Source organism: Methylobacterium sp. C1 (assembly GCF_001854385.1).
Taxonomy (GTDB): Bacteria; Pseudomonadota; Alphaproteobacteria; order Rhizobiales; family Beijerinckiaceae; genus Methylobacterium; species Methylobacterium radiotolerans.
In genome coordinates this window covers 113626-169341 of the sequence record NZ_CP017640.1, presented here as the reverse complement: position 1 = coordinate 169341, position 55716 = coordinate 113626, and the positions used below count along the sequence as shown (strand labels likewise).

Here is a 55716-nt window from a genome sequence, read left to right as displayed (position 1 = left end):
AGCATCGCCCCCCACAGGAGGCCGCCACCGTAATGGTGGATCGCGAGCGGCAGGCGCCAGGGCGGCACGCGCAGCAGCAATCCCAGGGCGATCACCGCGGCCGCGAGGCCGAGATGGGTCGCCCGCGCCAGCGGCAGAGTCCGCCGCGCCGGCGCCGTCGGCGCGATCGGCCAGGTCGCGATGCCGTTCGCCCGGGCGACCAGGGTGTAGGACACGATCATCAGCAGGAACCAGGACGAGAGCTTGGCCACCGGGACGACCGACCAGTGCTGCCGCTGACTCGGGTAGAGCCACGTGCCGGAGAGCGTGCCGAAACTCTCGGCGAACCAGATGAACAGCGCGACGAGCAGCAGGCCGAGCAGCAGCGGCATGGTGCGGTGTTCCCGCCAGACCTTGAAGTACACGGTCGCGGGGGCGAAGGCCGCGAACGCGACCGCGATGAGGCCGGCGCGCAGGTCGATGCCGCGGTGATCGATGAGGAAGTTGACGTAGATCGCCACTGACAGGACCGCGAGCAGGCGCAGGCTCGGGTGCCGGGTGAAACGGAAATCGAACAGGCGCCAGACGCGGGCAAGATAGCTGCCGACGGCCGCCTACATGAAGCCCGTGAACAGCGGGACGCCGCCGAGCCGGAACAGGTTCGCCTCCGGGTAGACCCAGCTGCCGATCGCGGTCTTGTGGATCTCCATCGCCGTGCCGATGACGTGGAAGACCAGGATCACACGGGCCTCCGACCACGTCTCCATCCGCAGCCGCAGCATCGCGACCTGGAGCAAGAGGGCGGCGAGGAACAGCGCGTCGTAGCGGGCGATCGGCGCGTGGGCCGGCCAGACGAGGCGCGTGCCGAGCATCAGCGCCAGAAGCAGGCCCCCGAACAGGCAGGCCCAGCCCTGCTTGAGCCCGAATCGGACGAATTCGTAGAGCCCGGCCGCGGCGCGGCCGCGCGCAAGCGCCGCCTCCTGGAGGCGGCCCTCGGCCGCGACGAAGCCGGCGAGCGCCGGCCACTGCGCCGCCGCACTGTCGCGCGCGCGCGGGATCGGGACCGGCGTTACGGACGGCTCCGCGTCCGGGTCTCGCTCGCGCGTCATGCCGGGCCCGGCACCGTGACGCGCCGCAGGGTGAGATTGCAGCGACCGCCCGGCGGCAGGAACGCGGGGCCGTCCGCCGCAGCCAGCAGGTCGCCGTCCGCGTAGAGCCGGTCGATGCCGTGGAAGACCAGCCGCGACGCGCCGCCCATCACCAGCGCGTCGCCGGCCTGCAGGCGGATCGAGCGGGTCGGGCCCGACCGGCTCAAGCCGCCGTACCGGAACAGGGCCGCCGCGCCGAGGGACAGCGACACGACCGGCGCCGCGAGATCCGCCTCGTCGCGATCCTGGTGGAGGCCCATGCGGGTGCCCGGGGCGTAGAGGTTGATGAGGCAGGCTTCCGGCGGTGCCGGGTAGGCCGCGAGCGCCGCCCACGCCGCGCGGGCGGTCGGCGGCAGGGCCGGCCATGGCCGCCCGGTCTCGGGATGGTCCGGCTGGTAGCGGTAGCCCGCGACGTCCGAGACCCAGCCGAGCGGGCCGGCATTGGACATCCGGACCGAGAATGGCTTTCCGGTGCGGGGCATGCGCGGCGTGACGGGCGGTGCCTCGGCGAGGATCGCGGCGATCTCGGAGGCGAGCCGCGCACGGGCCGTCGCGTCGAGGAAGCCGGGGTGGTGGATCAGGCCCGGAGCGAGTTCCGTCGCCACTCAGCGGCCCGCGTCGACGTCCTGGTCCAGCACGGTCTTCGACGCGACCGTGGTGTCGGCGTTCAGGCGGTAGACCAGCGGCACGCCGGTCCGGATCTGGAGGTCCGGCACCTGCGCCTCGGTCAGGCCGTCGAGGACCATGACGAGGGCGCGCAGCGAGTTGCCGTGGGCCGCCACGAGGACCCGCTGGCCGGCCATCACGGGCGGGAGGATCGTCGCCACGTAGCAGGGCAGCACCCGCGCGGCCGTGTCCTTCAAGCTCTCGCCGCCGGGCGGCCGCACGTCGTAGCCCCGGCGCCAGGCGTGGACCTGCGCGTCGCCCCAGCGGGCGCGGGCCTCGTCCTTGTTGAGGCCGGAAAGGTCGCCGTAATCGCGCTCGTTCAGGGCGCGCTCGCGCAGGATCGGGATCTCGGAGAGGCCCATCTCCTCCAGCACCAGCGCGCAGGTGCGCTGCGCCCGGATCAGTGCGGAGGTGAAGGCCACGTCGAAGCCGTAGCCGTCCCGCTTCAGACCACGGCCGGCGGCCCGCGCCTCGGCGACGCCGCGCTCGGTCAGGTCCGGGTCGCGCCAGCCCGTGAACAGGTTCCGGAGGTTCCACTCGCTCTGGCCGTGCCGGACGAGGACGAGGAGCCGCTCCATCGCCGTCGCGCCGCCGGTCACAGGTCGAGCACGTCGGTCATGGTGTAGAGCCCCGGCGGCTTGGGATGGGCCCAGAGCGCGGCCTTGACGGCGCCCGTGGCGAACAGGCCCCGGTCGGCGGCGTGGTGGCTGATCGTCAGGCTCTCGCCGGTGCCGGCGAAGATCACGCTGTGATCGCCCACGACGCTGCCGCCCCGCAGGGTAGCGAAGCCGATGTCGCCCGGCCGGCGGGCACCGGTATGCCCGTCCCGGGTCGAGACCCGGACCGCCTTCAGGTCGACGCCGCGGCCCTCGGCGGCGGCCTCGCCCAGCATCAGCGCGGTGCCGGAGGGGGCATCCACCTTCATGCGGTGGTGCATCTCGGCGATCTCGATGTCGAACTCGTCGCCCAGGGCCTTGGCCACCCGGCGGACCAGGGCAGCCATCAGGTTGATGCCGAGCGACATGTTGCCGGACTGCACGATGCGGGCGTGGTAGGAGGCCGCCTTCAGCTTGGCGAAGTCCTCCTCCGACAGCCCGGTCGTGCCGACGACGTGCACGATGCGCGCCTGGGCGGCGAGCTCGGCGAAGGCCACCGTGGCGGCCGGCGCGGTGAAGTCGAGGACGCCGTCGGCGGCCGCGAAGGCCGTCAGAGCGTCGTCGGTGACGGGCACGTCGAGGGGCGGCAGGCCGGCGAGCACGCCGGCGTCCTGGCCGAGCGCCGGCGAGCCGTCGCGCTCGATCGCCGCCGAGAGCGTGCAGCCCTCGGCCTGCGCCACCGCGCGGATCAGCATTCGCCCCATGCGCCCGTCGGCGCCGACTACCACGAGCCGCATTCCGTTCCCCAGCTAGCCGTCACACGCAGGCGGGAACAGGACCGCGCCGGCCCCGCCCCTGCCCGCCACGCTGTCCGGGCGCCCGCTCCGCCGCACGGGCGGCGGGAGCCCGGTCGCTCTCACTCCTTCTCGGGAGCGATCTGCTCGAGCCCGCCGATATGCTTCTGCGCGTAGAGCGGCAGGCCGATCTGCTTGATCAACTCCAGCTGGGTCTCGAGGAAGTCGATGTGACCCTCCTCGTCCTCGGCCAGATCCTCGAAGAGGCGCTTGGACACGCGGTCGTTGATCGAGTCGCAGTACTTCGCGGCCTCGAGGTAGAGGCTGCGGGCCTCGTTCTCGGCGGCGAGATCGGATTCCAGGATCTCCTGGACATTCTGGCCGATCCGCAGCGGGTCGAGTTCCTGTAGGTTCGGGAACCCGTCGAGGAACAGGATCCGGTCGATGAACCGATCGGCGTGGTTCATCTCCTCGATCGATTCCTTGCGCCAGAACTTCGCCAGCTCGACGTAGCCCCAGTCATTGAGCATGCGGAAATGCAGCCAGTACTGGCTGACGGCGGTCAGCTCGCTGCGCAGGCCGCGATTCAGATACTCGATGACCTTGGTGTCGCCCTTCATGCCCCCGTACTCCTTACCGTGCTCTCAGGCGGGGGGTAGAAGCATCAGGCCGCGACTCCCTCATCCGCAGTTTGGAACTTCACCAAACTACACGCGCTGGCGCAAGCCGTCGAGCAAGCATGGCTGCTCTCCGCCGCCGCGGCCTCGCCCAACGCGTTCTGCATGATCGCCCGGATCGTACGGGCGCAGCGCCCGCATTTCGGGCTGCAGCCGAGGCAGGCATAGACCTGCGCGGGCGTGCGCGGGCAGCCGGGTCCGGGCGCCAGGCAGCCGCGGACCGCGCCGTCCGATATGACGTTACAAGAACAGACGATCATGCGCGCCGCAAATCCCGTCATCCCCGTGCCCGCCGCGGTCGTCGACGACCGTCCGGAGCACCCGTGCCAGTTTAGAAGAGTTGAAAAGTAGCTGACTTTTCAATACCTTATTGGCCGCGGTCGACATGGCACCGCGGGTCGCGCGGGTCAAGGGCGTGCGATCTAAGTGTGCCCCAACTGTCAGGCGGGCCTTCAGCGGGCGAGCTCGCGCAGGCCGAGCCGGATGAGCACCTTGGCCTCGGCGCCCTCCCCCGCGCCCTTCAGCGCGGCCGCGATGGCGGCGGCGGCCTGGACCTGCGGGTAGCCGAGATTGACCAGGGCCGAGACGGCGTCCGTCACCGGCTGCGGGGCGGCGCCCTCCTCGACGGCGCCCGCGAGGGCGACCAGCGCCGGGTCGACGGGCGCGAAGGCCGGGGCCTTGTCTTTGAGCTCGGCGGCGAGCCGGGCGGCGAGGCGCGGCCCGACCCCCGGGGCCCGGCTGATCGAACCCTTGTCGCCGGTGGCGATGGCGCTCGCCAGCGCCTCGGGCTCGAGCACCGAGAGCACGCCGAGCGCCACCCGGGCGCCGACGCCCTGGACGGTCTGGAGCAGGCGGAACCACTCCCGCTCGGCGTCCGAGCGGAAGCCGTAGAGGCGGATCATGTCCTCGCGGACGTGGGTCTCGATCGACAGCTCTGCGGGCTCGCCGACCTTGGGCATGCGCTGCAGGGTCCGCGCCGAGCAGTGCACGATGTAGCCGACTCCCGACACGTCGAGGATCACGAAATCCTCGCCGAACGAGTCCACGACGCCCTTGAGCTTGCCGATCATGCCACGCCTGCCGCTGTCCCGGGTTGCCTACAGAACCGCGGCGGCCTCCGCCAGACGTGCTTGAGCGCGCAGGGAGATCATGAAATCACGGGCCCGCGCCGGTCGAGCTTGGCCGGTCACGGGGGGATGACATGCGCGCGCCACTTCTTGTCCTGATCGGCCTGCTCTGCGCCGGCCCGGCCCGGGCGGCGGAAAACCCGGCGGCCCCGCCCGCACCGGTCGCCCCGAGTGCCGATCCGACCCAGGTCCGGCCCGGCAGCTACGTCCTCGATCCGGATCACGGCAAGGTCACGTGGTCGGTCTCGCATCTCGGCTACTCGACCTATTACGGCCAGTTCACCGGACTCAGCGGCACGCTCCAGCTCGACCCGAAGGCGCCGGAGAAGAGCCGCCTCGAGGTGACCGTGCCGCTCGGCGGCGTCATCACCGGCAGCGCGCGGCTGAACGAGCACCTCGCGGCCCCGGACTTCTTCGACACGGCCAAGTTCCCGACCGCCACCTTCACCGCCACCAAGGTCGAGCCGACCAGCCCGACGACCGCGCGGATCACCGGCGACCTCAACCTGCGCGGGACGGTCCGGCCGTTCGCGATCGACGCCACCTTCAACCAGGCCGGCATCCATCCGGTGGATCAGCGCTACACGGTGGGCTTCGACGGGCGCGCCGTCGTCAAGCGCTCGGATTTCGGCATCAACGCCTACCTGCCGCAGCTCGGTGACGAGGTCAGCCTGCGCATCGAGGGCGAGTTCAAGGCCACGCCCTGACGGCCGGTCCGCCGGCCGGCCGCGAGTTCTCCCGGGTGGCGATGCCGGGGGCGCCGGCGTCCCGCGGCGTCCGCGGCGGTGCCGGACAGCGGATGCGAGCCGGGGCGGCGGGTGACGCCCCGGCGCCGGGGGTGTAGTCAGCCGCCGTCGCGGCGCCGCGGCAAGGGGGCGGCCCTCACAGGTCCTCGTTCCTCACGGGCGACGCCCGACATTGTCCCGAGCGGGGCGCGCCACCGCGCCGATCGATGCTCACCCTGGAGGCCAGAGCCGTGCGGCGTGTCGGTGTCCCCACTCTTGCCCTGACGCTGTGTCTCGCGGGGACGGCCGCCGCGCAGGTGCCGGCGGCGCCCTCGCCCCTCGACAATTACGCGTCGGCGGCGGCCACGACCATCATCGCCGAGCAGGCCTGTCCGGGCGTGCAGGTCCGGGCCGGGCAGCTGACGACGCTCCGCCTCGCGGCCCGGGTCAATGCCGGGCAGGAGGCGATGCTGGAGGAGAAGCTGCGGACCCGCGCCACGCAGGTGCGCCAGCAGCTCGCCGCCGACGGCCGGGACACCTGGTGCGCGCAGGCGCTCGCCGCCTTCGGCCCGGAGGGAAGCGTCGCGAAGGGCATCCTGGCGACCGGCGCGCCGATCCGCTGACGCCGCCCGGCAGGCCGCAGCGGATTGACATGGCGCCGCCGCGCCCGTACTGACCTCGCACGGCGCGCGGCCTCTGCTGGGGTCCGCGCGTTTCGCGTTGTCCGGGCCGAACGCCCGCGCAATGACTTCAAACAAGAAGCCGGTCCAGGGGCAGCCGTCCCGGAGGCCGTTCGAGAACACGAGAGAACGATGTTCGCAGTCATCAAGACGGGCGGTAAGCAGTACCGCGTCGCCGCCAACGACACCATCACGATCGCCTCCCTGGCAGGCGAGGCCGGCGAGGCCGTGACCTTCGGCGAGGTCCTCCTGTTCGCCGACGGCGCGGGCGCGACCCAGGTCGGCGCCCCGACCCTGTCGGGCATCAGCGTCACGGGCGAGATCGTGCGCCACGGCCGCGACAAGAAGGTCATCGCCTTCAAGAAGCGCCGCCGGCAGAACTCCCGCCGCAAGCGCGGCCATCGCCAGGACCACACGGTCGTGCGCATCACCGGCATTTCGGCCTGACGCACGCCAGACGCTGGGCGCGTACGGTCCCCTGAGAGGGATCGATCCGCGACCGCATCCAAGCCACTCAGAATTCGGAGCTCATCCCATGGCACACAAGAAGGCTGGCGGCTCGTCCCGCAACGGTCGCGACTCGGAAGGCCGGCGCCTCGGCGTCAAGAAGTTCGGCTCGGAGGCCGTGATTCCGGGCAACATCATCGTGCGTCAGCGCGGCACCAAATGGCATCCCGGCGCCAATGTCGGCATGGGCAAGGACCACACGATCTTCGCGCTGGTACCGGGCCATGTCCGCTTCGAGACGCGCCGCGGGCGCGCCTTCGTAGGTGTTACCCCGCTGGCCGAGGCCGCGGAATAAGAGGCGGGCGCCCTGAGTGGCGAAGCTGGCGTCCCGCCCGGTGTCCCACACCGGACCGGAGACGTCGTTGCCGAGCCCCTGACGGGCCAGGTCGGACGGAACACCGGGGAGGATGGGACGCCATCCTCCCCTTCGTCGTCTTGAGGCGGTGGCCCGGAGCCGGGAACGCCGCCCTGCGAGGGCACGATGTTCCCCGATCTGACCCGCGATGACGTTTTCCGGATCGAGACACGGCGGCTGTGGCTGCGCTGGCCGACAGCCAAAGACAGGGACGCGATCCTGAAGCTGGCCGGCGACCCGTCTGTGGCCGCGATGCTGGCGCGTGTGCCGCACCCGCTCCCGGCCCCGGCGGTGGACGCGTTCCTGCTGCAGGCGCGCTCGCAGAACGCCGCCGGGTCGGCGCTCACGCTCGCCCTCGCGCCTCGGGCGGCGCCGGGCAGCCTCATCGGTGTCATCAGCATCGAGGAGCGGACCGACGCGGCCCCGGAGCTCGGCTACTGGCTCGGGCAGCCCTACTGGGGCAGCGGCCTGATGGCCGAGGCCGTCACGGCCCTGTGCCACGCCTTCTTCGCCTATACCGGCGGGACGGAACTCGCAGCGTCCGCCCGCACGGTCAACCCCGCGTCCCGGCGCGTGCTGGAGACCTGCGGCTTCGTGCAGGCCGGCAGCGCGACCCGGCCGTTCCCGGCGCGCGGCGCGGATCTGCCGGTCGATCTCTTCAGCCTCGACCGGCGGCGCTGGCAGGCTTCGCCGTCGGAGCCGGCGATGACGCGGGCCGCCTGAGGCGGTCCCGCGGCGCCGGGGCTGGCCGGCGGCCGCTCACAGGGTGATGGTGCGGGTCGCGAATCCGCGCCCGACAAAGGATTCAGGTCGTGAAGTTCCTCGACGAAGCCAAGGTCTATGTCCGCTCCGGTGACGGCGGTCCCGGCTGCGTCTCGTTCCGGCGCGAGAAGTTCATCGAGTTCGGAGGACCGAACGGCGGCGACGGCGGCCGGGGCGGCGATGTCTGGGTGGAATGCGTCGAGGGTCTCAACACCCTGATCGACTACCGATACCAGCAGCACTTCAAGGCGAAGAAGGGCGAGCACGGCATGGGCTCGAACTGCCACGGCGCCAACGGCGCCGACACGGTCCTGAAGGTCCCGGCCGGCACGCAGATCTTCTCCGAAGACGGCGAGACGCTTCTCGCCGACCTGACCGAGGTCGGCCAGAAGATCCGTCTCGCGAAGGGCGGCAACGGCGGCTTCGGCAACGCCTACTTCACGACGTCCACCAATCGCGCCCCGAAGCACGCCAACCCCGGCCAGGAAGGCCAGGAGATGTGGATCTGGCTGCGGCTCAAGCTGATCGCCGATGCCGGCCTCGTCGGCCTCCCGAATGCCGGAAAGTCGACCTTCCTGGCGAGCGTCACCGCGGCGAAGCCGAAGATCGCCGACTACCCGTTCACGACCCTGCATCCCGGCCTCGGCGTGGTGCGGTCGGACGGGCGCGAGTTCGTGCTCGCCGACATCCCGGGCCTGATCGAGGGTGCCCACGAGGGCGTCGGCCTCGGCGACAAGTTCCTCGCCCATGTCGAGCGCTGCCGGGTGCTGCTGCACCTCGTGGACGGCACGAGCGAGCATGCCGGCAAGACCTACAAGCTGGTCCGCGGCGAGATCGAGGCCTACGGCAACGGCCTCGCGGAGAAGCCCGAGATCGTGGCGCTCTCGAAGGCCGACGCCCTCGACGCCGACACCCTCAAGAGCCAGGTGGCGAAGCTGAAGCGCGCCGCCGGCCGCGCGCCGCTGATCCTGTCCTCGGCGAGCCGCAAGGGCGTTCCCGAGGCGCTGCGGGCGCTCCAAACCGAGATCGACGCCAGCGCCGAGGCCGAGCGGAAGCCGGTAGCCGCCTGGCAGCCGTAGCCCTCGACCGACTGTTCAAAGGGCGGCTCTTGGTTCACACCCGCCGTCGACGCGCCGTCCCGCAAGAATCATGATCCCTGCCCTCGAAGAATTTCGCCGTGTGGTCATCAAGGTCGGCTCGGCCCTGCTGGTCGACCGCAGTGCCGGCCGCCTGCGCCATGCCTGGCTCGCGGCGCTGGCCGAGGACATCGCGGAGTTGCACGGGCGCGGCGTCGACGTTCTGGTCGTGTCGTCCGGCAGCATCGCCCTCGGCCGGACGGTGCTGGGTTTGCCGCCCGGCGTCCTGCGCCTGGAGGAGAGCCAGGGCGCGGCCTCGGTGGGGCAGATCACGCTGGCGCGCCACTGGGCCGAAGCTCTGGGCCATCACGGCATCGTCGCAGGCCAGATCCTCGTGACGCCGCAGGACACCGAGGAGCGCCGCCGCTACCTCAACGCCCGCGCCACCGTGCTGAAGCTCCTGGAGATGCGCGCGGTCCCGGTCGTGAACGAGAACGACACGGTGGCGACCTCGGAGATCCGCTACGGCGACAACGACCGGCTCGCCGCCCGGGTCGCCACCATGATCGACGCCGACGTGCTGGTGCTGTTCTCGGACATCGACGGCCTCTACACCGCGCCGCCCAAGAGCGATCCGGACGCCCGCCACCTCGCCGTGGTCGAGCGCATCACCCCGGAGATCGAGGCGATGGCCGGCGGCCCGGCCTCCGAGCTGTCGCGGGGCGGCATGCGCACCAAGGTCGAGGCCGCCAAGATCGCCGCCTCGGGCGGCACGCACCTGGTCATCGCGGACGGACGCGGGAAGAACCCGCTCAAGGCCGTGCGGGACGGCGCGCGCTGCACGTGGTTCCTGTCGGGCTCCACGCCGACGGCCGCCCGGAAGACCTGGATCGCCGGCTCCCTCGAGCCACGCGGCACGCTGACGATCGACGCGGGTGCCGAGCAGGCGCTCCGGAGCGGGGCCAGCCTGCTCCCGGTGGGCGTGCGGGCGATCGAGGGCAGCTTCTCGCGCGGCGACGCCGTGATGATCCGCGATCCGGAGGGCCGGATCCTGGGCCGCGGCCTGGTGGCGTACGACAGCGCCGAGGCCGCGCTGATCATCGGTCATCCGAGCGCGCGCATTCCGGAACTGCTCAATTATCCCGGTCGCGCCTGGATGGTGCACCGCGATGACTTGGCACTGTTCTAGAAGTCGCGGACATAAGCTAATCTATATACAATTTTTCCTCTCAATTACCGTCACAATTCCCGGCCCGGCACTCTTGTCGGGACGGCGCTCGATGTGCAAATACGGCGCTTTCCCCCGTCCGGGTCGCGCGTGCGGCCGTCGACAACCGAGGACGCCAGCGTGCCCGTCCTGAACCTGAGATCGGACTTCGCCGAGGCCGATGCCCTCCCGGAGCAGATGGGGGCGATCGGCCGTCGCGCCCGGGCGGCGGCGCGGCGCATGGCGCTGGCCTCGGCGCGGACCAAGGACGCGGCGCTCAAGCTGATCGCCGAGCGGATCCGCGCGAGCCGCGACGAGATCCTGAGCGAGAACGCGCGGGACGTGGCCGCGGCCCGGAGCGCGGGTCAGACCGCCGCGCTGATCGACCGGCTCACCCTCGACCCTGGGCGCCTCGCGGCCATCGCGGACGCCGTCGAGAAGGTCGGGTCGCTGGCCGACCCGGTCGGTCGCCAGCTCGCCGCGATCGAGCGGCCGAACGGCCTGCTGATCGAGCGCATCGCGGTGCCGCTCGGGGTCGTCGGCGTGATCTTCGAGGCGCGGCCCAACGTGACGGCGGATGCCGGAGCGCTCTGCCTCAAGGCCGGCAACGCGGCGATCCTTCGCGCCGGTTCGGACAGCCATCGCAGCGCCATGGCGATCGCGAGGGCCATGAGCCGGGGGCTCGCCGATGCCGGCCTGCCGGAGGACGCGATCCAGCTGGTGCCGACCCGCGACCGCGCCGCGGTCGGGCTGATGCTCGCCGGCCTCGACGGCTGCGTGGACGTGATCGTCCCGCGCGGCGGCCGCGGCCTCGTGGAGCGCGTCCAGGCCGAGGCGCGCGTTCCGGTCTTCGCCCATCTCGACGGCATCAACCACGTCTACGTCGCCGCGGCGGCCGACCTCGACATGGCCCGCACCGTGCTGCTCAACAGCAAGATGCGCCGGACCAGCGTCTGCGGCGCCGCCGAGACCCTGCTGGTCGACCGTGCCTGCGCGGCGACGCACCTCGCGCCGCTGGTCCAGGCCCTGCTCGACGCCGGCTGCGCGGTCCGGGGCGATGCCGCGACGCGCGCGGTCGATCCGCGCGTGACGGCCGCTTCCGAGGAGGATTGGCACACCGAGTACCTCGACGCGATCATCGCGGTGCGGGTGGTGGACGGGATCGAGGCCGCCATCGAGCACATCGAGACCTACGGATCGCATCACACGGACGCGATCATCACCGAGAACGACGCCGAGGCGACCCGTTTCCTGGCCGAAGTCGACTCGGCGATCGTCACGCACAACGCCTCCACGCAGTTCGCCGACGGCGGCGAGTTCGGCTTCGGGGCCGAGATCGGCATCGCCACGGGGCGGATGCACGCGCGCGGGCCGGTGGGCGTCGAGCAGCTCACCACGTTCAAGTACCGGGTCCACGGCACCGGCCAGATTCGCCCGTGATCCGACCTGAAGGTCCGGCGTGCGGCTGACCCTGCCGCCGAGCGCCCCCGGCATGCGGATCGGCCTCTACGGCGGATCCTTCAATCCGGCCCATCTGGGCCACCGGCACGTGACCCTCTCGGCCCTGCGGCGGCTCGGGCTCGATCGCGTCTGGTGGCTGGTGAGCCCGGGCAATCCGCTGAAGAGCCGGAGCGCCCTCCCCTCCGTCGCAGCGCGGTGCGCCCAGGCGCGCGAGATCGCCCGGCACCCCCGGATCGCCGTGACAGGGATCGAGGCGGCGCTCGGCGTCCGCTTCACGGTCCAGACGCTGCGGTTCCTCACGCGCCGGTGTCCGGGCGTCCACTTCGTCTGGATCATGGGGGCCGATTCCCTCGGCACCTTCCATCGCTGGAAGGGTTTCGCCGAGATCGCGCGACTCGTGCCGATCGCCGTCATCGACCGGCCCGGCTTCACCATGACGCCGCTGAGCGCCCGGGCCGCGCAACGCCTCGCCGACGCCCGGGTCCCCGAGGCGGCGGCATCGACGCTCGCGCTACGGTCGCCGCCGGCCTGGGTGTTCCTCCACGGGCCCCGCTCGACCCTCTCGTCCACGCAGATCCGCGCGCGCAGGGGCGCGCCGACGCCGCGACCGCAGCCTGCGCGGTTGCAATCGGGGCGCGATACCGCCAATTTCACCTGATCCCGCAAGGCCCGACGTCGCCGTGCGGCAGAACGAGGAACCAGGACTCTGCCCGAGACCAGTCGCACGGAGACGATCCGCACCCCCGTCCAAGCCCCGGTCGAAGCCGGTCAGGCGCGCTCGGACGATCTGAAGGCACTCGCCCTCGAATGCCTCGACGACATGAAGGCCGAGGAGACGATCGCGATCGATCTGGCCGGCAAGACCTCGCTCGCCGACACGATGATCATCACGTCGGGTCGCTCGCAGCGGCACGTCGGGTCGATCGCCGACAAGATCATCCAGGAGATGAAGAACCGCGGCTTCGGCAATGCCCGGGTCGAGGGCATGCCGGCCTGCGACTGGGTGCTGATCGACGCCGGCGACGTGCTGGTGCACATCTTCCGCCCCGAAGTCCGCGGCTTCTACAATCTCGAGAAGATGTGGGGCGCCGACCGTCCCGTCGGGCTCGCGGCCGGCTAGGCCGGACCGAGGTCCATGCGCCTGATCCTGGCCGCGGTCGGACGGCTGAAGGCCGGGCCGGAGCGCGAGCTCGCGTCACGATATCGCGACCGCGCCGCACAACTCGGACGCGGCCTCGGCTTCCCGTCCTGCGACAACGTCGAGATTCCGGAATCCCGGGCCCGTCGCGCCCCCGACCGGTGCGCCGAGGAGGCGGCGGCGCTCGCGACCTATCTGCCCTCCGGCGGAGTCCTCGTCGCCTACGACGAGCGCGGCCGGGCCGATCTCGGCAGCGAGGCCCTGGCAGAACGCGTCGCCGGCTGGCGCGATGCGGCCCGGCCGGCTCTGGTCGTGACGATCGGTGGGCCGGACGGGCTGGACGCCTCAATTCGGACGCGGGCCGAGTTGATCCTGTCGTTCGGGGCCGCCACCCTGCCCCACGGACTCGTTCGCGTGCTCGCCCTCGAACAACTCTATCGCAGCCTCACGATCCTGGCCGGACACCCCTACCATCGCGGTGAGGCGGGCTGAACGGCCGTGGGGAAGTCCGAGACCGAGGCCGAGTCCAACCCCGTGCCGCGGCGCGGACGCGCGGCATTCGCCCTGCTGGCCGTGCTGTCGATCACCGTGGCCGCGCGCGCCGAGGCCCCGAAGCCCACGGACCCCGAGGCGATACAGCGGGCCAACGAGGAGCGGGAGCGCCGGGCCGAGAACCTGAAACGCGTGCAGGACGCCCTGGCCGCCAGCGCCGGACAGCGCGCGCAGTTCGAGGCCGAGATCGCCGCGATCGGGTCTGACCGCGCGAAGCTCGACACAGCCCTCCTCGACGCGAACCGGCAGGCGCAGGCGACGGAAGATCGCCTGAGCCGCCTCGAGGAGCGCCTGAAGGCGATGAGCGAGAGCGAGGCCGCGATCCGGCACTCGCTGCAGGGTCGGCGCGGCATCGTCGCCGAGATCCTGGCGGCGCTCCAGCGCATGGGCCGTCGTCCGCCACCGGCCGTGCTGGTGAGTCCCGAGGACGTGCTGGCCGCGATCCGGACCTCGATGCTGCTCGGCGCGGTGGTGCCGGAACTGCGCGGTGAGGTCGACACGCTCGCGGCCGATCTCGCGGAAATGATCAGGCTGCGCGGTTTGATCGCGCAGGACAAGGAAGGGCTCTCGAGCGATCTCGCCGGCTGGGCGAGGGAGCAGCAGCGCCTCCAGGCCCTCGTCGCGGCCCGGCGCGCACGGCAGGCGGAGGTTGAGAGCGGCCTGACCGCCGAACGGCGCCGGGCCACCGAGCTCGGCGCGCAGGCCAAGACCCTGAAGGATCTGCTCGACCGCACGGAGGCGGAGGTCGCGGCGGCGAAGCGCTCCGCCGAGGAGGCCAAGGCCGCCGCGGAGCGCGAAGTGCGCATCACCCAGGAGCGGTTCGCCGCGGCCGGCTTCCGCGATCCCGCGCGGCTGGCCCCCAAGGTGCACTTCGCCGAGGCACGGGGCGAAGTGCCGCGGCCGGTGAGCGGTCGCGTCGCACGGGGATTCAACCAGCCCGATGGCAATGGGGGGACGACGCGCGGCGTGTCGTTCACGACCCGCCCGAAGGCTTCGGTCTCCTCCCCGGCCGACGGGTGGGTGCAGTTCGCCGGGCCGTTTCGGTCCTATGGCCAACTCTTGATCATCAACGCGGGCGACGGCTACTATCTTCTGCTCGCGGGAATGGACCAGATCAGCGTCGAGGTCGGTCAGTTCGTGCTCGCGGGCGAACCGGTCGGCAGCATGGGCGACAAGGGTGCGGGTCCCGGCGGGTCCGAGGGTGATCCCACGCTCTACGTCGAGTTCAAGAAGGACGGCGGCTCCATCGATCCGGAGCCGTGGTGGGCGAAGAGCCCGAATAATACGGTACTTGGCGAGAAGGTTCGCGGCTGATGCGCAAGACTTCCCTGATCATGCTCGGCGCCTTCCTCGGTGCCGGAACGTCCATGGTGGCGACCCAGACCGACTTCCTGTCGGGTCCGCGGGCCGTGGCCGCCTCGGCCGAGACCTACCGCCAGCTCAGCCTGTTCGGCGACGTCTTCGAGAAGGTCCGCACCGACTACGTCGAGAAGCCGGACGAGTCGAAGATGATCGAGGCGGCCGTCAACGGCATGCTGACGTCGCTCGATCCGCACTCGAGCTACATGGACGCCAAGGCGTTCCGCGACATGCAGACCACCACCCGCGGCGAGTTCGGCGGGCTCGGCATCGAGGTCACGATGGAGGACGGCCTGATCAAGGTCGTCACGCCGATCGACGACACCCCCGCGGCGAAGGCGGGCCTGCTCGCGAACGACATCATCACGCAGATCGATGACGACCAGGTCCAGGGCCTCACCCTGAACCAGGCGGTCGACAAGATGCGCGGCCCGGTGAACTCGAGCGTGAAGCTCAAGATCACCCGCAAGGAATCGAAGGATCCGATCGACGTCACGCTCACCCGCGACGTCATCAAGATCAAGCCGGTGCGCTCGAAGATCGAGGGCGGCGACGTCGCCTATATCCGCCTCACCCAGTTCAACGAGCAGACCTTCGACGGCATGCGGGCCGCGATCGACAAGCTCACCGGCGAGATCGGTGCCGACAAGATCAAAGGCTACATCGTCGACCTGCGCAACAACCCGGGCGGCCTGCTCGATCAGGCCGTGATGGTCTCGGACGCCTTCCTCGATCGCGGCGAGATCGTCTCCACCCGCGGCCGCAACCCGGACGAGACCCAGCGCTTCTCCGCCAAGGCGGGGGATCTGACCAAGGGCAAGCCCATCGTGGTGCTGGTCAACGGCGGCTCCGCCTCGGCCTCCGAGATCGTGGCCGGCGCCCTCCAGGATCACAAGCGCGCGACCATCATGGGGACGCGCTCCTTCGGCAAGGGCTCGGTGCAGTCGATCATCCCGCTCGGCGGCTCAGGCGCCCTCCGGCTCACCACGGCGCGCTACTACACGCCGTCGGGCCGCTCGATCCAGGCCAAGGGCATCGAGCCGGACGTCGAGGTCACGCAGGACGTGCCGGACGAGCTCAAGGGCAAGGACGAGACGAAGGGTGAGGCCGGGCTCAAGGGCCACCTGAAGCAGAAGGACACCGACGAGCGCGGCGGATCCTCCGCCTACGTCCCGCCGGACCCGGCCAAGGACAAGCAGCTGATCTCGGCCGTCGACTTCCTCCACGGCATCCAGAAGGGCGCCGCCAACGGGACGCCCGCGCCGCAGCAGCAGAAGCCGAGCCTGCCGAACTGATCACGCGGCCTCGCGCTGCGCCAGGACCCGATCCCGCCCGGCCACCCCCGGGCGGGATTTCCCGTTCTGGGACCGAGCATTAGCGGAACGTTAACCATACCCGGCCGCAATGGATCCGAGGGTTGGGACCGCGCCGACCGGCGCAGGAACCGCGATCCCGTATCGAGAGCCGCTTGACCGAGTCCACCGACGATATCCTCACGCGCCCCCTCGGGGTGCCGGAGGCGGCGCCGGCGCAGCCCGAAGGCCGGATCGGACGCCTCGTCGCGGCTGGCCGCCGGCCCCGGGTCGCGGCCGCCGCGCTCGCGGCCAGCTTCGTGGTGGCGGCCGGCCTGGTGCTCGCGCTGGGGGACCCGCACGGCGGTGAGCCCCGCGTCCAGGTGGCGATCACGATGCGCGAACCCGCGGCCCGCCCGGCCGCGCAGGCGCCAGCCGCACAGCAGCCCCAGGTGATCACGACGGAACCCGGAACCGCGCCGCTCCAGCGCAGTGCCGAGGAGGTCGAGACCGCCTCCGGCGTCACGGTCGTGCGCCCGGCCGGCAGCGGGCCGAGCGAGGCGGTGGTGATCCGTGTGCCGCCGCCGAGCGCCCCCCGTCTCGCCCAGGCCCCGGATCCGCGGATCAGCGAATCCGGCCGCCACGGTCTCATGCCGAAGCTGGGCGAGGGCCGCATCCGCGCCCTCGACGTGTACGCCCGATCGGAAGAGGCCGGCTCGGGGCCGCGCATCGCGATCGTGGTGACCGGTCTCGGTGTCGGCCAGGCCGCCACCGCCGGCGCCACCGCGCGCCTGCCCGCCGCCGTGAGTCTCGCCTTCCTGCCCTACGGCGGCGAGGTCGAGCGCGCCGCCGCGCGCGCCAGGGACGCGGGCCACGAAGTGTTCCTGCAACTCCCGATGGAGCCCTTCGACTATCCCGACAGCGACCCGGGCCCGCAGACGCTGCTCACCGCGTTGAAGGGGCTGGAGAATGCCGATCGGCAGGCCTGGGCGATGGCGCGCTTCCCGGGCTATGTCGGCGTCGTGAACTACATGGGCTCGAAGCTCATGGCCGATGCGGCGTTCGAGCCGGTCCTGCGCGAGATCGGCGCCCGCGGTTTGGGGTTCCTCGACGACGGCACGGCTCCGAAGCCCGCGGTCGCGCCCGCCAACAAGGGGAAGACGCCGGTCGCCCGCGCCGAGATCGTCCTCGACGCCACGCCGCGCGCCGACGCGATCGACGCCGCACTCGCCCAGGCCGAGGCTCGGGCCCGCGCCAACGGCTTCGCCCTGGTCTCGGCGACCGGGACACCGCTGAGCGTCGATCGGATCGCGCGCTGGGCGAAGGAGATCGAGTCCCGCGGGCTGCGCCTCGTGCCGGCGAGCGTGGCGCTGCGCGGCGCCCGCGACAAGCGAGTCTCCACGGCTGATTGAACGCGACCGTGTCGAAAGTCAGCGCAAGTAGATCCGGCACCGTCCGGATCGGTGAAGACTTGGTCGACGTTGCCGCCTCGCCCACCCCTGACCTATGGTCGCCGCGATGGTAACGGATTCGGACCCAGGCACTGCCCTGCCCTATCGCCCCTGCGTGGGCATCGCCCTGATCGCGCCGTCGGGCGGCGTCTTCGTCGGGCGTCGCAGCAAGGAGGCGGGTCCCGAGCACGTCGACGGTCCGCACATGTGGCAGATGCCGCAGGGCGGCATCGATCCCGGTGAGGATGCGGAAGCCGCCGCACGGCGCGAGCTCTACGAGGAGACCAACGTCCCGCCGGAGGCGGTGAAGCTCCTCGCCGAGATCCCGGACTGGCTGCCCTACGACCTGCCCCCGGCGGTGATGAAGCAGGCCTGGAAGGGCCGCTACCGTGGCCAGACGCAGAAATGGTTCGCCTACGGCTTCGTCGGCAGCGAGGACCTGATCGACGTGCTCCGGCCCGGCGGCGGCGCTCACAAGGCGGAATTCGACGCTTGGCGCTGGGCGCAACTCTCCGAACTTCCGGACCTGATCGTCCCATTCAAGCGGCCGGTCTACGAGCGGGTCGTCGCGGCCTTCTCCGGCCTCGATCGCTGGGCGGCGCGGTCATGACCGCGCGGACGGGGCGCTGAGGCCGTGCGCTGGCTCGCGGTCCCGGTCGCTCTCGCCCTGGCGTGGCTCGCCTTCACGATGAGCCCGCTCTGGTCGCTCTACGACCTCGCTCAGGCGGTGCGTCGGCACGACGCCGCCTATGTCGAGAGTCACGTGAACTTCAGGACGCTGCGGCTGTCGCTGGTCCGGCAGATCACCGCCGCGATGCGCGCGGCCTCTGAGAGCGATCCCGACCTGGAGCCGCGCGACCGCCAGCGCCTGAACGACGCCGCCTACGGGCTCGCCCTGGCGCTCGCCGAGACGATGGTGACGCCGGAGACGGTGATGGATCTGCTGGCCAACGGCTGGCCCGACAAGCTCGACGTCGAGCGGCCGGACGGCACCCGGTCTGAGGGCTTGGTCATCCGCGGCCTCGGGCGGCTCATACCCTACTACGCGGCTCTGGAGATGCGCGGCTTCCGCGCGGTCGTGATCCCGATCCCGCCGGAGGGGCCCCGCCCGGAACGCACGCGGATCCGGCTGCGGCTGCGCGGCCTGAGCTGGCGCCTCGTGGATATCGAGATGGCCGACATGCTGCGCGAGCAGATCGCCGCCAAGCTCAGCCGCGCGCTGGCGCGCGCCAAGATCGGCGCCAGCGCCGGCGAGGAGCGCTGACGGGCGCCGCGCCCCGGACGGCCGCGGCTCGCTACTTCGCCTTCGGGGCGCCCGCCGCGTCCTTGGGCTCGCGCGCCTCGATCAGGTCCTCGGCCTTCTCCTCGTCGGTGTCGCCGCTCTGCTCGATGGTCTTGCTCGGATTGGCCAGGAGGGAGCGCACGATCCCGAGCAGGACCTCGCACTCGCCCGGAAACTTGTAGCTCTCGAGGACGATGGCGGCGTCGCGCAGGGTCCGGAGGTCGCGGACCAGCTGCGCGTTAGCGTCCTCACGGAGCTCGCTCTTCTTGGCGATCGCCTCCTCGATCTGCGCGCCCTTCACGTCGCAGGCCGCCCGGGCCGGCGATGCGGCGACCGCGGCGGCGAGCGCGAGGCCGATTGCGGGAAGAGAGCGCCACATGGCGGGTATCCTCGGAGGTCCGGTTCAGAAGGATCGGAGGGGCGCGGTGCGCAGGACATCCTGCGTCAGCGCCACGAGCTGGCTCGGACGGTAGGGCTTCGGCACGAAGACCGAGCCCGGAACCGCCTCGCAGGTTGCCAGGGAAGCCCGGCCCCCGGAGGTGTAGACCACCGGGAGATCGGGCGAGAGCCGGCGGGCGCACCGGGCGAGCGACAGGCCGTCCGTGTTGCGGGCCAGATCGATATCGGTGAAGAGCAGGTCGACGCTCTCCCGGGACAGGATCGCCTCGGCCTCCCAGGCATCGGCGGCGGTGAGCACCCGGTACCCCTCGTCGAGGAGCGCCTCGGCGGCCAGCTCGCACACGGTCGGCTCATCCTCGACGACCAGGATCGTGGCGACGCCCCGGTCCGGGACGGGCAGGGTCGGGCAGACGAAAGCGGCGGCGAACGGAACCATGACGCAACTCCCACTCACCCGGCGGGGGCACGATGTCCCCGAGCCGGATCGCTGGGGCAACGGCCCCTTCCGACGCGGCGTTCACCGTGTTTGCATCGAATTGCTCGGGTTTGGTGAGCGGCGCGTTAACCGCAGCCCGGCGTCCGTGAACGAAGGCGTTCGAATGGTTAACGGAGCGTTACCGGCCCGCGACGGCGAGGCCGAACGGTGAACCGCCGCTGGCAGCTGGGCGTCGGCCTGCTCCTCACCGGTATGGCGGGCTACGTCGACGCCCTCGGCTTCGTGAGACTGGGCGGCCTCTACACGTCGTTCATGAGCGGCAACACCACGCAGCTCGCCGTTCTCGGCGCCCAGGTCGAGCTGCACCGCATGATCCTCCCCGCGATCCTGATCCTCGCGTTCCTCACGGGATCGGTCCTGGGGAGCGGGCTGGCGATCCTCGTGCCGCCGCGGTGGACGACGCCGGCGGTCCTCGCCTACGAGTCCCTGCTGATCCTCGCCGGTCTGGGACTCGGCCTCCAGTCGCCCGAGCTCGGCCTCGCGGCCTTCTTCGTCGCCGTGGCGATGGGATCCCAGAACGCGGTGCTGGCGCAGGTGAAGGGGTTCAGGGCCGGCACGACCTTCGTGACCGGCGCGCTCTTCAGCCTCGGCCAGAAGATCGCGCAGGCCCTGACACGCACCGGGGATCCTCTCGGCTGGCTCGGCGACGCCTCCGTCTGGATCTCGCTGCTGTTCGGCGCCTATCTGGGCGCGCACGCCTACCAGCAGGTCGGCCTGTACGCGCTGATCGCCCCGGCGGCGATCTCGGGCGGGCTGGCGTTGATTACCGCGTTCCTGGTCTTGCGCACCGCGCCGCCGGCCGCGAAGGTCCCCCCGACATGAGCAGCCCCGTCAGCAACCCGTCCCTCACCAGTCACGTCGCCGCGCTGGAGCCCGGCGAGCACGTGCTCGCCGCGCACTTCCTCAAGGACGTGCCGGCCCTGGCGCTCAGCGACGGCACGGTCGCGCTGGTGCGGGCGGACGGGATCGCGCGCGTCGCCGCGCATCCCGACAGCGGGATCCTCGTCGCGGCCGGCGGTGTCGACCGGCTGGTCACGGGGGGCGACGACGGGCGCGTGGTGGCGATCCGCGCCGACGGGGGGATGGAGCAGCTCGGCCTCGCCAAGGGCGGTGCCTGGATCGACGCGCTGGCGGTCCATCCCGACGGTGGCGTGGCGTGGTCGGCCGGCCGCTCCGTCGTGGCCCGGGACGCCAAGGGCCGCGAGAAGACCTTCGAGGCGCCGTCCTCCGCGCGCGGCCTCGTCTTCGCGCCCAAGGGGTACCGGCTGGGTGTCGCCCACTACAACGGCGTGAGCCTCTGGTACCCCAATCTGGAGACGCCCGCCGAGGTGGTCACCTGGAAGGGCTCGCATATCGACGTGACGTGGTCGCCGGACGGGCGCTTCGTGGTGTCGACCATGCAGGAGAACAGCCTGCACGGCTGGCGCCTGCAGCCGGACCGCGGCCACATGCGGATGTCGGGCTATCCCGGCAAGGTCCGCTCCATGTCGTGGTCGTTCGACGGCAACTGGCTCGCCACGAGCGGGGCCGAGGCGGCGATCGTGTGGCCGTTCGACTCCAAGGAGGGTCCGACCGGCAAGGCGCCGCGCGAATGCGGCGTCCGCCCCGCCCGCGTCTCCCGCGTGGCCTTCCACCCTAGGGCGCCGGTGCTGGCCATGGGCTACGAGGACGGCTGCATCCTGCTCGTCCGCTTCACCGACGCGGCCGAGCTGCTGGTGCGCCCCGCCGTCCAGGGAAGCGGCGTGACGGCGCTCGGCTGGGACGCGCGCGGCGGCCGGCTGCTGTTCGGCTGCACCGACGGCAAGGCCGGCCTCCTGACGCTGCCGGGCTGAGCCCACGGAGGCGAGCGTCGTCGCGCCCGCGGCTGGAACCGGGGCCCCGTGCGTGCTCTTTGTCGGGGGTCGATTCCCCGCCGGAGGCCAGACATGTTTCGCGTGTTCCGCACCTTCGGCCTCGCCCTCGGCCTGCTCGGAGGCGTGGTCGCCGCGCAGGCCCCCGAATTCGCGCAGCAATACGCGCAGCGCCTCGGCGGCGCCGCCGACGAACTCCGTCGGCAGGTGGCGGTCCTCGAATCCGACGCGCAGGCCACCGGCACGACGCGCGAGGGCGCCATCGACCGGCTGCGCGCCAGCCCGGACCAGCTCGTCGCCCGCCGCGGTGAGGCCGCCCAGGCCGACATCGCCCGTCTCGCCCGCCTGCGCGCCCAGCAGCAGGCCCTGGCCGCGGCGACGAGCCCCCTCGGCCGGGTGGTGGCGATGCTGCGCGATCCCGACCTGCCGGTGGCCGAGGCCGCCTACCGCGAGTTCCGCCCGGCCGTACCCACGAGCGCCGACGGCCTCGCCGCGGGTCTGATCGGTTTTTTTGTCGCGTGGGGTGGCTGGCGCGTCGCCTCGGATGTCGGCCGACGAGCGGTCCGTCGGCGCCCGCGGGAATCCGCGACCGCGGCGTGAGCGCGGTTCGCGCGGGCAAGACTGTGGCGCAACGTCTACAGCGGCTTGCGCGAGCCTTGCGTATCGAGCAGGGATCCGGCCGTCCCGGTCCGGGAGAAGGCGCAAGATGCCGCGCGCGTCGAACTCCACCACCATCGATCCGGCGCTCGACGCCGCCGCGCTGCTGCGGCGCATCGGCTTCTTCGGCCTGTTCGTGGTTCTCCCGGTCCTGGCGCAGGTCGCGCGCCGCGCCTCGGTGATCCTCGCGCCGATCGCCGTGATCCTCCTGATCATCGCCAGCGTCATCGACCGGCGGCAGCGCCCGGTCCGCCCGGCGACCTACCGTCTCCTGACCGCTCCGGCCTTCCTGGCCGGCATGCTGGTCGTGCTGTGGTCGGCCCTGTCGCTCACCTGGACGCCCTTCCTCGGGCCCGCGCTGGAGCGGCTCGCCAATCTCGGCGCAACGATCGGCCTCGCCCTCCTGGGCTACCTCGCCCTCCCCGACCGGATGCGCTCGGCGAATCTCTACCTCCTGCCACTCGGCGTCGTGGCGGGGGCGATCGTGGCGATCATGCTCGGGCTGTTCGGCGCCCACCTCGCGCCGTCCGGCGTCGAGGATGACGGCGCGCTCGATCGCGGCCTTGTCCTGCTCATCCTGCTGCTCTGGCCGGCCCTCGCGTGGCTGCGATCCCGCCGCCGCGACCGGGAGGCGCTGGGCCTCGCGCTGCTGGTCGCCCTCGCCCTCACGGTCCAGCCGGACGGGACCCAGATCGCCGCCCTGTCGGTCGGCGCCGTCGCCTTCGCGCTGACGAGCTACCGCCAGGGGCTCGGCGTGATGCTCACCGCCACCCTCTCGGCCGCCCTGCTGGCCGCGGCGCCGCTGCTGCCCTTCCTGGCGCGGCCGGTGGGGGCCGCGCTGCTCGGGCCGGTCGCCCCCGCGGTGCTGTCGCTGAAGAGCTGGCAGAAGGTCGTGACCTCCGATCCGGTGCGGCTGATCACCGGGCACGGCTTCGAGACGGCCCTGCGCGGACGGCTGGTCGGCCTGCTGCCGGCCAACGCGCCGACAACGGCGCTCTTCGAGTTCTGGTACGAGCTCGGCATCGTCGGCGCGCTCGCTGCCGCCTTCGCCCTCTACGCCTCGATCCGGCGGGCCGGCCGGGACGGCCCGGCCCTGGTGCCCGGCGCGATGGGCTGCTTCGCGGCCGCCTTCACGGTGGCCTGCCTGAGCGTGGGGCTGACCGCGGTGTGGTGGCTGACCACCCTCGCCATCGCCATCGTGGTCTTCGTCGCGGTGGAGCGCGGCCAGTTCCGGACCAGTCGGCCGAAGGTCGCCAAGCTGCACCGCCTGCAGACGCGGGGGGAGTGAGCGGTCAGGCGCGCAGGAAGCCGTGCAGGCGGATCCAGGCCAGGAACAGGCCGGGCCACGCCGCCGCGGGTGTGCCGGGCGCGCCGAGGCCGAAGCCGTGGCCGCCGCGCTCGAACAGGTGCAGCTCGGCCGGGACCCGCGCCTTCCGCAGCGCCGAGAACATCAGCAGCGGATGGTCGGCCACTGCGACGGGATCGTCGATCGCCTGGACAAGGAAGGTCGGCGGCGTCTCCGGCCCGACCTGCAGGTCCACCGAGTAGGTCTTCATCTCGTCGGGGGTGACGTCGTCGCCGACCAGGATGCGGCGGGTCGCGGTCCGGTCGAACGGCTTGCGCATGGTGATGACCGGGTAGATCAGACCGGCCAGCGCGGGCCGGATCGGCTGGGCGTCGGTCGCGTCGACGCCCGCGTACAGGTCCCGGGCGCTCCCGACCGCGGTCTCGCCCATCAGGTGGCCGCCCGCCGAGAAGCCGAGGACGCCGACCCGCGCGGGATCGATGCCGAACTCCGCGCCGCGTGCCCGGACCAGCCGGAGGGCGCGCTGTGCGTCCTGACGCGGTGCGTCCGGTCCCGAGCCCCACCCCTCCGCCGGCAGGCGGTAGACGAGGAGGAAGACGGTGACGCCGGCGGCGTTCAGGACGCGGCCGACCGGGACGCCCTCGTTGCCGATGGCGATGAACTCGTACCCGCCGCCGGCCGCGACGATCATCGCGGCGCCGTTGGGATTGGCCGGCCGCATGACCAGCAGACAGGGTCGCGACACGCGCGTGATGTCGCCGAACGTCCCCTCGACGTAGCGGTAGCCGTCCGCGTGCGGTCCGTCACCGCCGCCCGGCGGCGCGCCGGGCCACAGCTCGATCACCTGCAGATCCGCGCCGGGGAGCGAGCGTGGCAGCGCCCGGACCGACTCGTGCGGGAGGGGCGGCGGTGCCGTCTCCGCGGCCCCTCCCGCCCCGGTGCCGCGCAGCCCGAGGGCGCTTCCGAGACCGGCGAGCAGGAAACGGCGGTCGAGGCGCAAGGGCATCTCCCGGATGCGGCCGCGGGCGGGACCGCCGCGCGGCGAACCCGGCTCCCGCAGGAGCGCGGGTGCAACGTCCGTCGGAGCGGCACGGGTTCCGTCGCGGCGGCGCGCCTCAGCCCTTCCGCGCGATGACCGCGACGTAGAAGCCGTCGGTCCCGGTCCGCAGCGGGCTCATCTGGATCCCGTGGGCCGTCTTCCGCACCGCTGCCCGGAGCGACTCCGGTCCTGCCGTCAGCACCTCATCGGCGGGGACGACGTCGAAGCGGCCGCGCCAGCCCGACAGGAGGCCGGAGACGGCCGCGTCGTTCTCGGCCGAGAGCAGCGAGCAGGTGATATAGACGATCCGCCCGCCGGGCCTGACCAGCCGCGCCGCCCGATCGAGGACCTGGGCCTGCTCGGTGGTCCGCAGCGCGAGGCTCCCGGGCCGCAGCCGCCACTTGGCATCGGGATTCCGGCGCCACGTGCCGGACCCGGTGCAGGGCGCGTCGACCACGACCCGGTCGACCTTGCCGTCGAGATCCGCGAGGACATCGGCCCGCGCCTTGCCGCTGCGCGGGGTCCGCACCTCGGCCTGCGCACCGGACCGGCGCAGGCGCTCGTGGATCGGCGCGAGCCGGCGCGGATCGCCGTCGGTGGCGATGAGGCGGGCGCTGTTCCCGGTCTCAGCCGCGAGCGCCAGGGTCTTGCCGCCGCCGCCCGCGCAGAGGTCGACGATGGTCTCCCCGGCGCGGGGCGCGGCGAGGAGCGCGGCGAGCTGCGAACCCTCGTCCTGGATCTCGTACCAGCCCTCAAGGAACTCCGCCTCGACGTGGAGCGCCGGACCGCGGCCGTCGGCGCCGATCGGGACGCGGAGGCCCGCCGGCGCGTGCGGTGTCGGCGCCGCGTCGAAGGCCGCGAGCGCCGGCAGGATCGCGTCGCGGTCGCCGCGCAGGGCGTTCACCCGGATATCGAGGGGCGCCCGCCGCGCCAGCGCCTTCAGCTCCGGGACGAGGTCTTCGCCGAGCGTGGCCGTGAGGTCCGTGAGCACGAAGGCCGGGGCGTCCCCCGCCACTTCCGGAGGCGCGTCCTGCAGCGACCCGCCTTCGAGGCGCGCGCGCTCGTCGCCGCTGAGGGGGGCCGGCGCGAAGCGCTCGCCGGTGAACAGGTCCGCGACCGAAGCGGCGGCGAGTCCCTGCTGGAGGCGCAGCGTCCCGATCAGGATGGCGCGCGGCGTGTCCGCGCCCATGATCCAGGCCGCCGAGGCCCGCCGCCGCAGGGCGTCGTAGACGAGGCTGGCGATGCCCGCGCGGTCGCCCGAGCCGGCGAAGCGGTGGGCGAGGCCCCAGTCCTTGAGGGCGTCGGCGGCCGGTCGACGGCGCTCGGCGATATCGGTCAGGACTTCGATGGCGGCAGAGCAGCGAGCGGCGGGAGTCAGGGGTCAGATCCTTCGGAATGCGTCGACGACGACGTGAAACGGCCACGCTTGGCCCACGATGCCGCCACGTTACGGCCGAGCTTCCTGCACCTTCGCGGCGCAGACCGTGCTGCGGGCGGCTCGCCGTGCGGGCCGCCGCGTGTCGTATGGCATCCGCCCGCGCCGGACCAGACCGGTCCGTCGCCGGGCGCATCCCGGGAGTACCCAGCCCATGACGTCCACCGTTCGCGTCGCCCTCGCGGCCCTGGTCACCGCCACGCTCGCCGCCTGCGCGAGTGCGCCCGCCGCCCAGCCGGAGCTGACGCCGGTGCCGCGTCCGCGCGTCGATGCCAAGACGCAGCTGGAATACGGCAACCCGCCCCCGCCGCCCGGCCGCTACTGAGACGTCCGCGCGGGGGTGCGGTTCAGGCCGCTTCCCGCGCCCGGCGGGCCTCGTACGCCTTGAGGCCCGTGTAGACCGCGGTCAGGAGCGGGAACGGCACTTCCGGTGCCAGCCGCTCGCCGCGGGCGATCAGGTCGCCGATCACGTGGTCCGCCTCGATCCGGCCCCTGTTCTCGATGTCGCGCAGCATCGAGGCCGTGAAGGTCGAACCCGCCGCCGTCAGCTGCGCCCGCGCCCGCTCCGCCACGACGGCCCGCGGCTCGAAACCGCTCGCCGCCGCGACGCTCGTGCACTCCGCGTGCAGCGCAGTGATCAGCGCGGTGCCCCCAGGCGCCGCCACGATGTCGCCGACCGCGGCGCGCATGAGCGTGGTCGCCCCGGCGAGCGTCGCCAGGAACACCCACTTCTCCCACATCTCCTGCAGGATCACGTCGCTCAGGCGCGGCTGGAACTTGAGGCCGCGCATCAGCGCGTCGACCGCCTCGATCCGCGACGAGCGCGACCCGTCGCGCTCGCCGTAGGTGATGCTGCACAGCTCGCTCATGTGGCGGATCGCGCCGTCCGGCGCGAGCGTCGCGGCGATCGCGCAGGAGCCGCCGAGCACCCGCTCGGCGCCGAACCGGGCGTCGAGGACGTCGAGATGCGAAATGCCGTTGAGCACGGGCAGGATCGCGGTGTCGAGCCCGACGGCCGGCGCCAGGTCCGCGACGGCGCTGTCGAGGTCGTAGGCCTTGCACGACAGCAGGATCAGGTCGAACCGCCCGGCCCCGGCCAGCTTATCGGCCGTGACGGTGGGCGGATCGGGCAAGTGCAGGTCGCCGAGCGGCGAGCGGACGTTCAGGCCGTCCGCCGCCAGCTTCGCCGCCCGCGCCGGCCGCACCAGGAAGGTCACGTCGGCGCCCGCCTCGGCGAGGCGCGCCCCGTAATAGCCGCCGGTCGCGCCGGCCCCGACGATCAGCGTGCGCATCGGTCCCTCAAGTCCGCGACGGGTAGTTCGGGCTCTCGCGGGTGATCGTCACGTCGTGGACGTGGCTCTCGCGCAGGCCGGCATTGGTGATGCGGATGAACTGCGCCCGCTCCTGGAACTCGGGGATCGTGGCGCCGCCGACGTAGCCCATGGCGGCGCGCAGGCCGCCGGCGAGCTGGTGAAGGACGTTGCCCACCGGGCCCTTGTAGGGGACCTGCCCCTCGATTCCCTCCGGCACGAGCTTGTGCGTGTCGTTCACCTCGGCCTGGAAGTAGCGGTCGGCCGAGCCGCGGGCCATGGCGCCCACCGAGCCCATGCCGCGGTACGACTTGTACGAACGGCCCTGGTAGAGGAACACCTCGCCGGGCGCCTCGTCGGTCCCGGCGAGAAGCGAGCCCAGCATCGCCACGGAGGCGCCGGCCGCGATCGCCTTGGCGAGATCGCCGGAATACTTGATGCCGCCGTCGGCGATGACCGGGATATCGGCCTCGCCGGCCGCCTCGACGGCCTCCATCAGCGCGGTGAGCTGCGGCACGCCGACGCCCGCCACGATGCGGGTCGTGCAGATCGAGCCCGGGCCGATGCCGACCTTGATGGCGTCGGCGCCGGCGTCGATCAGCGCCTTGGCGCCGTCCCGCGTCGCGACGTTGCCGGCCACGACCTGCACGGCGTTCGAGAGCTGCTTCACCCGGGCGACGGCGTCGAGCACCTTGATCGAGTGGCCGTGGGCGGTGTCGACCACGATGACGTCGCAGCCGGCGTCGATCAGGCGCTCGGCCCGCTCGAAGCCGCTGTCGCCCGTCGTCGTGGCGGCGGCGACGCGCAGGCGGCCCTGCTCGTCCTTGACGGCGTTCGGGTAGGCGACGCGCTTCTCGATGTCCTTGACGGTGATCAGGCCGATGCAGCGGTAATGGTCGTCGACGACCAGCAGCTTCTCGATCCGGAACTGGTGGAGCAGCCGCTTGGCCTCGTCCTGCGTCACGCCCTCGCGGACCGTGATCAGGCGGTCGCGGGTCATCAGCTCGGCGACCGGCTGGTTGGAGTTCGTCGCGAAGCGGACGTCGCGGTTGGTCAGGATGCCGACGAGCTTGCCCCGCGAGCCGTTGGGGCCGCGCTCGACCACCGGGATCCCCGAGATGCGGTTGAGCTTCATCACCTCGAAGGCGTCGGCGAGGGTCTCGTCGGGGTGGATGGTGATGGGGTTCATCACCATGCCGGACTCGTACTTCTTGACGAGGCGGACCTGCTCGGCCTGCTCCGGCGGCTCGAGGTTGCGGTGGATGACGCCCATGCCGCCGTTGGCCGCCATGGCGATGGCCATCGGCGCCTCGGTGACGGTGTCCATCGCCGAGGCGAGGATCGGCAGGTTCAGGGGGATCGTGCGGGTCAGCCGCGAGGCGACGCTGACCTCGGTCGGCATCACCGAGGAGGCGGCGGGCCGCAGGAGCACGTCGTCGAAGGTGAGGCCCTCGATGATCGATGCGGTTTCTACTCGGGCCATGTGCCAACTTTCCTCGGACGGCGGCGCGTTGGGGGTCGCGCTACGGGATCGGGTTGGCAAGTGCCAGTATCACGGGCTCCGCGAGGGCGCCAATGCGCGGTTGATGCGTCGCAGCGCGAAAACGCGCATGGCTCGGGGCTTATCCACGCCCGGTCGAGGCGCGCGGCGGCGTCCTGACGGGATCTCAGCCGTCAGGACCGAGGCCCCCCGCCGTCTACCGAGGGGAGCGGGCACGGCGGCGAGCGGCCTAGCGCATCGCCGGCGCGGCCGGGCCCTTGTCGGTGTACTCGGGCGGCAGGCCGATATAGTCGCCGAGCATGCCGTCGATGCCCGGAGCGCGGCCGAACGCCTCGCAGTCGGGGTCGAGGGGCGCCTCGCCGAGGGTCGTGATGCGGATCCGGTCCCAGGTCGGGATCGTGTTGGGGGCCGTGAACGGGTCGTCGCCGGTCGCCAGCATGTAGCCGAAATCCTGGCCGAACTCGCCGGCGAGGTCGTAGGCGTCGCTGGCGCGGGAGAAGCGCGGCTGGCTGGTGAAGGAGTTCGCCGCGCCGCCCCACACCATGGCGGCCCGCTGCTCGCGACGCCGGTCCAGCGCCTCGGCCTCGACGGTCAGGCTGCCGAGCCCGATCGGCACGCGCGGGATCGGCACGCGCCCGACGCCCTCGGCGAAGCTCAGGCCGAGCTGCGACGCCACGGTCACGCCCGCGGAGCCCGCGATGGTCGCGCCGGCCCCGAGGAGATCGGTCGGCTCGACGCGGGTGACCTGCGCCCGCACGGTCAGGTCGGCATCACGGCTCGTGACGATGTCGTACTTCAGCGACAGGTCGTAGCAGAGCGCCCGGTCGGCGGCGTTCGCGATGAGGCGCCGCTCGGCCGCGGTCAGCGGGGCGGCACCGGACACGTCCGCGTGGAACGCCGTCGGGATGATGCGCACCGTGCGGGCCTTCGCCAGGGCCGGCCGGTCGACGTAGATCCGCGAGGCCGAGGCGACCTGATCGCTGGACTTCAGCCGGTCGTAGCGCGTGAGCGAGCCGCGATCGTTGAGCAGGACGGTGCCGCAGGCGGCCACCATCGACAGGAGGGCGACGCCGGCGGCGATCCGCGGCAGGGAGCGGATCTTGCTGGGGCTGGACTGCATCGAGTTCCTCGCGCGCCGGCCCCGGGCCGGCTGAAGCGGCCTCACGGACGCGTGATGGAAACTTAGCCATTGGAGCACCCGCGAAAAAGGTGGCTCCGCGCCGCTGCTCAACCTCTGTTGCACGATGGATACATTCGCGAAACACGAGGGTGCGAGGTGGCCGCGCTGCCGTGCAACCGCGGCGGCGCGCCATGCGTCTGCTGTGTGATGCCTGCCACCGCCCAAAGACCGCTCTGGATCGTCCCCCTGACGGTCGCCACCGCGCTGTTCATGGAGAACACCGATTCCACGGTGATCGCCACGGCGCTCCCGAGCATCGCGGCGAGCCTTCACGAGGACCCGATCGCCCTCAAGCTCGCGCTGACCTCCTACCTGGTCAGCCTCGCGATCTTCATCCCCGTGAGCGGCTGGATGGCGGACCGGTACGGGTCGCGGACCGTGTTCCGCGCGGCCCTCGTGGTGTTCATGGCGGGCTCGCTCGCCTGCGCGGCCGCGAACGGGCTCGCGTGGTTCGTCGCCGCGCGGTTCCTCCAGGGCATGGGCGGCGCCATGATGGTGCCGGTCGGACGGCTCGTGGTGCTGCGCAGCGTGCCGAAATCGCAGCTCGTCACGGCGCTGGCCTACCTGACCTTCCCGGCCCTCGTCGGCCCGGTGCTGGGTCCGCCGGTGGGCGGCCTGATCACCACGTGGTTCGACTGGCGCTGGATCTTCTTCATCAACCTGCCGATCGGCTGCGCCGGAATCGTCCTGGCGAGCCTGTACTTCGAGGATGTGCGCGAGCCGGAGCGGCCGCCCCTCGATCTCCTCGGCTTCGTGCTGCTCGGGACCGGCCTCGCCGCCCTGATGCTCGGCCTCGCCTCCCTCGGCCGCCACCTGCTGCCGGCGGCCGTCTCGTGGGGCTGCCTCGCCGCGGGCGCGGTGCTCCTGCCCCTCTACTGGGCGCATGCCCGGCGGGTGGCCTACCCGATCGTCCGGCTCGACCTGATGCAGCGGCCGACCTTCCGAGTCGCGGTGCTCGGCGGCAGCCTGTTCCGGATCGGCACCGGTGCCATCCCGTTCCTGCTGCCGCTGATGCTGCAGGTCGGCTTCGGGCTCGACGCGCTGCAGTCCGGCCTGATCACCTTCGCGGCGGCGGCCGGCGCGATGTTCGTGAAGACCCTGGGTCCGCGAATCCTGCGCCGCACCGGCTTCCGCGCGCTGATGGTCTGGAACGCGCTGCTCGCCTCGGCCTTCCTGGCGGTCAACGGGTTCTACACCGCGCAGACGTCCCACTGGATCATGGTGATCCTGCTGTTCGTCGGCGGCTGCTCGCGCTCCATCCAATTCACCTGCGTCAACGCCATCGCGTACGCCGATCTCGAATCGAAGGAGATGAGCGCGGCCACGAGCTTCGCCAGCGTCTGCCAGCAGCTGTCGCTGAGCCTCGGCGTCACGCTCGGCGCGCTGGCGCTCGAGGGAAATGCCGGGTTTCACGGTCGGACGGAGATCCAGGCGTCGGATTTCGGGCCCGCCTTCTTCGCCGTCGCCGTGATCTCGGCGGCCTCGGCACTGGCCTTCCGCAACCTGTCGCCGGATGCCGGCGCGGAGATCTCCGGGCGGAAGATGGCTGCCGCGCCGCCCGCCCCGACGACCGAGATGAGGCCGCGGCACGGCTGATCAGGCCGCGGCGCGGGCCGGCGGCCTGCCGGCAGCGCGCTTGCCGCCGTTCCGCGGCGCGCTGCCCTTGCCGGACGCCTTCGCGGCGGCGGGCTTCGCGCTCGGCGCCGCCGCGCGGGTTCCGGCGCGCCAGCCCTGCCAGCTGAGGGCGCCCGGACCGCTCAGGGCGTACATGAGGAACCCGCCCGCGAGGCCGAGATCGGCCAGCATCAGCGCGCGCTCGGCGACCGCGGCGGGTCCCACATAGTACCAGAACGGGTGGAGCACGAAGGCCGTCACGGCGGCGAACAGCGCGAGCGCCAAGCCGGTGAGCCCGGGCAGGACCCCGAGGATCAGGGCGAGCGGTCCGAATACCTGGACCAGCACGGCGGCGGTGGCGACGCCATTGGGAAACGGCATCCCGGCCCCCGCGAGCGTCAGCGCGAATCCCGACACGTTGAGCGCCCGGGCGATCCCGGTCGGCAGGAGCGCGGCGGCCAGCAGCAGGCGCGCGACGAGGAGGGTTCCGTCCTGGGCGCGGGCGAGCATGGGCGTGTCCGGTCGGCGGGGATCAGGACCGGAGCTTTGCAACTTTCCGCTGAAGACCGCGTTAAGGGCGCCCGTTCAACCGCCGACGCCGCCGCGGAAGAGTCGGCCGCGCTCGGTCCAGGCGACCACGAGGAGCGCCAGGGCGCCCAGACTGGCGTAGCCGATCGCCACGGGAAGCACCGTGCCGTCGAAGGACTGGCCGATCAGGAAGCCGCAGAGCGCGCCCAGGATCGTCGTGTAGAAACCCAGGAACGACGAGGCCGTGCCGGCGATGGCGCCGAGCGGCTCCAGCGCGAGGGCGTTGAAATTCGGCATCGCGAAGCTGATCAGGAACTGGTTCACCGCGAGGATCGAGAGGAACAGCGCCAGCGGCGGGTGGCCGCGATAGGCGAGGCCGACGCCGACCTGCACCAAGCCGACCAGCGTGAACGCGATGACGCCGCTGTGCGACATCGCTCGCATCCCGAGCCGCCGGACCACGCGGGCGTTGATCAGCGTCGCCGCGCCCATGGCGCCGGCCACGAGCCCGAAGGCCAGCGGGAAGAGCGGGCCGAGGTGGTACAGGCCGGTATCGAAGACCTGCTGGGCCGAGCCGACGTAGCCCATGATGCAGCCGGTCATCAGCCCGAGCGCGGTGGCGTAGCCGACGGCGACGCGGGTCTTCAGCGTCAGCCGAATCGCCTCCCAGGTCGCGGCCGGCGAGAGCGGCCGGCGGTACTCCGGGTGCAGGGTCTCGGGCATCCGCAGGGAGAACCAGAGCGTCAGCCAGAAGGCGAGGACCAGCATCGAGACGAAGACGTAGACCCACGAGCCCAGCGCCAGCATCATGCCGCCGATCGCCGGCGCGATCATCGGGACGATCAGGAACACCATCATGGTGAGCGACATCACGCTCGCCATCTCGCGGCCGGCGAACCGGTCGCGCACGATCGCCACCGACAGCACCCGCCCGCCGGCGGCGCCGATGCCCTGGATGATCCGCGCGGCGAGCAGCCAGCCGAAACTCGGCGCCACCATGGCGAGGCCGCAGCCGACCACGTAAATGGCGAGGCTCGCCAGCAGCACCGGCCGGCGCCCGAGGGCGTCGGAGACCGGTCCGTAGACGATCTGCGCGAAGCCGAAGCCGATCATGTAGACGTAGACGAGGAGCTGCAGCCGGTTGGGATCGGGCACGGCGAAGCGCGCCTCGATGGCCGGGAACGCGGGCAGCAGGTTGTCGATGGAGATTGCCGTCACCGCCATCATCAGGGCGATGATGGCGACGAACTCGGCGAAGCCCGGCCCCGACCAGGGTCGCGGGGCGCGGACGTCCTGGACCGGCGGGACGGGCCGAATCGCGATGGTCACGGCGGGCTCTCGGAATGCGCTGGAACGCGCCGACCAGGGCTCGTCCTTCGCGGCGCAGTTGTGACAACCCTGCCCGCGCCGCGCAGTTCAGGCCGGCAGCGGGCGCAGGACCGGCTCGCTCGGTTTCCGACCGACGAAGGCGGCCATCATGGCGGCGACCAGGCAGAGCAGGCCGGCCGACACGAAGGCACCGAGATAGGTGCCGCTCTCGGTCCGGACCATGCCGGCGAGCCACGCCGCGGACGCCGCGCCGATCTGGTGCGCGGCCGCGATCCAGCCGAACATCAGCGCGGCGTTCTCCTCCCCGAAGGATTTGCCCGCGAGCTGGACGGTGGGCGGAACCGTGGCGATCCAGTCGAGCCCGTAGAAGACCGCGAACAGCGACAATCCGTAGAAGCTGTAATCGAACGAGTAGGGCAGGAAGATCAGCGAGAGGCCGCGCAGCCCGTAGTACCAGGCGAGGAGCTTGCGCGAGTCGAACCGGTCGGTGAGCCAGCCCGACGCCGTGGTGCCGATCAGGTCGCAGATCCCCATCAGCGCCAGAAGGCCGGCGGCCGTGACCTCGGCGATGCCGTGATCGATGCAGGCCGGGATCAGGTGGGTGCCGATCAGCCCGTTGGTCGAGGCGCCGCAGATGAAGAACGTCCCGGCGAGCAGCCAGAAATCCCGGGAGCGCAGGCCGATGCGCAGACCGCGAAGCGCCCGCACGGCCGGGTTCTCGGTCAGAACCGGCGTCGGCGTCACCGCGTCCTCGCCGTAGCGGGGTAGCCCGAGATCTGCCGGTCGGTCGCGCAGGAACAGAGCGGCCAGCGGGATCAACGCCAGGGTCGCGCCGGCGACCACCAGGGAGACGGACCGCCACCCCTGCCCCACCGCGATCGAGGCCAGCATCGGCAGGAAGACGAGCTGCCCCGTTGCGCTGCTCGCGGTCAGCAGGCCGAGCACGAGGCCCCGGCGCTTGGCGAACCAGCGACCTGCCACGGTGGCGCCGAGCACGTTGGCCACCATGCCGGATCCGGATCCGACGACCAGGCCCCAGAGCAGGACCATCTGCCACGGCGCGGTCATCAGGCTCGTGGCGGCGGTGCCGATCGCCAGTATCAGCAGCGCGCCGCAGACCGAGCGCCGCAGGCCGAACCGCTCGATGATCGCCACCGCGAACGGGCCGATCATCCCGTACAGGAAGATATTGAGCGCGATGCCGACGCCGATCGTGGCCGCCGTCCAGCCGAACTCCCGCTCCCAGGGGACGATCAGCACGCTCGGCGTGGCGCGGACCCCGGCCCCGACGAGCAGGACCAGGAAGGTCACCGCGACGACGGTCCAGGCATAGTGCAGGCGCGAGCCGGGGCGCGTCTCTGTCAGGGCGGTCATGGACGGGCTCCGGAAGCGGTGCAGATCGGTCAGGCGGCGGAGATCAGGGCCTCCGCCACCGCGGAGACGGTCGCGGGATCGACCCGGGCATTGATGCGGCTCTGCGCCTCGCGCCAGTAGGGCGTCGCGACCGCGAGAGCCTCCCGGCCCGACGCGGTCAGGGACACGCGGCGCTCGCGCGGATCCGCCGCGCCGGGGGTGATGGCGACGAGGCCGCGGCGCTTGAGCGGGTCGAGGTTGCGGCCCATCGTGGTCCGCTCCAGCGCCGCCTCGGCAGCGAGGCGCGAGACCGGGACCGGCCCGAGCCGGTCCAGATGGCGCAGGATCGCGAATTGCGTCACCCGGAGGCCGGTCGGCTTCAGGGCGGCGTCGTAGCTCGCCGTCAGCGCCCGCGTGGCGCGACGCAGGGCGGAGCAGGTGCACGGCTCGGGCGACGGGGCGCTCATGGCATAGGTGTATATGCACGCATCGCGCGCCCGGCAAGCCGACGCTGACGGTTCGCGACGATCGACACCCGTCGGCGCGGAAACGGCCGGGCGCCGTCATCGACACGGCCGGTCACGCTGCTATCGCTGGGGCGAGTGACCCGGTTCGGGAGAAGCGCGATGACACTCGAGACCGCGACGGCGTTGTCCTCCTCGGAGCAGAAGACGGCCCGCGCCGGGCTGATAGAGGCGGCCGCCGACATCGTCACCGAGCAGGGCGGCCCGGGCGGCTTCGTCCGCGACCTGTTCGGCCGCGTGACACCGGAGGATCTCGCCCCCTACGACGCCTCGGTCCTGGCGGACCTCGCCGCCCGCGCCCGCGCCTTCCTGTCCGAGCCCCGCAGGCCCGGCGACCCGGCGCGGATGCGCCTGAGCGACCGCGAGCTGGTGCGCGACGGCCGTCCGTGCGAGACGACGGTCCTCGAGGTCATCAACGACAACCGGCGATTCCTGCTGGACTCGACCCTGGCTGAACTGACCGAGCAGGGCCTCGCTCCGCAGCTCGTCGCGCACCCGATCCTCGGCGTGGAGCGGGACGGCGCGGGCGGGCTCATCCGGGTGGTCGGAGAGACGACCGCTGACGCGCAGGGGAGTCTCGCGCGCGAGAGCTTCATCCACATCCATCTCGACCGCCTGGCGGTTGAGACCGGCGAGCGGCTCCTGAACGCCCTCGCGGCCGTCTACCGCGACGTCGCCCTGGCGGGTGACGACCGCGACGCCATGCTGGCGCGCCTCACCGACCTCGCCGCCGATCTCGGGCGCGGGCCGACGCCGATGCCGGAAACGGAGACCGAGGAGGCGCGCGCCTTCCTCGAATGGCTGACGGACGGCCAGTTCCTCATCCTCGGCATGCAGGAGCACGGCATCGCCGGCGAAGCCCACCCACTGGTCGAGGGGTCGAGCCTCGGCGTGCTCCGCGATCCCGGCGCCACGCCCCTGCGCCGGGGCCGGACGCCGGTGGACTACACGCCGGAGATCCTCGCATTCCTGGAGGAGCCGCAGCCGCTGATCATCACCAAGGCCAGCGTGAAGTCGCGGGTCCACCGCTCGGCCTACCTGGACTATGTCGGCGTCAAGCTGTTCTCCGGCCTCGGCAAACTCTCGGGCGAGGTGCGGATCGTCGGCCTGTTCACCGCCTCCGCCTACACGAGCCCAGCCCGCGAGGTGCCCGTGCTGCGCCGGAAGGTGGAGGCCGTGGTCGATCGCGCCGGCCTGGACCCGACGAGCCATGCCGGCCGGAGCCTCCTCGCCGTGCTGGAGGGCTACCCGCGGGACGAGCTCTTCCAGATCGACAGCGAGCGGCTCTACCGGTTCACCCTGGCGATCGCCGCGCTGGCCGACCGGCCGCGGGTCCGCGTGCTGTCCCGCCCCGACCGGTTCGGCCGGTTCGTCTCGCTGCTCGTCTACGTCCCGAAGGACCGCTACGATTCCGCGGTTCGCGGCCGGATCGGCAGCTATCTGGCCGAGACCTACCGCGGGCGGCTCAGCGCGGCCTACCCCGACTATCCGGAAGGCTCGCTGGCCCGGATCCACTACATCATCGGCCTGCCCGATCAGGGCAGCCCCGAGCACGATCCCGCCTCCCTCGAGGCCGGGATCGTCGCCCTGGTCCGGACCTGGGGCGACGCGCTGCGGGCGGCGCTGGCCGAATCCCAGGGCGGCGACCGCGCGCGCCGGCTGGCCGCCCGATACGGCGACGCGTTCTCGGCCGCCTACCGGGACGATTTCCAGCCCGAGAGCGCCGTCGCGGACGTGCTGATCCTCGACGGCCTCGGTGAGACGCAGCCGCGGGCTGTCCATCTCGATCGGCGCCCCAGCGACGCCGCCGCGCAGGTCCGCCTAAAGGCGTTCTCGCGCGGCACGGCGATCGCGCTGTCCGACCGGGTCCCGGCGCTGGAGAATCTCGGCTTCCGCGTCCTCAACGAGCGCACGTACCAGATCGCGCCGTCCGGCACGGAGGAGGCCGCGCGGGTCTGGCTGCACGACATGCTGATCGAGCGCGCCACCGGCGCCCCGATCGACCTCGCGGCGCTGGAGCGGCCGCTGGAGGCGGCGATGCTCGCCATCGCGGACGGCATCGCGGAGTCCGACGGCTACAACCGGCTCGTCCTGGAGGCTGCCCTGCCCTGGCGGGAGGCGGCCCTGCTCCGGGCCCTCGGCCGCTACCTGCGCCAGCTGCGCATCCGCTACGGGCAGGACTATCTCGCGGGCACGCTGAGCCGCCACGCCGGGATCGCGCGCGCGATCGTGGCCCTGTTCCGCGCCCGGTTCGACCCCGCCCTCGCCGGCGACCGGACAGCCCAGGAGGCGGAGGTGCGCGCCGGCATCGAGACCGCCCTCGCCGGTGTCACGAGCCTCGACGACGACCGGATCCTGCGTCGGTTCGTCAATCTCGTCGAGGCGGCGGTGCGGACGAACTTCTACCAGACCGGCGCCGACGGGCAGCCTCGGGAGACGATCAGCTTCAAGTTCGCCTGCGCGAAGGTGACGGCGATGCCGCTGCCGCGGCCGTTCTTCGAGATCTTCGTCTACGCGCCCCGCGTCGAGGGCGTGCACCTGCGCTTCGGCTACGTCGCCCGTGGCGGGCTGCGCTGGTCCGACCGGCCGGAGGATTTCCGCACCGAGATCCTCGGCCTCGTGAAGGCCCAGCAGGTGAAGAACGCCGTGATCGTGCCGGTCGGCGCGAAGGGCGGCTTCTTCCCGAAGCGGCTGCCGCCGGCCTCCGACCGGGCCGGCTGGATGCAGGAGGGGACCGAGAGCTACCGGATCTTCATCCGCACGCTCCTCGAGCTGACCGACAACATCGTCGACAACGCCATCGTGCCGCCGCCCGACACGGTGCGGCACGATCCCGACGACGCCTATCTGGTGGTGGCGGCCGACAAGGGTACGGCCACCTTCTCGGACATCGCCAACGCCCTCTCGCTGGAGAAGGGCCACTGGCTGGGCGACGCGTTCGCGTCCGGCGGCAGCCAGGGCTACGACCACAAGGGCATGGGCATCACTGCCCGCGGCGCCTGGGAGGCGGTGCGCCGGCACTTCCGCGAGATCGATGTCGACGTGCAGACCGACCCCATCGTCACGGTCGGCGTCGGCGACATGTCGGGCGACGTGTTCGGCAACGGCATGCTGCTCTCCGCGAGCCTCCGCCTGATCGCGGCCTTCGACCACCGCGACATCTTCCTCGACCCGAACCCGGACGCCGCGCGCAGCTTCGCCGAGCGGCGGCGTCTGTTCGACCTGGGGCGGTCCTCCTGGGCGGACTACGACAGGAGCCTGATCTCGGACGGCGGCGGCGTGTTCTCGCGCAGCCTGAAGACCGTGCCGCTCTCGGACGCGATTCGGTCCGCACTGGGCTTCGATCGGTCCGAAGCGACGCCTACCGAATTGATGCTGGCGATCCTGAAGGCGCCCGCCGACCTGCTCTGGTTCGGCGGTATCGGCACCTATGTCCGGGCCACCACCGAGACCGACGAGGATGCCGGCGACCGCGCCAACGATGCCCTGCGCATCACCGGGCCGGAGCTGCGCGCGAAGGTCATCGGCGAGGGCGCGAATCTCGGCCTGACGCAGCGCGGACGCATCGAGGCGGCGCGCGCGGGCGTCCGGCTCAACACCGACGCCATCGACAACTCGGCCGGCGTGAACACCTCGGACGTCGAGGTCAATATCAAGATCGCGCTCATGACGCCGGAGCGGGACGGGAGGCTCAGCTACGAGGCGCGCAACGCCCTTCTCGCCGACATGACCGACGAGGTGGGGCGCCTCGTGCTGCGCAACAACGAGTTGCAGACGCTCGCCCTGTCCCTCGCCCAGCGCGGCGGCCTCGGCGAGACCGGCTTCGCGATGCGGACGATGCAGGCGCTGGAGGCGGAGGGGCGGCTCGACCGGGCGGTGGAGTTCCTGCCGGACGACGGCACGCTCGCCGAGCGCATGCGGCGGAACGAGGGGCTGACCCGGCCGGAATACGCGGTGCTGCTGGCCTACGCGAAGCTGTCGCTGCACGACGCGATCCTCGAGAGCGCCGTGCCGAACGACCCGTATTTCGACCGCGAGCTGCAGCGCTACTTCCCGAAAGCCCTGCGCGATCGCTTCCCGGACGCCGTCAAGGGCCATCGGCTGCGCCGCGAGATCATCGCCACGGCACTCGCCAACATCATCGTCAACCGCGGCGGCCCGTCGCTGGTGACGCGCCTCGTCGACGGCACCGGGGCCGACGCCGCGACCATCGCCAAGGCCTACGCGGTAACTCGCGACGCGTTCGGCCTGATGGAGCTGAACCTCGCCATCGACGGCCTCGCGGGCCGGGTCTCCGGCACGGGGCAGCTCGACCTCTACGCGGAGGTGCAGGATCTGCTGACGAACCGCATCGTGTGGTTCATCCGCAACCTCGACCTGAGCGGCGGCCTCGCGCCGGTGGTCGCCCGCTATAGGGACGGCATCGCCGCCGTGGAGGCGGCCCTGCCCAAGGTGCTCGGCGACGAGGCGCTGGCGACGATCGGCGCCCGCGAGTCTGAGCTGACCGGGCACGGCATGGCGCCGACCCAGGCGCGGCGCCTCGCCTCGCTCGGGGCGCTGGTCTCCGGCCCCGACATCGTCCGGGTGGCCGAGGCCAGCGGCCGGCCGGTCGAGGAGGTCGCGGCGACGCATTTCGCCCTGGAACACGCCTTCCGCCTGGACGATCTCGCCGCCGCGGCCCGGACCGTGCCGGTGGCCGACACGTTCGACCGCGTCGCCCTGGAGCGGGCGGGCGCCGGCATCGCCGCCGCGCACCGCAAGCTCACGGCCGAGGTGGTGGCGGATCTCGGCGCCGGGCCGGACGCGGTGGAGGCCTGGATCCGGGCGCGCGGCGCACCGCTCGCCCGGATCCGCGAGGCCGTCGACGCGATCAGCGCGTCCGGCCTGACGGTGTCCAAGGCGACCGTGGCGGCGAGCCTGCTCGGCGACCTCGTCCGGACCGACTGAGCGATCAGGCGCCGGGCGCGGATGCCGGGGCGGCGCCCTGGCGCCCGCGACTGACCGCGGTGAGCACCAGCCCGAGACCGGCGAGCGACACCGCCGCGGCGATCAGCGGCAGCTGGCCGTAACCGGCCCCGAGCGTCAGCGCCGTGCCGCCGATCCAGGCGCCGGCGGCGTTGCCGAGATTGAAGGCGCCCTGGTTCAACGTGGAGGCGAGGTTCGGGGCGTCGCTGGCCGCCTCCACGACCCAGATCTGCAGGGGCGAGACGAGGGCGAAGACCAGCCCCGACCAGAGCACCACCACCGCCACCGTGAGCACGGGATGGTGCGCGACCGCGGCGAGCACCAGCAGGGCCGCCACGATGCCCAGGAAACTGCCGATGATCGTAGCCATCGGACCGCGGTCGGCCAGATGGCCGCCCAGCAGATTGCCGACGGTCAGGCCTGTGCCGGCGGCGAACAGCACGCCGGTCACGCCCTGCGGCGTGAAACCGGTCACCCCGGTCAGGAACGGCGTGACGTAGGTGAACACCGTGAAGAAGCTCACCGAGGACAGGGTCGAGATCAGCATCGGCCGCAGCACCGGCCAGCGCCCGAGCGCGCGGAACTCGCTGACGAGCCGGCCGCGCGTCCCGGGGAGCCCATCCGGCACGCAGAGCTGGATCGCGAGCCCCGCCGCGAGCCCGATCACGACCACCGCCCAGAAGGTCGAGCGCCAGCCCGCCTCCTGCCCGAGGGCGGTGCCGAGCGGCACGCCGAGCACATTGGCGAGGGTGAGGCCCGCGAACATCAGCGAGACCGCCTGCGTCCGCTTCTCCCGCGGCACGAGATCCCGCGCCACGACGGCGCCGATGCCGAAGAACGCGCCGTGGGCGAAGGCCGTCAGGATCCGCGCGGCCATCAGGAGGCCGTAGCTGGGTGCCAGCGCGCAACCGAGGTTGCCCGCGAGGAACACGGCCATCAGCGCGAGGAGCGCGGTCTTGCGCGGCAGTCCCGCGGTAGCGATGGCCACGATCGGCGCGCCGACGACCACGCCCATGGCGTAGCCCGAGACCAGATAGCCCGCCTGCGGAATGGTGACGCCGAAGCTCTGCGCCACCTCCGGGAGCAGGCCCATGATGACGAATTCGGTGGTGCCGATCCCGAACGAGGCGACGGCGAGGGCGAGGATCGGCAGAGGCGGCACGGGGACGTCCTTCGGCGCGGGCGGGTTCCGATGGTGCAGAGCAGCATCGCAGCGCGGTCGCCGTTGGATAGCGTCGGGGGCGCGGCGCACAGTTGCGCGACGCGCAGGGGCACGGGACGTCGGTGCGCGTCCACCGCCGCGGCCCGATCAGGGTGCTGCCGATCGGTCGAGCGGCGCGCCGGGAACGCGGAACAGCCCAGTCCTTGGTCGTCCCCTTACTCGGCCAGCACCTTCTTCCGGCCCCGCGATTTGGCGGCCGGCGCGGGCGGCGCCTCGGGTGCGGCCGCGGTCCCGCCGCGGGTCTTGCGGCGCTGCTGTCCGAGGCCGAGGGCGCGGGCCAGCTCGGATCGCTGCGCCGAATAGCTCGCCGCGGTCATCGGATAGTCCCGCGGCAAACCCCACTTCTCGCGGTAGGCCTCGGGCGTCAGGCCGCGCAGCGTCAGGTGCCGCCGGAGCGTCTTGTACGGCTTCCCGTCCTCGAAGCTGACAATATGATCAGTCGTGACCGACTTGCGGATCTGGGACGGACTTAATTTTTCAACCGCCGAATTCGCGGCGCGACCTTGAGTTGTCAAACCGTTCAGCGCCGCGTGGATCCCGCCGATCAATCCGGGAAGTTCCGACACCGGAACGGAATTGTTCGACACGTAAGCGGCGACGATATCGACTGCGAGCCCGATCGCCGGGCCGTGCTCGCTGCCTGCGTTCTCACTCACGTCAAACCTCAGGAGTTACAGTTGTTCGGGTCGATCAATCCCTATCGGATGCGATCGAAGTCTGAGCGTCTTTAGCATAGTATACGCGAAATCTCAATCGTATTCGTGATGGACAAGTCAGATCGCTGCGTCGCTGCCGGATCCTGCCGCCACGAGGCCGTTGACGGGCCATTAACCACGTCGCCGCTAGGGTTCGTTAACCATGCCGGCAACCTGTTCTGGGGCGGCGTGACCTGTGATCTCCGCACGCGGGTGCCGGGGACTTTGGCGGAGACCGGGATCAGGTGCGGACGGCGGCTGACCGGTGGGAACGGCGGAGGATGCGGCTCGTCGCGGCGGCGCTCGGAGTCGCGCTCGCGGCGCCCGCGGCAGCCCAGCGGTTCGATGCGACGAGCCCTGTCACCGGGCAGCCCGACAATCCCGGTATCGGCCAGGACACGGCCCCGAACGGTCTGCCCGCGCTCAAGCGCAGCATCCCGGACGGCCTGAACCGCGACCAGACCCGCGGCGCGCTCGGCGGCGACGCGACCGGCGGCGAGCAGACCGGCGGCGACAGCCTCCGATCACCGCTCTCGCCCCCCGCGCCCACGCAGATCCCGGGTCAGCCCGGCTTGTCCCAGCTCAGCACCCGCGTCACCACGGGGGGACGGCGCACCGGCGGATCCTCGACGGCGCCGGCCAACCTCGCGCCGTCGACCCTCCTGCGCACGCGGGCCGCGCCGCCGCGGCGGATCGGCTCCGCGACGCGGCGAGTGACCCAGGACGTGACGCAGATCCCGCCGCCGGCGCTGCGGCTGACGCCGGTGGTCCAACAGGCAGTGGTCGGCGTTCCGAACCCGCAGGTCGTGACGCCGATCCGGCCGACCCTCCCGTTCCAGTCCATCGCGCCGGCTCTCGGGCTCCTGACCCCGGGCTTCATCCTTGGCACCGACCTGGCGCGCGCGATCCCGACCGACCCGGCCTACGCGCCGATCGGCTATCAGGTCGGGACCTTCACGGTGCTCCCGACCTTCGCGCAGAGCGTCGGCTACGACACGAATCCGGACCAGACCACCCGCCAGATCGCCAAGGGCTCGGTCGCGCTGCGCACCGACGCCACGGTCGACTTCCGCAGCAACTGGGCCTCCAGCTCGCTCCAGGGCTCTCTCCGGGGATCCTACCTGGAGACGCCGCAGAACGAGGCGGCGAGCCGCCCCGCGGCCGACGGCGTGGTCCGGCTGCGCATCGACGCCAACCGGGACCTGCGCATCGACGCGGAGGGGCGGTTCCTGGTGGACACGCAGCGGACGTCGAGCGCCAACCTCCAGGCCGCCACCGCCACGACGCGGCCGCTCCTGGCCGTCTACGGCGGTTCGCTCGGGGCCACGGAGACGTTCAACCGCCTGTCGGTCACCCTGCGTGGGTCCGTCGACCGCTCCGAGTTCGACAATGCGCGCCTCGCGGACGGGACGATCGTCAACCAGTCCGACCGCAACCTGAACCAGTACAGCCTGCAACTGCGCACGGCCTACGAGATCAATCCGGATTTCAGCCCGTTCATCGATCTGCTCGGCGATACGCGCGTCTACGACCAGCGCTTCGACGCGACGGGCATCCGACGGGATTCGGACGGCATCGCGGTCGCCTTCGGAACGAGCATCGGCCTCGCGCGCTCGGTGACGGGCGAGATCTCGGCCGGCATCCAGCACCGGACCTACGTCGATCCGAGCCTGCGCGACATCAACGCCCCGCTGCTCAACGCGGCCCTCGTCTGGGCGGCGAGCCCGCTCACCACCGTGCGGTTCACCGCCGCGACCGGCGTTACCGAGACGACGATCCCGGGCTCCAGCGGCGTGCTCACCGAGGTCGCCACGCTGGAAGTGCAGCATGACCTGCTGCGCAACCTCTCGATCGTCCTCGGCGGATCGTATCTCCGGAACGACTACCAGAGCAGCAGCATCCGCGAGAACGGCTTCTCGGCGACCGCGCGGCTCGACTACCACTTCACCCGCTGGCTGACCCTGCGCGGCACTTACATCTATCAGAAGTTTGACAGCACGGTCGCCGGATCCAGCTTCCGGGAGAACACCTTCCTGCTCGGCCTGCGGGTGAACCCCTGAGGCGGCGTCAGAACCGTTCCGTCCAGGGACGCAGTTCCAGCTCGGAGGTCCAGACGCTTCGGTCCTGACGCAGGAGGTCGCGATAGGCCCGGGCGATGGCGTCGGGATCGAGGTGGCTGTCGGGCGCCTCCGGCGGCTCGCCGCCGCGGGCCGGATTGCGGATCGCGCCGTCGATCACGATGTGGGCGACGTGAATGCCCCGGGGCTGCAATTCGCGAGCGAGGCTCTGGCCGAGTCCCCGCAGGGCGAACTTCCCCATGGCGAACGGCGACGACTCGGCGAAGCCCTTCACGCTCGCCGACGCGCCGGTCAGCAGGATCGCGCCGTGGCGGCGCGGCAGCATCCGGCGCGCCGCGGCCTGCGCCACCAGGAATCCGCCATACGCCGACACCATCAGGGCCCGGGCAACCGCGTCCGGATCGAGGTCGGCGACCGGGCCGCGGAGGCGGCCGCTCGCGTTGTAGACGACGACGTCCGGGGGGCCGCCGAGCGCGGGTTCGAGGCGGGCGAACAGGGCCTCGACCTCCGCGGGCTGGCTGGCGTCGCAGGCGTGGACCGCCGCGCCCGTCTCGGCCGCCAGCGCGGCGAGCTTGTCGACGTTCCGGGCGGCGAGGCCGACCGCCATGCCGTCGGCCGCAAGCACGCGCGCGAGCGACGCGCTGAGGCCGGAGCCTGCCCCGACGATCAGGGCTCTTGAATAGGTCGGGATCATCGTGCCCTCCTCCGCTGGCCCGCCCCGGGCCGATAGGAACCTTTTCGGTCGCCGGTCATCACGTCAGTCCCGGCGTTGCGCGAAGAACGCCCTGAGCAGGGCCGCCGCCTCGCGCTCGCGGAAACCACCGTAGACTTCCGGCGCGTGGTGACAGGTCGGCTGGTCGAAGACGCGCGGCCCGTGCTCGACCCCGCCCCCCTTCGGATCGGCCGCGCCGTAGTAGAGCCGCCGGATCCGGGCGAAGGATATCGCGCCGGCACACATCGGGCACGGTTCCAGGGTGACGTAGAGATCGCAGCCGACGAGGCGCTCGGTGCCGAGCGTGGCGCAGGCCGCGCGGATCGCCAGGATCTCCGCATGCGCCGTCGGATCGTGCAGTTCGCGCGGCCGATTGTGGGCGACCGCCAGGACGGTCCCGTCCCGGACCACCGCGGCGCCGACCGGGACCTCCCCGGCCGCGGCCGCGGCGCGGGCGGCCGCGAAAGCGTGATCGAGCGCGGTCAGGCTTCCGGACGCTTCCGCCCTGGCCGGATGGATCGGATCGGCAGCCAAGCTGTTCTCATTCCACTGACGCGACGGGCATCGGGCAGCGGGCTCGCCTGATCCAGGTCAATGTTAAGGCCTGGAACATTCCGCCGACCGTGACCGTTTCAGGAACCAGTGCGGCGTCGCCGCAGATCGAGCAAGAGGACAACGCCATGAGCAGCACCACCGACAAGATCAAGGGCGTCGCCAACGAGGCCCTCGGCAAGGCCAAGCAGGGCATCGGCGACGTGACCGGCAACGACAAGCTCAAGGCCGAGGGCGCCGCTCAGGAGCTCAAGGGCAAGGCCCAGGGCACGGTCGGCGACGCCAAGAGCGCGGTGAAGTCCGCCACCGACAAGCTCTGATCGTCGAGCGCGACCGGAACGGAACCCGCCGCGCGCGGGTTCCACAACTGAACCGACCCGAATAACGCGAGGATGCCATGATCGGTTGGGCTGTCACGTTTCTCGTCGTCGCTCTCGTGGCGGCGCTCCTCGGTTTCGGCGGCATCGCCGGCACGGCGATGGAGGCGGCCAAGATCGTCTTCTTCGTGGCGATCGCGCTGTTCCTGATCTCCGCCGTGTTCGGTGTGATGCGCGGGCGTTCGCCCAGGCTCTGACGCCGACGGGTCCCCGACCCGCGATCCGGTCTTCGAGGCGGTCCCAGCGGGCCGCCTCTTTGCGTTGAGGGCACCTGCCCCCGTGCACAACCCGTCTCGCCTGTCGAGACCGGCTCTGATAAGCGGCAAGCATGAGCGACTTGCCGAACGACGATAAGCCGGAGGGGACCGCCCGTCCGGCCCCCGAGTCAGCGCGCACCGAGGGTTGGGCGCCGCCGACCGATGCGGGCCGCGCCGACACCGAGGGCGACGGGTCCGCCAAGTCCGCCGCGAAGAAGGCCGCCCGAAAGGCCAAGCCGCAGCCTCCTCAGCAGACGGTCCCTGCGCCGGAGCCCGAACCCGCCTCGTCCGCCGACACCGAGGGCCTGATCGAGACGCCGCCCGGCGAGCGCATCGCGAAGGCGATGGCTCGGGCTGGCATCGCCTCGCGGCGCGACGCCGAGACGATGATTGTGGCCGGACGCGTGAGCGTCAACGGCGAGACGCTGACGTCCCCCGCCCGCAACGTCACCGAGAACGACCGCATCCTGATCGATGGCGAGCCGATGCCGTCGCGGGAGCGCAGCCGCCTGTGGATCTTCCACAAGCCGCGGGGCGTGGTGACGACCGCCCGGGATCCGGAGGGCCGGCAGACGGTGTTCGACGTGCTCCCGGAGGATCTACCCCGGGTCGTGGCTGTCGGACGGCTCGACATCAACACCGAGGGGCTGCTGCTCCTCACCAACGATGGTGGGCTCGCCAAGGTGATCGCGCATCCTGACACGGGCTGGCTGCGCCGCTACCGGGTCCGCGCCCACGGCGACACCGATCAGGCCCAACTCGACCGGCTGGCCAAGGGCGTCACCATCGACGGGATGGAGTACGGCCCCGTCGAGGCGACGCTCGACCGGGTGCAGGGCGACAACGTCTGGCTGACACTCGGCCTGCGCGAGGGCAAGAACCGCGAAGTCAAGCGCATCCTGGAGCATCTCGGGCTCTCGGTGAACCGGCTGATCCGGCTCTCCTTCGGGCCGTTCCAGCTCGGCGACCTAGAAGTCGGTCTGGTCGAGGAGGTGCGGACCCGCGTGCTCAAGGATCAGCTCGGCAAGAGCCTCGCCGAGCAGGCCGGCGTGGATTTCGACAGCCCGGTCCGCGAGCCGATCGCGCCGTTCGGCGGCACCCGCCCGGCGGATCGCGATGCCAAGTCCGCGCAGCCGGCGCCGGCCCGGCGCAACGCCGCGCGTCCCGCGCCGGCGCCGCGCGTCTCGACCGGAGGCGCCGGTCCCGGACCGCGTAGCTCCACGTGGCGCGATGAGGACGCGGCGAAGCCCCGGGGCACGCGCGTGCCCCGGCGCGGCGCGGATCCCCGGACCGCACAGGCGGCCGCGGCGGAACGCGGCCGCGAGCGCGTCGGCTCGATCCGCGCCGGTGAGCGCCGGGTCGTCGTCGAGCGGCTGTCCGCCACACCGGCGGAGCCGGCCCCCGTCGCCAAACCGAAGCGCCGCTTCGCCGACCGCGGAGCGCCGGAGCGACAGGAACGCCCCGCCGGTCCGCGCAACGAGCGCCGCGGCGACGAGCGCCCGCGTCGCGAGACCGCGCGGAGCGACGCACCGCGTGACGAGCGGCGATTCGACGAGCGCGGCGGCAAGTCCGGAGGACGGCGCGAACGGACGTTCGAGGCCGGGCCGACCGAGGGGACGTCGCGCAAGCCGGGCGGGTTCCGCGGCTCGAAGCCGGCCGGCGCTGGGGGCAAGCCCGCGTTCGGCGGCCCGAAGACGGGGGCGCCGCGTCCCGGCGGAAGTCGCCCCGGTGGCAAGCCCGGCGGATTCACCGGTAAGGCGGGCGGCCAGGGCACCGGCGGCGCGCCGAGCGCGGGCGGCCGTCCCGGTGCGCCGCGCGGCGGCGCCGGCCGGCGGCGGCCCCCGCGGGACGCGATGAGGATCGTCGGCGGCGCGTGGCGAGGCCGCCGGCTTGCCGCGCCGCGCACCGACGCCATCCGGCCGACCTCGGACCGGCTGCGCGAGTCGGTGTTCAACGTGCTCGCGCACGCCTATGACGACGCCGTGGCCGGCGCCCGGGTCCTCGACCTGTTCGCCGGCACGGGCGCCCTCGGCTTCGAGGCGCTGTCGCGGGGCGCGACCTACGCCCTCCTCGTCGACGAGGGCGCCGAGGCGCGCGCGGTGATCCGCGAGAATATCGAGGCCCTCGGTGCCGAAGGCGTGACGCGCCTGTTCCGGCGGGACGCGACCCGCCTCGGCCCGGCTTCCACAGCGGGCACCTTCTCGCTTGTCTTCTGCGATCCGCCCTACGGCCGCGATCTCGCGCCCCGCGCCCTGAGAAGCGCCGCCGAGGGCGCGTGGCTCGCGCCGGGGGCTCTCATCGTCGTCGAGGAAGTCGAGGCCGCTCAGCTCGTCTGGCCGGCCGGCTTCGCGGAGCTGGAGCGGCGCGTCTACGGCGACACGGCCGTGGCGATCGCCCGGTTCGCCGCCTGAATCGCCCCTAGTCCCGAATGCTCGGAGCCGGATCCGCAGCGCCGACCTGGGGCCCGAAATGGATCGCCAGCCAGACGGTGGGCGATTCGGTCCATTCGACACGGTGCCGACGATGGGGCGCGATCAGCACGGCGTCGCCCGCGACCAGGCGACGGGCCTGAGCCTCATCGGCGAACCGCAGGTCGGCCGCGCCCGTCAGGACAGCGACCCATTCGGCATGCGGCTGGTCGTAGTAGAAGCCCGGCGGGCTCGCCTGACCGGTTGAGACGATGCGCTCCACCCGCAGGCCCGCATCCGAGACCAGGACCGACACGATCTCGTCGTCCGCCCGGAGCGGCAGATCGGCGAGCAGACGGGTCACGCGTGTCGGGAGTGGATCCATGACCCCGCCTGGAGGGCGCGCGTGACGCCGGTTCGGCGCCAGGCGACGCCGCATGTCATGCGTTGCGCGACGGGCCGGGCGCCTGCGCTGCCGCCTCGTCCGCCGACCGGGTATGGCCGATCCGCGCCGCGGACTTCACGAGCGAGAGCACGTCGCGGCGCATCTGATCGTCGGCGATCTGATTGTACGCCCGGAGCAATTCGACGGCGCCGGCAACGCGCAGGAGCGCGGGACCGCTATCGGTCGTCGCCTCGGGCTCCGGCTCGAAGAAGCTCGAGACCGGAACCCCGAGCCGCTCGGCGATGGCCTGGAGGCGACCGGCACCGACACGATTCTTACCGGTCTCGTATTTCTGGACCTGCTGGAAGCTGACGCCCAGCGCGCTGGCCAGCGCGGACTGGCTCAGCCCGTTCGCCGCCCGAAGGAACGCGATGCGGCTGCCGACCCCGTGATCGATGGCTGTGGTCTGCTTCGGCTTGGGGGTTGGGTTCGCCATAGTTGGTAGTCCGGATGTTCTTGCTGTTGGCAGGCTTGCTCGCCCGGATCCGGGGCGCCAATCACAACCGACAGGTGCAACATTGCGCGGCCAAGATCCAGACCTGACATCTGTTAGTGCCACAGGTCAGCCGCGCGCGCAACGAATGGTTACGCTTTCGAAATCTTAGGTCCGGAAGACCGCGATCCGGGCCCTCCAATGCCCGCCAGCGGAACAACTCAAATACCGTGCCTAGTCAAATATAAGTGAGTTGGATCGGCTAAAAAATCACTTTCTAAGACTGTAGGGCGCGATCGGGTTGCCTACGCCGCGCTCGCCCATGGCGCCGATCCCTTCGAAGCCTGCGTGATGGGAAACGGTCGATTCACGGCGCGACGCCGCGCGATGCCGGCGGACTTACGCCGCCGGGCCGAGCCAGTCGGCGACGATTCGCAACTGCTCGTCGTCGAGCAGCGCCGGCGCGTGGCCGCAATCGGGGATCTCGACACGCCGCGTCGGCGGTCCCCGCCGGGTCATCTCGTCGGCGGTCGAGGCGAGGAGCAGTTCCGAGTGCGCACCGCGCAGGAGCAGGACCGGACAGGTGATCGCGTCCCAGTCGCGCCACATGCTCACGCTGTAGACGCGGCCCGGACGGAACGCGTCGCCGATGCCGGGATCGTAGTGGGGCCGCCAGCCGCCGTTCGGCTCCTGGAAGAAGCTGTGCTTGGCGATGTGTCGCCACTGCTCGTCGGTGAGCGGCCCGAAGGCACCCAGCACCGTGCGCAGGCGCGACTCGCCCGATGCGAGGTTGTGGTGGAGCCGGGGCGCGTCGCGCAGGCGCGATCCGATCTCGCGGATCGGCGCCCAGGGCAGGAACGGGCCGATATCGTTGATCACCATGCGGCGGATCGGGGACCGGGCGGCGGCGGCCAGGACCATGCCGGTCAGGCCACCGAGGGAGGTGCCGACCCAGTCGATCTTCCCGGGAACCCGGAGATGGGCGATGAGCGCGGCCATGTCGGCGGCGTATTGCGGCAGGCCGTAGAGTTCCGGATCCTTCAACCAGCCGCTCAGGCCGCGCCCGGGCAGGTCCGGGCAGATCACCCGGTAGCCGAGCTTCGCCAGCCGGTAGCCCAGGGCGTCGAAATCGCGGCCCTGGCGACTGAGGCCGTGGACGCAGACGACGACGTGCGGGCTGTCCGGGTCGCCCCACTCCACGTAGGCGATGCGGTGGAAATCGTGGGGTGCGTAGGCCTGGAAATGGCCGGTCCGGAACGGCACGTCGGCGCGGCATAGGTCGTCGAGCCGCGGCATGGTCTCGGGTCCGGTATCCGGCGCCGCGGTGCCGGCGGTCACGGGGTCTCCGTGCGCGCGGCAGCCTCGCGGGCGAGACGGCCGGTCGTCTGGTGGAGGTCGACCATCTGGTCGGTCAGCCGACGGGCCTGCTCCTGCAGGAACGCGATGTTCAGCGCCGCGACCTCGCGGGCGTCGGCCGCCTTGGCGACGCGGTCCGCGAAGTCCAGGCTCGCGCGGACATTGGTGTCGGACGCGACGAGCATCCGGTGACCGATCTCGCGCATCGCCGCCATGGCATGGACGGCGTTGTCCTCGAAGGCGTTGTATAGCCGGGCGCCGGCGGCATCCCACTGCTCGCGCATCCGGCGAGCACCCGCCACGTTGCTGTCGGTGAGCTGGTGCGCGGTCTCGCGGCTGGATCCCATCACCGAGCGCCAGCCCTCGAAGCTCTGCGCCATCGACGCCTCGAAGGCATTCAGAGCCATCTCGCCCGCCTCGGCGAAGCGCTCGTACGCCTCGCGCGCGCGGGCGACGCCGCTCTCGGCCACGGCGCGGCCGGTCTCCCCGGAGATCGTCGGCAGGTTGTCGTTCCCCACAATGGTCTCCCGGATGGGCCGGTCGCACGCGGCCTCGACGACGCATGGCTGGGATACGGGCATCCGCCAGCGCCGTTCCCCCGTCAACCGGGCCCTGTAACAGAATCCGCCCCCGGCCCACATTGTCCCGGCGACCGCGATTGACAGGCGGGGCGGCCGCGAAATCATCGTCGCGCGGAGCGCACGCCACGCCCGCCGCCCGATCAGAAGGCTGCACGATGACGGGAACCCGTCCGACCCGAGCCGAACTCCGTGAGAACGGCTCCCACCCGTTCGAGGCCGGGCTCGCGCGCCGGGCGGCCAACTACGTGCCCCTGACCCCCGTGAGCCTGCTGGCGCGGGCCGCCGCCGCGGCGGGCGCGCGGACCGCCGTGATCGACGGCGACCGGCGCCTCACCTACGCGGACCTCTACGCGCGCTGCCGGCGCCTGGCCGCGGGCCTCGCGGCCCGGGGGATCGGGCCGCTCGACACCGTGGCGATCCTTGCGCCGAACGTCCCGGAGATGATCGAGGCGCATTTCGCCGTGCCGATGCTCGGCGCGGTGCTGAACCCGCTCAACACCCGCCTCGACGCAGCGACGATCGCGTTCTCGCTGCGGCACGGGGGCGCCCGGGCGCTCCTCGTCGAGGCCGAGTATGCCGGTCTGGCCGCGCGCGCCCTGGCGGATCTCGCCGAGCCGATCCTCGTCGTGGCGATCGGCGATTCCGGGATCGACGGGGCGCTGTCCTACGGGGATCTGCTGGCGGAGGGCGATCCGGACTACGCCTGGGCCGGCCCCGAGGACGAGTGGCAGTCGCTCTGCCTGCTCTACACGTCGGGGACGACCGGCGACCCGAAAGGCGCCGTCTACAGCCATCGCGGCGGCTATCTTCAGGCCCTGGGCAACGCCGTGACCTTCGGCCTGACCGGCGAGAGCGTGTATCTCTGGACGCTGCCGATGTTCCACTGCAGCGGCTGGTCCTACCCCTGGGCGAGCGTCGCGGCCTGCGCCACGCAGGTTTGCCTCCGCAAGGTCGAGCCGGCGGCGATCTTCCGGCTGATCGCCGAGCACGGGGTGACGCATCTGTGCGGGGCGCCGATCGTCCTCTCGATGATCGCGCACGCCCCGGCCCAGGACCGGGTGCCGTTCCCACAGCGGGTGCGCTGCGCGGTCGGCGGCGCGGCGCCGTCCTCCACGATCATCCGCACCATGGAGGAGCTGGGCTTCCAGGTGACTCATCTCTACGGCGCCACCGAGAGTTACGGTCCCGCGACGGTCTGCCTGGCGCAGCCGGACTGGACCGACCTCCCCGATACCGAGCGCTACGCCCGCATGGCCCGGCAGGGCGTGCCCCTGGCGACCCTCGAGGCGGTGAGCGTGGCCGACACCGCGACCGACGTGCCGGTGCCGCGGGACGGCACGACGGTCGGCGAGATCCGTCTGCGCGGCAACACGGTGATGAAGGGCTACCTCGGCAACCCGGGGGCGACCGAGGCGGCCCTCGCCGACGGCTGGTACCGGACCGGCGACCTCGCGGTGTGGCATCCCGACGGGTCGGTGGAGATCAAGGACCGGGCGAAGGACATCATCATCTCGGGCGGCGAGAATATCTCCAGCCTGGAGGTGGAGGAGGTGCTCATGCGCCACCCCGCAGTGATGCTGGCGGCCGTCGTGGCGCGGCCGGATCCGACCTGGGGCGAGAGCCCGTGCGCGTTCCTGGAGGTGAAGCCCGGCACGAGCGTGCCGAGCGAGCAGGAGTTGATCGCGTTCTGTCGCGAGCACATGGCGCGGTTCAAGGTGCCGAAGACGGTCGTGTTCGGGCCTTTGCCGAAGACCTCGACCGGCAAGATCCAGAAATTCGTCCTGCGCGAGCAGGCGCGGGATCTCTGACCCGCGTCGGACCCGAGGACGAGCTCGTCCGGGGCGATCGCTACAGGCCGGAGACGAGGTGGCCGCCGTCGACCGCCAGGACGCTGCCGGTCATGTAGGCGCCGGCCTCCGAGGCCAGGAGCAGGAGCGGTCCGTCGAGCTCGGCCGCCTCCCCGAGCCGGCGCTGCGGGATGCGCCTGATCAGCGCCCGGCCGGCATCGGACTCGAAGAAGGCGTCGTTCAGCTCGGTCTTGATGTAGCCCGGCGCGAGGGCGTTCACCCGGATCCCGTAGCGGGCCCATTCGAGCGCGAGGCTCTTGGTGAGCTGGACCACCGCCGCCTTCGACGTGGCGTAGGGCGCGAGCCCGCCGGTGACGCGCAGCCCGAGGATCGACGCGATGTTGACGATGCTGCCGCCCGCGCCGTGCCGGACCATGCGCCGGCCGGTGGCCTGGGCGACCTGCCACACGCCCTTGAGGTTGGTGTCGAGCACCGCGTCCCAGTCGGACTCGGCAAGGTCGAGGGCCGGCTTCGTCGCCGTCACGCCGGCATTGTTCACCAGCACCGCCACCGGTCCGAACCGTTCCTCGGCGGCGTCAAGCGCGCGCTCGACGCTCGCGGCGTCGGTGACGTCCATGACGACGGCGTGGGCTTCACCGCCCGCCGACGCGACGCGGGCGACGGTCTCGGCGAGGGCATCGGCCCGGCGGGCGCCGAGCGACAGGCGCGCACCGGCGCGTGCCAGGGTTCCTGCGAAGTGACGGCCGAGGCCGCTGGAGGCGCCGGTGACGAGGACGTGGCGGCCGGCGAGGTCGAACGGGCCCGCCATCTCAGCGCACCGCGGCGAGGGCCGAGGCGACGCGCCGCGTGGCGGCCCGGCACGCGCCGGTGATGACGGGATCGGTCATGGCTCTGCGCCTCCCCTGAACGCGCCGCCGCCCTTGGACTGCGGCGTCGAAACCTGTTGTGGACCGGCGCCGTCCGGTCCGCCAGCCGGGCCGGTGCGCCCGCCCGCTCAACGACGTCCGAACAGCCGCTCGATGTCAGCGAGCTTCAGCTCGATCGAGGTCGGGCGCCCGTGATTGCACTGTCCGGAATTGGGCGTCGCCTCCATCTCGCGCAGGAGGGCGTTCATCTCCTCCGGCCGGAGGCGGCGCCCGGCCCGGATCGAGCCGTGGCAGCTCATGCGCGACAGGATCGCGTCGAGACGCCGCCCGAGCGGGCCGCCCTCCGTCGCGGCGACGCCGCTCTCCTCGTCGCCGCTGGCCTGCAGGGCGTCGAGGATGTCGGTGACGAGATCGCGCGTCGAGGCACCGATCAGCGCGGCCGGCACCTCGCGCACGAGCACCGCCCCCGGCCCGAACGCCTCGATGGACAGGCCCAGCCGGTCGAGATCCGGGGCGGCCGCGACGAGCCGGTCGGCCTCCTCGGGGCTCATCTCGACGACGTCCGGGATCAGGAGACCCTGCCGGGCGATGCCGCCGGCTTCCCGCTCAGTCTTCATCCGCTCGTAGACGAGGCGTTCGTGGGCGGCGTGCTGATCGACGATCACGAGGCCGTCACGGGTCTGGGCGAGGATGTAGGTCTCGTGGATCTGTGCGCGGGCGGCGCCCAGTGGATGATCGAGCGCCTCCGCGGCCTCGTCGGCGACGCGGGTATCGGCCTGGGGCGGGGCCGCCACGGCGACGGACTCAGGCCCGGTCCAGACGGCCTGAGCGGACTCGCCGAAGCCGGCCGGCTCGACCCGCGCCGGCTGCGGCGCCGGCCGCCACGCTGTGGACGGACGGTAACCGGACGGCGCCGCGACCGAGGGCGCGCCGCTGGGGAACGGGCCGGGACGGGTCGGCCGGAACAGGCTCGGTGCGGTGGCGCCGCTGTGGGTCGCGAGCGGTGGGCCGGCCGGCCGCAGGGCGTCGAGGGTCCGCGCGGCGCCCGTGGTGGCCGAGCGGGCGCCGCCGCGGCGCAGGGCGTCGTGGATCGCGCTCACGATCAGCGCCCGCACGAGGCCCGGCTCGCGGAAACGCACCTCGGTCTTGGCCGGGTGGACGTTGACGTCGACGAGGCTCGGGTCGCACGCGACGGCCAGGCCGAGGACCGGGTGCCGGTCGGACGCCAGGGTATCGGCGTAGGCGCCGCGGATCGCCCCGAGCAGGAGCCGGTCGCGCACCGGGCGGCCGTTCACCGCGAGGTGGATGTGGGTCGCCGCGCCGCGGTGGTAGGTCGGCAGGCCGACATGGCCGGTCACCGCGAAGCCCTCCCGGGCCAGGGAAACCGGCAGGGCGTTGGCGAGGAAGTCCTGTCCCAGCACCGCGGCGAGCCGGCGCAGCTCCGCTTCGGCCCCGGTCTCGGCCGGCAGGACCAGGGGCTGCCCGGCATCCGCCCTCAGGGTGAAGCGGATTCCGGGCTGCGTCGCGGCGAGGCGGCGCAGCGTCTCGGCGATGGCGGCGTTCTCGGCCCGGTCCGACTTGAGGAACTTGAGCCGCGCCGGGGTGG

General features: G+C 72.1%; 56 protein-coding genes and 2 pseudogenes (2 of these 58 cut by a window edge). 29 read left to right on the top strand and 29 right to left on the bottom strand.

Annotated features, from left to right (window positions below; all coding sequences use genetic code 11):
* From BKE41_RS31860 to ruvA, 8 genes and pseudogenes are all read right to left on the bottom strand, one after another.
* On the bottom strand, window positions 1-5 hold the 5' portion of the coding sequence (locus BKE41_RS31860) for a DUF2809 domain-containing protein (protein WP_245295984.1). 271 nt of this gene lie to the left of the window's left edge; the window shows 5 of its 276 coding nt (coding positions 1-5); its start codon is at window positions 3-5; its stop codon lies beyond the left edge, outside the window.
* A 192-nt stretch (window positions 6-197) separates the two neighbouring features.
* Window positions 198-1088, bottom strand: a pseudogene (locus BKE41_RS00805) (DUF817 domain-containing protein); the annotation flags it as partial.
* On the bottom strand, window positions 1085-1732 hold the full coding sequence (locus tag BKE41_RS00800) for an alpha-ketoglutarate-dependent dioxygenase AlkB (RefSeq protein ID WP_070998269.1): 648 nt from the start codon (window positions 1730-1732) through the stop codon (window positions 1085-1087). The pseudogene BKE41_RS00805 and the gene BKE41_RS00800, both read right to left, overlap by 4 nt.
* Window positions 1733-2371 (bottom strand): 2,3-bisphosphoglycerate-dependent phosphoglycerate mutase, encoded by a 639-nt coding sequence (locus tag BKE41_RS00795; protein WP_071000611.1) that lies wholly within the window; start codon window positions 2369-2371, stop codon window positions 1733-1735.
* Window positions 2372-2388: 17 nt separating this feature from the next.
* Window positions 2389-3186, bottom strand: a complete 798-nt coding sequence (gene dapB, locus BKE41_RS00790) for a 4-hydroxy-tetrahydrodipicolinate reductase (RefSeq protein ID WP_012317140.1) — start codon at window positions 3184-3186, stop codon at window positions 2389-2391.
* Window positions 3187-3305: 119 nt separating this feature from the next.
* Window positions 3306-3803 (bottom strand): bacterioferritin, encoded by a 498-nt coding sequence (gene bfr / locus BKE41_RS00785; protein ID WP_012317139.1) that lies wholly within the window; start codon window positions 3801-3803, stop codon window positions 3306-3308.
* Between the two features lie 44 nt (window positions 3804-3847).
* Window positions 3848-4120, bottom strand: coding sequence for a (2Fe-2S)-binding protein (locus tag BKE41_RS31855; RefSeq protein WP_083374474.1), 273 nt, complete (start codon window positions 4118-4120; stop codon window positions 3848-3850).
* A 192-nt stretch (window positions 4121-4312) separates the two neighbouring features.
* On the bottom strand, window positions 4313-4930 hold the full coding sequence (ruvA, locus tag BKE41_RS00780; RefSeq protein WP_024827869.1) for a Holliday junction branch migration protein RuvA: 618 nt from the start codon (window positions 4928-4930) through the stop codon (window positions 4313-4315).
* A 131-nt stretch (window positions 4931-5061) separates the two neighbouring features.
* Between ruvA and BKE41_RS00775 the strand changes: the two genes are divergently transcribed.
* From BKE41_RS00775 to BKE41_RS00700, 16 genes are all read left to right on the top strand, one after another.
* Window positions 5062-5694, top strand: a complete 633-nt coding sequence (locus tag BKE41_RS00775; protein WP_070998267.1) for a YceI family protein — start codon at window positions 5062-5064, stop codon at window positions 5692-5694.
* A gap of 269 nt (window positions 5695-5963) precedes the next feature.
* Window positions 5964-6335 carry a hypothetical protein gene (locus tag BKE41_RS00770; protein WP_244632913.1) on the top strand — a complete coding sequence of 124 codons (372 nt, stop codon included), beginning with the start codon at window positions 5964-5966 and terminating at the stop codon, window positions 6333-6335.
* A gap of 189 nt (window positions 6336-6524) precedes the next feature.
* The gene (gene rplU, locus BKE41_RS00765; RefSeq protein WP_010683509.1) at window positions 6525-6839 is read left to right on the top strand and encodes a 50S ribosomal protein L21; all 315 of its coding nucleotides are present in this window, start codon (window positions 6525-6527) and stop codon (window positions 6837-6839) included.
* 88 nt (window positions 6840-6927) lie between these two features.
* Window positions 6928-7194, top strand: a complete 267-nt coding sequence (rpmA, locus tag BKE41_RS00760) for a 50S ribosomal protein L27 (protein WP_012317134.1) — start codon at window positions 6928-6930, stop codon at window positions 7192-7194.
* 186 nt (window positions 7195-7380) lie between these two features.
* The gene (locus tag BKE41_RS00755) at window positions 7381-7977 is read left to right on the top strand and encodes a GNAT family N-acetyltransferase (RefSeq protein WP_012317133.1); all 597 of its coding nucleotides are present in this window, start codon (window positions 7381-7383) and stop codon (window positions 7975-7977) included.
* An 89-nt stretch (window positions 7978-8066) separates the two neighbouring features.
* Window positions 8067-9095, top strand: a complete 1029-nt coding sequence (obgE, locus tag BKE41_RS00750) for a GTPase ObgE (protein ID WP_012317132.1) — start codon at window positions 8067-8069, stop codon at window positions 9093-9095.
* 70 nt (window positions 9096-9165) lie between these two features.
* A complete protein-coding gene (proB, locus tag BKE41_RS00745; protein ID WP_012317131.1) occupies window positions 9166-10281 on the top strand; it encodes a glutamate 5-kinase in 1116 nt (371 codons plus the stop codon).
* Window positions 10282-10440: 159 nt separating this feature from the next.
* On the top strand, window positions 10441-11739 hold the full coding sequence (locus BKE41_RS00740; protein ID WP_043072912.1) for a glutamate-5-semialdehyde dehydrogenase: 1299 nt from the start codon (window positions 10441-10443) through the stop codon (window positions 11737-11739).
* Between the two features lie 52 nt (window positions 11740-11791).
* Window positions 11792-12418 (top strand): nicotinate-nucleotide adenylyltransferase, encoded by a 627-nt coding sequence (locus BKE41_RS00735; RefSeq protein ID WP_041372453.1) that lies wholly within the window; start codon window positions 11792-11794, stop codon window positions 12416-12418.
* Between the two features lie 75 nt (window positions 12419-12493).
* The gene (gene rsfS, locus BKE41_RS00730; protein WP_076729213.1) at window positions 12494-12880 is read left to right on the top strand and encodes a ribosome silencing factor; all 387 of its coding nucleotides are present in this window, start codon (window positions 12494-12496) and stop codon (window positions 12878-12880) included.
* Window positions 12881-12895: 15 nt separating this feature from the next.
* Window positions 12896-13390 carry a 23S rRNA (pseudouridine(1915)-N(3))-methyltransferase RlmH gene (gene rlmH, locus BKE41_RS00725; RefSeq protein ID WP_012317127.1) on the top strand — a complete coding sequence of 165 codons (495 nt, stop codon included), beginning with the start codon at window positions 12896-12898 and terminating at the stop codon, window positions 13388-13390.
* 72 nt (window positions 13391-13462) lie between these two features.
* Window positions 13463-14764 carry a peptidoglycan DD-metalloendopeptidase family protein gene (locus BKE41_RS00720; RefSeq protein ID WP_210383017.1) on the top strand — a complete coding sequence of 434 codons (1302 nt, stop codon included), beginning with the start codon at window positions 13463-13465 and terminating at the stop codon, window positions 14762-14764.
* Window positions 14764-16104, top strand: a complete 1341-nt coding sequence (locus tag BKE41_RS00715) for a S41 family peptidase (protein WP_012317125.1) — start codon at window positions 14764-14766, stop codon at window positions 16102-16104. The genes BKE41_RS00720 and BKE41_RS00715 overlap by 1 nt, the downstream gene beginning before the upstream one ends.
* Window positions 16105-16277: 173 nt before the next feature.
* Window positions 16278-17513, top strand: coding sequence for a divergent polysaccharide deacetylase family protein (locus BKE41_RS00710; protein ID WP_043072911.1), 1236 nt, complete (start codon window positions 16278-16280; stop codon window positions 17511-17513).
* Window positions 17514-17607: 94 nt separating this feature from the next.
* On the top strand, window positions 17608-18162 hold the full coding sequence (locus BKE41_RS00705) for an RNA pyrophosphohydrolase (RefSeq protein ID WP_012317123.1): 555 nt from the start codon (window positions 17608-17610) through the stop codon (window positions 18160-18162).
* 24 nt (window positions 18163-18186) lie between these two features.
* Complete coding sequence (locus BKE41_RS00700; protein WP_070998265.1) at window positions 18187-18816, top strand: DUF2939 domain-containing protein; 630 nt, start codon at window positions 18187-18189, stop codon at window positions 18814-18816.
* A gap of 31 nt (window positions 18817-18847) precedes the next feature.
* On the opposite strand, the gene BKE41_RS00695 is transcribed toward BKE41_RS00700, so the two are convergent.
* Window positions 18848-19213: a hypothetical protein gene (locus BKE41_RS00695; protein WP_012317121.1), complete on the bottom strand. Its 366-nt coding sequence runs from the start codon at window positions 19211-19213 to the stop codon at window positions 18848-18850.
* Window positions 19214-19237: 24 nt separating this feature from the next.
* Window positions 19238-19669 carry a response regulator gene (locus BKE41_RS00690; RefSeq protein WP_012317120.1) on the bottom strand — a complete coding sequence of 144 codons (432 nt, stop codon included), beginning with the start codon at window positions 19667-19669 and terminating at the stop codon, window positions 19238-19240.
* A gap of 207 nt (window positions 19670-19876) precedes the next feature.
* On the opposite strand from BKE41_RS00690, the gene BKE41_RS00685 reads away from it, so the two are divergent.
* The 4 genes from BKE41_RS00685 (at window position 19877) to BKE41_RS00670 (ending at window position 23524) form a co-directional block, all read left to right on the top strand.
* Window positions 19877-20551: a YoaK family protein gene (locus BKE41_RS00685; protein ID WP_012317119.1), complete on the top strand. Its 675-nt coding sequence runs from the start codon at window positions 19877-19879 to the stop codon at window positions 20549-20551.
* On the top strand, window positions 20548-21561 hold the full coding sequence (locus BKE41_RS00680) for a WD40 repeat domain-containing protein (RefSeq protein ID WP_070998264.1): 1014 nt from the start codon (window positions 20548-20550) through the stop codon (window positions 21559-21561). The genes BKE41_RS00685 and BKE41_RS00680 overlap by 4 nt, the downstream gene beginning before the upstream one ends.
* Before the next feature lie 93 nt (window positions 21562-21654).
* Window positions 21655-22179, top strand: coding sequence for a DUF2937 family protein (locus tag BKE41_RS00675; protein ID WP_070998262.1), 525 nt, complete (start codon window positions 21655-21657; stop codon window positions 22177-22179).
* Window positions 22180-22285: 106 nt separating this feature from the next.
* Window positions 22286-23524 (top strand): hypothetical protein, encoded by a 1239-nt coding sequence (locus tag BKE41_RS00670; protein WP_058607565.1) that lies wholly within the window; start codon window positions 22286-22288, stop codon window positions 23522-23524.
* Between the two features lie 4 nt (window positions 23525-23528).
* Here the strand turns inward: BKE41_RS00670 and BKE41_RS00665 are convergent, their stop codons facing one another.
* Both BKE41_RS00665 and BKE41_RS00660 read right to left on the bottom strand, forming a co-directional pair.
* The gene (locus BKE41_RS00665; protein WP_029359083.1) at window positions 23529-24542 is read right to left on the bottom strand and encodes an alpha/beta hydrolase; all 1014 of its coding nucleotides are present in this window, start codon (window positions 24540-24542) and stop codon (window positions 23529-23531) included.
* A gap of 115 nt (window positions 24543-24657) precedes the next feature.
* Window positions 24658-25959, bottom strand: a complete 1302-nt coding sequence (locus BKE41_RS00660; RefSeq protein ID WP_070998260.1) for an RsmB/NOP family class I SAM-dependent RNA methyltransferase — start codon at window positions 25957-25959, stop codon at window positions 24658-24660.
* 211 nt (window positions 25960-26170) lie between these two features.
* Between BKE41_RS00660 and BKE41_RS31505 the strand changes: the two genes are divergently transcribed.
* Window positions 26171-26341 carry a hypothetical protein gene (locus tag BKE41_RS31505; RefSeq protein WP_012317113.1) on the top strand — a complete coding sequence of 57 codons (171 nt, stop codon included), beginning with the start codon at window positions 26171-26173 and terminating at the stop codon, window positions 26339-26341.
* A 22-nt stretch (window positions 26342-26363) separates the two neighbouring features.
* Here BKE41_RS31505 and panE read toward each other — a convergent pair whose 3' ends face one another.
* The 3 genes from panE to BKE41_RS00645 form a co-directional block, all read right to left on the bottom strand.
* On the bottom strand, window positions 26364-27308 hold the full coding sequence (gene panE, locus BKE41_RS00655; RefSeq protein ID WP_070998258.1) for a 2-dehydropantoate 2-reductase: 945 nt from the start codon (window positions 27306-27308) through the stop codon (window positions 26364-26366).
* 7 nt (window positions 27309-27315) lie between these two features.
* Entirely contained in the window at window positions 27316-28809 is a 1494-nt protein-coding gene (gene guaB, locus BKE41_RS00650) for an IMP dehydrogenase (RefSeq protein WP_012317111.1), read from the bottom strand.
* A gap of 247 nt (window positions 28810-29056) precedes the next feature.
* Window positions 29057-29947, bottom strand: coding sequence for a DUF3313 domain-containing protein (locus tag BKE41_RS00645; RefSeq protein WP_012317110.1), 891 nt, complete (start codon window positions 29945-29947; stop codon window positions 29057-29059).
* Window positions 29948-30154: 207 nt separating this feature from the next.
* Here BKE41_RS00645 and BKE41_RS00640 point away from each other — a divergent pair, with 207 nt between their 5' ends.
* The gene (locus BKE41_RS00640; protein ID WP_059410079.1) at window positions 30155-31603 is read left to right on the top strand and encodes an MFS transporter; all 1449 of its coding nucleotides are present in this window, start codon (window positions 30155-30157) and stop codon (window positions 31601-31603) included.
* Here BKE41_RS00640 and BKE41_RS00635 read toward each other — a convergent pair whose 3' ends face one another.
* The 4 genes from BKE41_RS00635 to BKE41_RS00620 all read right to left on the bottom strand — a co-directional run bounded on the left by BKE41_RS00635 (window position 31604) and on the right by BKE41_RS00620 (window position 35298).
* Window positions 31604-32131 carry a DoxX family protein gene (locus BKE41_RS00635; RefSeq protein WP_012317108.1) on the bottom strand — a complete coding sequence of 176 codons (528 nt, stop codon included), beginning with the start codon at window positions 32129-32131 and terminating at the stop codon, window positions 31604-31606. It abuts the gene before it with no gap.
* 75 nt (window positions 32132-32206) lie between these two features.
* Window positions 32207-33373, bottom strand: a complete 1167-nt coding sequence (locus tag BKE41_RS00630) for a multidrug effflux MFS transporter (RefSeq protein ID WP_041372450.1) — start codon at window positions 33371-33373, stop codon at window positions 32207-32209.
* 192 nt (window positions 33374-33565) lie between these two features.
* Window positions 33566-34852: an MFS transporter gene (locus tag BKE41_RS00625; protein WP_070998256.1), complete on the bottom strand. Its 1287-nt coding sequence runs from the start codon at window positions 34850-34852 to the stop codon at window positions 33566-33568.
* A 29-nt stretch (window positions 34853-34881) separates the two neighbouring features.
* Window positions 34882-35298, bottom strand: a complete 417-nt coding sequence (locus BKE41_RS00620) for a MarR family winged helix-turn-helix transcriptional regulator (protein WP_070998254.1) — start codon at window positions 35296-35298, stop codon at window positions 34882-34884.
* Window positions 35299-35457: 159 nt separating this feature from the next.
* Between BKE41_RS00620 and BKE41_RS00615 the strand changes: the two genes are divergently transcribed.
* A complete protein-coding gene (locus tag BKE41_RS00615; protein ID WP_070998252.1) occupies window positions 35458-40302 on the top strand; it encodes an NAD-glutamate dehydrogenase in 4845 nt (1614 codons plus the stop codon).
* Between the two features lie 4 nt (window positions 40303-40306).
* On the opposite strand, the gene BKE41_RS00610 is transcribed toward BKE41_RS00615, so the two are convergent.
* Entirely contained in the window at window positions 40307-41482 is a 1176-nt protein-coding gene (locus BKE41_RS00610; protein WP_012317103.1) for an MFS transporter, read from the bottom strand.
* A 215-nt stretch (window positions 41483-41697) separates the two neighbouring features.
* Window positions 41698-42198 (bottom strand): MucR family transcriptional regulator, encoded by a 501-nt coding sequence (locus BKE41_RS00605; RefSeq protein WP_024827887.1) that lies wholly within the window; start codon window positions 42196-42198, stop codon window positions 41698-41700.
* Between the two features lie 320 nt (window positions 42199-42518).
* Here BKE41_RS00605 and BKE41_RS00600 point away from each other — a divergent pair, with 320 nt between their 5' ends.
* Window positions 42519-44297, top strand: a complete 1779-nt coding sequence (locus BKE41_RS00600) for an outer membrane beta-barrel protein (RefSeq protein WP_024827888.1) — start codon at window positions 42519-42521, stop codon at window positions 44295-44297.
* A gap of 7 nt (window positions 44298-44304) precedes the next feature.
* Here the strand turns inward: BKE41_RS00600 and BKE41_RS00595 are convergent, their stop codons facing one another.
* Both BKE41_RS00595 and BKE41_RS00590 read right to left on the bottom strand, forming a co-directional pair.
* The gene (locus BKE41_RS00595; RefSeq protein WP_024827889.1) at window positions 44305-45009 is read right to left on the bottom strand and encodes an SDR family NAD(P)-dependent oxidoreductase; all 705 of its coding nucleotides are present in this window, start codon (window positions 45007-45009) and stop codon (window positions 44305-44307) included.
* A 63-nt stretch (window positions 45010-45072) separates the two neighbouring features.
* Complete coding sequence (locus BKE41_RS00590) at window positions 45073-45561, bottom strand: nucleoside deaminase (protein ID WP_012317099.1); 489 nt, start codon at window positions 45559-45561, stop codon at window positions 45073-45075.
* 146 nt (window positions 45562-45707) lie between these two features.
* Between BKE41_RS00590 and BKE41_RS00585 the strand changes: the two genes are divergently transcribed.
* The 4 genes and pseudogenes from BKE41_RS00585 (at window position 45708) to rsmD (ending at window position 48624) form a co-directional block, all read left to right on the top strand.
* The gene (locus BKE41_RS00585) at window positions 45708-45899 is read left to right on the top strand and encodes a CsbD family protein (protein WP_012317098.1); all 192 of its coding nucleotides are present in this window, start codon (window positions 45708-45710) and stop codon (window positions 45897-45899) included.
* A 77-nt stretch (window positions 45900-45976) separates the two neighbouring features.
* Window positions 45977-46153, top strand: coding sequence for a DUF1328 domain-containing protein (locus tag BKE41_RS00580; RefSeq protein ID WP_012317097.1), 177 nt, complete (start codon window positions 45977-45979; stop codon window positions 46151-46153).
* A 131-nt stretch (window positions 46154-46284) separates the two neighbouring features.
* Window positions 46285-48060, top strand: a pseudogene (locus BKE41_RS00575) (pseudouridine synthase); the annotation flags it as partial.
* 6 nt (window positions 48061-48066) lie between these two features.
* Window positions 48067-48624 carry a 16S rRNA (guanine(966)-N(2))-methyltransferase RsmD gene (gene rsmD, locus BKE41_RS31850; RefSeq protein WP_012317095.1) on the top strand — a complete coding sequence of 186 codons (558 nt, stop codon included), beginning with the start codon at window positions 48067-48069 and terminating at the stop codon, window positions 48622-48624.
* A 7-nt stretch (window positions 48625-48631) separates the two neighbouring features.
* Here rsmD and BKE41_RS00570 read toward each other — a convergent pair whose 3' ends face one another.
* From BKE41_RS00570 to BKE41_RS00555, 4 genes are all read right to left on the bottom strand, one after another.
* Entirely contained in the window at window positions 48632-49006 is a 375-nt protein-coding gene (locus BKE41_RS00570) for a cupin domain-containing protein (protein ID WP_012317094.1), read from the bottom strand.
* A gap of 55 nt (window positions 49007-49061) precedes the next feature.
* Window positions 49062-49502, bottom strand: coding sequence for a helix-turn-helix transcriptional regulator (locus BKE41_RS00565; protein WP_012317093.1), 441 nt, complete (start codon window positions 49500-49502; stop codon window positions 49062-49064).
* Between the two features lie 396 nt (window positions 49503-49898).
* Entirely contained in the window at window positions 49899-50837 is a 939-nt protein-coding gene (locus BKE41_RS00560; protein ID WP_043072898.1) for an alpha/beta hydrolase, read from the bottom strand.
* Window positions 50834-51373 (bottom strand): phasin family protein, encoded by a 540-nt coding sequence (locus BKE41_RS00555; protein WP_012317091.1) that lies wholly within the window; start codon window positions 51371-51373, stop codon window positions 50834-50836. Before BKE41_RS00555 ends, BKE41_RS00560 begins: the two co-directional genes overlap by 4 nt.
* Before the next feature lie 218 nt (window positions 51374-51591).
* Between BKE41_RS00555 and BKE41_RS00550 the strand changes: the two genes are divergently transcribed.
* Entirely contained in the window at window positions 51592-53244 is a 1653-nt protein-coding gene (locus tag BKE41_RS00550) for an AMP-binding protein (RefSeq protein ID WP_012317090.1), read from the top strand.
* A 40-nt stretch (window positions 53245-53284) separates the two neighbouring features.
* Here BKE41_RS00550 and BKE41_RS00545 read toward each other — a convergent pair whose 3' ends face one another.
* Together BKE41_RS00545 and mutL are read right to left on the bottom strand one after the other, a co-directional pair.
* Window positions 53285-54052, bottom strand: a complete 768-nt coding sequence (locus BKE41_RS00545; protein ID WP_053620428.1) for a glucose 1-dehydrogenase — start codon at window positions 54050-54052, stop codon at window positions 53285-53287.
* Between the two features lie 186 nt (window positions 54053-54238).
* Window positions 54239-55716: the 3' portion of a DNA mismatch repair endonuclease MutL gene (gene mutL, locus BKE41_RS00540; protein WP_024827893.1), read on the bottom strand. Its footprint extends 469 nt past the window's final position; the window shows 1478 of its 1947 coding nt (coding positions 470-1947); the start codon falls outside the window, past its right edge — the gene reads right to left on this strand; the stop codon is at window positions 54239-54241.

Coding starts and splice junctions, on each gene's coding strand:
- BKE41_RS00795 (WP_071000611.1), bottom strand. CDS start 2,371: ATGGAGCGGCTCCTCGTCCTCGTCCGGCACGGCCAGAGCGAGTGGAAC.
- dapB (WP_012317140.1), bottom strand. CDS start 3,186: ATGCGGCTCGTGGTAGTCGGCGCCGACGGGCGCATGGGGCGAATGCTG.
- bfr (WP_012317139.1), bottom strand. CDS start 3,803: ATGAAGGGCGACACCAAGGTCATCGAGTATCTGAATCGCGGCCTGCGC.
- BKE41_RS31855 (WP_083374474.1), bottom strand. CDS start 4,120: ATGATCGTCTGTTCTTGTAACGTCATATCGGACGGCGCGGTCCGCGGC.
- ruvA (WP_024827869.1), bottom strand. CDS start 4,930: ATGATCGGCAAGCTCAAGGGCGTCGTGGACTCGTTCGGCGAGGATTTC.
- BKE41_RS00775 (WP_070998267.1), top strand. CDS start 5,062: ATGCGCGCGCCACTTCTTGTCCTGATCGGCCTGCTCTGCGCCGGCCCG.
- rplU (WP_010683509.1), top strand. CDS start 6,525: ATGTTCGCAGTCATCAAGACGGGCGGTAAGCAGTACCGCGTCGCCGCC.
- rpmA (WP_012317134.1), top strand. CDS start 6,928: ATGGCACACAAGAAGGCTGGCGGCTCGTCCCGCAACGGTCGCGACTCG.
- BKE41_RS00755 (WP_012317133.1), top strand. CDS start 7,381: ATGTTCCCCGATCTGACCCGCGATGACGTTTTCCGGATCGAGACACGG.
- proB (WP_012317131.1), top strand. CDS start 9,166: ATGATCCCTGCCCTCGAAGAATTTCGCCGTGTGGTCATCAAGGTCGGC.
- BKE41_RS00735 (WP_041372453.1), top strand. CDS start 11,792: ATGCGGATCGGCCTCTACGGCGGATCCTTCAATCCGGCCCATCTGGGC.
- rlmH (WP_012317127.1), top strand. CDS start 12,896: ATGCGCCTGATCCTGGCCGCGGTCGGACGGCTGAAGGCCGGGCCGGAG.
- BKE41_RS00715 (WP_012317125.1), top strand. CDS start 14,764: ATGCGCAAGACTTCCCTGATCATGCTCGGCGCCTTCCTCGGTGCCGGA.
- BKE41_RS00705 (WP_012317123.1), top strand. CDS start 17,608: ATGGTCGCCGCGATGGTAACGGATTCGGACCCAGGCACTGCCCTGCCC.
- BKE41_RS00695 (WP_012317121.1), bottom strand. CDS start 19,213: ATGTGGCGCTCTCTTCCCGCAATCGGCCTCGCGCTCGCCGCCGCGGTC.
- BKE41_RS00690 (WP_012317120.1), bottom strand. CDS start 19,669: ATGGTTCCGTTCGCCGCCGCTTTCGTCTGCCCGACCCTGCCCGTCCCG.
- BKE41_RS00680 (WP_070998264.1), top strand. CDS start 20,548: ATGAGCAGCCCCGTCAGCAACCCGTCCCTCACCAGTCACGTCGCCGCG.
- BKE41_RS00675 (WP_070998262.1), top strand. CDS start 21,655: ATGTTTCGCGTGTTCCGCACCTTCGGCCTCGCCCTCGGCCTGCTCGGA.
- BKE41_RS00670 (WP_058607565.1), top strand. CDS start 22,286: ATGCCGCGCGCGTCGAACTCCACCACCATCGATCCGGCGCTCGACGCC.
- BKE41_RS31505 (WP_012317113.1), top strand. CDS start 26,171: ATGACGTCCACCGTTCGCGTCGCCCTCGCGGCCCTGGTCACCGCCACG.
- panE (WP_070998258.1), bottom strand. CDS start 27,308: ATGCGCACGCTGATCGTCGGGGCCGGCGCGACCGGCGGCTATTACGGG.
- guaB (WP_012317111.1), bottom strand. CDS start 28,809: ATGGCCCGAGTAGAAACCGCATCGATCATCGAGGGCCTCACCTTCGAC.
- BKE41_RS00645 (WP_012317110.1), bottom strand. CDS start 29,947: ATGCAGTCCAGCCCCAGCAAGATCCGCTCCCTGCCGCGGATCGCCGCC.
- BKE41_RS00640 (WP_059410079.1), top strand. CDS start 30,155: ATGCCTGCCACCGCCCAAAGACCGCTCTGGATCGTCCCCCTGACGGTC.
- BKE41_RS00635 (WP_012317108.1), bottom strand. CDS start 32,131: ATGCTCGCCCGCGCCCAGGACGGAACCCTCCTCGTCGCGCGCCTGCTG.
- BKE41_RS00630 (WP_041372450.1), bottom strand. CDS start 33,373: ATGGCGGTGACGGCAATCTCCATCGACAACCTGCTGCCCGCGTTCCCG.
- BKE41_RS00625 (WP_070998256.1), bottom strand. CDS start 34,852: ATGACCGCCCTGACAGAGACGCGCCCCGGCTCGCGCCTGCACTATGCC.
- BKE41_RS00620 (WP_070998254.1), bottom strand. CDS start 35,298: ATGAGCGCCCCGTCGCCCGAGCCGTGCACCTGCTCCGCCCTGCGTCGC.
- BKE41_RS00615 (WP_070998252.1), top strand. CDS start 35,458: ATGACACTCGAGACCGCGACGGCGTTGTCCTCCTCGGAGCAGAAGACG.
- BKE41_RS00600 (WP_024827888.1), top strand. CDS start 42,519: ATGCGGCTCGTCGCGGCGGCGCTCGGAGTCGCGCTCGCGGCGCCCGCG.
- BKE41_RS00595 (WP_024827889.1), bottom strand. CDS start 45,009: ATGATCCCGACCTATTCAAGAGCCCTGATCGTCGGGGCAGGCTCCGGC.
- BKE41_RS00585 (WP_012317098.1), top strand. CDS start 45,708: ATGAGCAGCACCACCGACAAGATCAAGGGCGTCGCCAACGAGGCCCTC.
- BKE41_RS00580 (WP_012317097.1), top strand. CDS start 45,977: ATGATCGGTTGGGCTGTCACGTTTCTCGTCGTCGCTCTCGTGGCGGCG.
- rsmD (WP_012317095.1), top strand. CDS start 48,067: ATGAGGATCGTCGGCGGCGCGTGGCGAGGCCGCCGGCTTGCCGCGCCG.
- BKE41_RS00570 (WP_012317094.1), bottom strand. CDS start 49,006: ATGGATCCACTCCCGACACGCGTGACCCGTCTGCTCGCCGATCTGCCG.
- BKE41_RS00565 (WP_012317093.1), bottom strand. CDS start 49,502: ATGGCGAACCCAACCCCCAAGCCGAAGCAGACCACAGCCATCGATCAC.
- BKE41_RS00550 (WP_012317090.1), top strand. CDS start 51,592: ATGACGGGAACCCGTCCGACCCGAGCCGAACTCCGTGAGAACGGCTCC.
- BKE41_RS00545 (WP_053620428.1), bottom strand. CDS start 54,052: ATGGCGGGCCCGTTCGACCTCGCCGGCCGCCACGTCCTCGTCACCGGC.